This window comes from Streptomyces pilosus, from assembly GCF_014649835.1.
GTDB classification, from domain to species: Bacteria; Actinomycetota; Actinomycetes; order Streptomycetales; family Streptomycetaceae; genus Streptomyces; species Streptomyces pilosus.
Window position 1 is genome coordinate 623664 of the sequence record NZ_BMTU01000002.1, and the last position, 56037, is coordinate 679700.

At 71.3% G+C, this 56037-nt stretch carries 55 protein-coding genes and 3 pseudogenes (2 of these 58 running past the window's edge); 37 read left to right on the forward strand and 21 right to left on the reverse strand.

Annotation, left to right across the window (positions count from 1 at the left end):
- Positions 1-115, forward strand: partial view of an alpha/beta fold hydrolase gene (locus tag IE118_RS07795; RefSeq protein WP_189556774.1) — the 3' portion only. It extends 647 nt beyond the left edge of the window; the window shows 115 of its 762 coding nt (coding positions 648-762); the start codon falls outside the window, past its left edge; its stop codon occupies positions 113-115.
- A gap of 12 nt (positions 116-127) precedes the next feature.
- Here IE118_RS07795 and IE118_RS07800 read toward each other — a convergent pair whose 3' ends face one another.
- Positions 128-742 carry a hypothetical protein gene (locus IE118_RS07800; protein ID WP_189556776.1) on the reverse strand — a complete coding sequence of 205 codons (615 nt, stop codon included), beginning with the start codon at positions 740-742 and terminating at the stop codon, positions 128-130.
- 217 nt (positions 743-959) lie between these two features.
- A complete protein-coding gene (locus IE118_RS07805) occupies positions 960-1958 on the reverse strand; it encodes a helix-turn-helix transcriptional regulator (protein ID WP_189556778.1) in 999 nt (332 codons plus the stop codon).
- Positions 1959-2115: 157 nt separating this feature from the next.
- On the opposite strand from IE118_RS07805, the gene IE118_RS07810 reads away from it, so the two are divergent.
- The 3 genes from IE118_RS07810 to IE118_RS33970 all read left to right on the forward strand — a co-directional run bounded on the left by IE118_RS07810 (position 2116) and on the right by IE118_RS33970 (position 4489).
- Entirely contained in the window at positions 2116-2538 is a 423-nt protein-coding gene (locus IE118_RS07810; protein ID WP_189556780.1) for a VOC family protein, read from the forward strand.
- A gap of 149 nt (positions 2539-2687) precedes the next feature.
- Positions 2688-3782, forward strand: coding sequence for a winged helix DNA-binding domain-containing protein (locus IE118_RS07815; protein WP_189556782.1), 1095 nt, complete (start codon positions 2688-2690; stop codon positions 3780-3782).
- A 353-nt stretch (positions 3783-4135) separates the two neighbouring features.
- Entirely contained in the window at positions 4136-4489 is a 354-nt protein-coding gene (locus IE118_RS33970) for a hypothetical protein (RefSeq protein ID WP_229846701.1), read from the forward strand.
- 67 nt (positions 4490-4556) lie between these two features.
- Here the strand turns inward: IE118_RS33970 and IE118_RS07825 are convergent, their stop codons facing one another.
- Positions 4557-5258, reverse strand: a complete 702-nt coding sequence (locus tag IE118_RS07825; RefSeq protein WP_189556784.1) for a 2-phosphosulfolactate phosphatase — start codon at positions 5256-5258, stop codon at positions 4557-4559.
- A gap of 115 nt (positions 5259-5373) precedes the next feature.
- The gene (locus tag IE118_RS07830) at positions 5374-6054 is read right to left on the reverse strand and encodes an NAD(P)H oxidoreductase (RefSeq protein ID WP_189556786.1); all 681 of its coding nucleotides are present in this window, start codon (positions 6052-6054) and stop codon (positions 5374-5376) included.
- A gap of 113 nt (positions 6055-6167) precedes the next feature.
- Between IE118_RS07830 and IE118_RS07835 the strand changes: the two are divergent.
- From IE118_RS07835 to tpg, 3 genes and pseudogenes are all read left to right on the forward strand, one after another.
- Positions 6168-7097, forward strand: a pseudogene (locus IE118_RS07835) (AraC family transcriptional regulator); the annotation flags it as partial.
- Positions 7098-8238: 1141 nt separating this feature from the next.
- Positions 8239-10422 carry a telomere-associated protein Tap gene (gene tap / locus IE118_RS07840; protein ID WP_189556788.1) on the forward strand — a complete coding sequence of 728 codons (2184 nt, stop codon included), beginning with the start codon at positions 8239-8241 and terminating at the stop codon, positions 10420-10422.
- Positions 10423-10434: 12 nt separating this feature from the next.
- On the forward strand, positions 10435-10992 hold the full coding sequence (tpg, locus tag IE118_RS07845) for a telomere-protecting terminal protein Tpg (RefSeq protein ID WP_189556790.1): 558 nt from the start codon (positions 10435-10437) through the stop codon (positions 10990-10992).
- A 64-nt stretch (positions 10993-11056) separates the two neighbouring features.
- Here tpg and IE118_RS07850 read toward each other — a convergent pair whose 3' ends face one another.
- Positions 11057-11734 carry a helix-turn-helix transcriptional regulator gene (locus IE118_RS07850; protein ID WP_189556980.1) on the reverse strand — a complete coding sequence of 226 codons (678 nt, stop codon included), beginning with the start codon at positions 11732-11734 and terminating at the stop codon, positions 11057-11059.
- Between the two features lie 83 nt (positions 11735-11817).
- Here IE118_RS07850 and IE118_RS07855 point away from each other — a divergent pair, with 83 nt between their 5' ends.
- Entirely contained in the window at positions 11818-12255 is a 438-nt protein-coding gene (locus IE118_RS07855; RefSeq protein WP_189556792.1) for a hypothetical protein, read from the forward strand.
- A gap of 118 nt (positions 12256-12373) precedes the next feature.
- Here the strand turns inward: IE118_RS07855 and IE118_RS07860 are convergent.
- A pseudogene (locus IE118_RS07860) lies at positions 12374-12595 on the reverse strand (hypothetical protein); the annotation flags it as partial.
- A gap of 172 nt (positions 12596-12767) precedes the next feature.
- Here IE118_RS07860 and IE118_RS07865 point away from each other — a divergent pair.
- A complete protein-coding gene (locus tag IE118_RS07865) occupies positions 12768-12971 on the forward strand; it encodes a hypothetical protein (protein ID WP_189556793.1) in 204 nt (67 codons plus the stop codon).
- 183 nt (positions 12972-13154) lie between these two features.
- On the opposite strand, the gene IE118_RS07870 is transcribed toward IE118_RS07865, so the two are convergent.
- The gene (locus tag IE118_RS07870; RefSeq protein WP_189556795.1) at positions 13155-13640 is read right to left on the reverse strand and encodes an ATP-binding protein; all 486 of its coding nucleotides are present in this window, start codon (positions 13638-13640) and stop codon (positions 13155-13157) included.
- A gap of 183 nt (positions 13641-13823) precedes the next feature.
- Between IE118_RS07870 and IE118_RS07875 the strand changes: the two genes are divergently transcribed.
- Complete coding sequence (locus IE118_RS07875; protein WP_189556797.1) at positions 13824-14186, forward strand: STAS domain-containing protein; 363 nt, start codon at positions 13824-13826, stop codon at positions 14184-14186.
- Positions 14187-14395: 209 nt separating this feature from the next.
- On the opposite strand, the gene IE118_RS07880 is transcribed toward IE118_RS07875, so the two are convergent.
- From IE118_RS07880 to IE118_RS07890, 3 genes are all read right to left on the reverse strand, one after another.
- Positions 14396-14629: a hypothetical protein gene (locus IE118_RS07880; RefSeq protein ID WP_189556800.1), complete on the reverse strand. Its 234-nt coding sequence runs from the start codon at positions 14627-14629 to the stop codon at positions 14396-14398.
- Between the two features lie 164 nt (positions 14630-14793).
- Positions 14794-16458, reverse strand: coding sequence for a RecQ family ATP-dependent DNA helicase (locus IE118_RS07885; protein WP_189556802.1), 1665 nt, complete (start codon positions 16456-16458; stop codon positions 14794-14796).
- Between the two features lie 151 nt (positions 16459-16609).
- Complete coding sequence (locus IE118_RS07890; protein ID WP_189556803.1) at positions 16610-17929, reverse strand: PP2C family protein-serine/threonine phosphatase; 1320 nt, start codon at positions 17927-17929, stop codon at positions 16610-16612.
- 109 nt (positions 17930-18038) lie between these two features.
- Between IE118_RS07890 and IE118_RS07895 the strand changes: the two genes are divergently transcribed.
- Together IE118_RS07895 and IE118_RS07900 are read left to right on the forward strand one after the other, a co-directional pair.
- A complete protein-coding gene (locus IE118_RS07895) occupies positions 18039-18305 on the forward strand; it encodes a helix-turn-helix domain-containing protein (RefSeq protein ID WP_189556805.1) in 267 nt (88 codons plus the stop codon).
- A gap of 534 nt (positions 18306-18839) precedes the next feature.
- Positions 18840-19529 (forward strand): GAF and ANTAR domain-containing protein, encoded by a 690-nt coding sequence (locus IE118_RS07900; RefSeq protein ID WP_189556807.1) that lies wholly within the window; start codon positions 18840-18842, stop codon positions 19527-19529.
- A 91-nt stretch (positions 19530-19620) separates the two neighbouring features.
- On the opposite strand, the gene IE118_RS07905 is transcribed toward IE118_RS07900, so the two are convergent.
- Positions 19621-20124: an ATP-binding protein gene (locus IE118_RS07905; RefSeq protein WP_189556809.1), complete on the reverse strand. Its 504-nt coding sequence runs from the start codon at positions 20122-20124 to the stop codon at positions 19621-19623.
- Between the two features lie 311 nt (positions 20125-20435).
- Between IE118_RS07905 and IE118_RS07910 the strand changes: the two genes are divergently transcribed.
- Positions 20436-21752, forward strand: coding sequence for a phytase (locus IE118_RS07910; RefSeq protein WP_189556811.1), 1317 nt, complete (start codon positions 20436-20438; stop codon positions 21750-21752).
- A 46-nt stretch (positions 21753-21798) separates the two neighbouring features.
- On the opposite strand, the gene IE118_RS07915 is transcribed toward IE118_RS07910, so the two are convergent.
- From IE118_RS07915 to IE118_RS07930, 4 genes are all read right to left on the reverse strand, one after another.
- Positions 21799-21996 carry an aminoglycoside adenylyltransferase domain-containing protein gene (locus tag IE118_RS07915; RefSeq protein WP_308431830.1) on the reverse strand — a complete coding sequence of 66 codons (198 nt, stop codon included), beginning with the start codon at positions 21994-21996 and terminating at the stop codon, positions 21799-21801.
- A 109-nt stretch (positions 21997-22105) separates the two neighbouring features.
- Positions 22106-22942: a dioxygenase family protein gene (locus IE118_RS07920; RefSeq protein WP_189556813.1), complete on the reverse strand. Its 837-nt coding sequence runs from the start codon at positions 22940-22942 to the stop codon at positions 22106-22108.
- 507 nt (positions 22943-23449) lie between these two features.
- Positions 23450-24649 (reverse strand): alkane 1-monooxygenase, encoded by a 1200-nt coding sequence (locus tag IE118_RS07925; RefSeq protein WP_189556815.1) that lies wholly within the window; start codon positions 24647-24649, stop codon positions 23450-23452.
- 116 nt (positions 24650-24765) lie between these two features.
- Positions 24766-25401, reverse strand: a complete 636-nt coding sequence (locus IE118_RS07930; protein ID WP_189556817.1) for a TetR/AcrR family transcriptional regulator — start codon at positions 25399-25401, stop codon at positions 24766-24768.
- A gap of 460 nt (positions 25402-25861) precedes the next feature.
- Between IE118_RS07930 and IE118_RS07935 the strand changes: the two genes are divergently transcribed.
- The 6 genes from IE118_RS07935 (at position 25862) to IE118_RS07960 (ending at position 32230) form a co-directional block, all read left to right on the forward strand.
- Positions 25862-26809: an ABC transporter substrate-binding protein gene (locus IE118_RS07935; protein ID WP_229846703.1), complete on the forward strand. Its 948-nt coding sequence runs from the start codon at positions 25862-25864 to the stop codon at positions 26807-26809.
- A 2-nt stretch (positions 26810-26811) separates the two neighbouring features.
- Positions 26812-27777, forward strand: coding sequence for an amino acid ABC transporter permease (locus IE118_RS07940; RefSeq protein ID WP_189556819.1), 966 nt, complete (start codon positions 26812-26814; stop codon positions 27775-27777).
- Positions 27774-28586 carry an amino acid ABC transporter ATP-binding protein gene (locus IE118_RS07945; RefSeq protein WP_306430389.1) on the forward strand — a complete coding sequence of 271 codons (813 nt, stop codon included), beginning with the start codon at positions 27774-27776 and terminating at the stop codon, positions 28584-28586. The genes IE118_RS07940 and IE118_RS07945 overlap by 4 nt, the downstream gene beginning before the upstream one ends.
- Positions 28583-29848: a M20 family metallopeptidase gene (locus IE118_RS07950; protein WP_229846705.1), complete on the forward strand. Its 1266-nt coding sequence runs from the start codon at positions 28583-28585 to the stop codon at positions 29846-29848. The genes IE118_RS07945 and IE118_RS07950 overlap by 4 nt, the downstream gene beginning before the upstream one ends.
- Positions 29849-29945: 97 nt before the next feature.
- Complete coding sequence (locus tag IE118_RS07955) at positions 29946-31241, forward strand: cyanophycinase (RefSeq protein ID WP_189556822.1); 1296 nt, start codon at positions 29946-29948, stop codon at positions 31239-31241.
- 122 nt (positions 31242-31363) lie between these two features.
- On the forward strand, positions 31364-32230 hold the full coding sequence (locus tag IE118_RS07960) for a MurR/RpiR family transcriptional regulator (protein ID WP_189556825.1): 867 nt from the start codon (positions 31364-31366) through the stop codon (positions 32228-32230).
- A gap of 89 nt (positions 32231-32319) precedes the next feature.
- Here the strand turns inward: IE118_RS07960 and IE118_RS07965 are convergent, their stop codons facing one another.
- Positions 32320-33207, reverse strand: a complete 888-nt coding sequence (locus tag IE118_RS07965) for a universal stress protein (RefSeq protein WP_189556826.1) — start codon at positions 33205-33207, stop codon at positions 32320-32322.
- A 457-nt stretch (positions 33208-33664) separates the two neighbouring features.
- Positions 33665-34771, reverse strand: coding sequence for an alpha/beta hydrolase family protein (locus IE118_RS07970; RefSeq protein ID WP_189556828.1), 1107 nt, complete (start codon positions 34769-34771; stop codon positions 33665-33667).
- 114 nt (positions 34772-34885) lie between these two features.
- On the opposite strand from IE118_RS07970, the gene IE118_RS07975 reads away from it, so the two are divergent.
- From IE118_RS07975 to IE118_RS07985, 3 genes are all read left to right on the forward strand, one after another.
- Entirely contained in the window at positions 34886-35527 is a 642-nt protein-coding gene (locus tag IE118_RS07975; protein WP_189556829.1) for a GNAT family N-acetyltransferase, read from the forward strand.
- A gap of 28 nt (positions 35528-35555) precedes the next feature.
- On the forward strand, positions 35556-36401 hold the full coding sequence (locus IE118_RS07980; RefSeq protein WP_189556986.1) for a PaaX family transcriptional regulator C-terminal domain-containing protein: 846 nt from the start codon (positions 35556-35558) through the stop codon (positions 36399-36401).
- 141 nt (positions 36402-36542) lie between these two features.
- The gene (locus IE118_RS07985) at positions 36543-37937 is read left to right on the forward strand and encodes an APC family permease (protein WP_373298390.1); all 1395 of its coding nucleotides are present in this window, start codon (positions 36543-36545) and stop codon (positions 37935-37937) included.
- Between the two features lie 46 nt (positions 37938-37983).
- On the opposite strand, the gene IE118_RS07990 is transcribed toward IE118_RS07985, so the two are convergent.
- Complete coding sequence (locus IE118_RS07990) at positions 37984-38559, reverse strand: hypothetical protein (RefSeq protein WP_189556833.1); 576 nt, start codon at positions 38557-38559, stop codon at positions 37984-37986.
- A gap of 392 nt (positions 38560-38951) precedes the next feature.
- Between IE118_RS07990 and IE118_RS07995 the strand changes: the two genes are divergently transcribed.
- Together IE118_RS07995 and IE118_RS08000 are read left to right on the forward strand one after the other, a co-directional pair.
- On the forward strand, positions 38952-39998 hold the full coding sequence (locus tag IE118_RS07995; protein ID WP_189556835.1) for a glucose 1-dehydrogenase: 1047 nt from the start codon (positions 38952-38954) through the stop codon (positions 39996-39998).
- 27 nt (positions 39999-40025) lie between these two features.
- Positions 40026-40535, forward strand: a complete 510-nt coding sequence (locus IE118_RS08000) for a gluconokinase (RefSeq protein ID WP_189556837.1) — start codon at positions 40026-40028, stop codon at positions 40533-40535.
- A gap of 123 nt (positions 40536-40658) precedes the next feature.
- Here the strand turns inward: IE118_RS08000 and IE118_RS08005 are convergent, their stop codons facing one another.
- Complete coding sequence (locus IE118_RS08005) at positions 40659-41294, reverse strand: TetR/AcrR family transcriptional regulator (protein ID WP_189556839.1); 636 nt, start codon at positions 41292-41294, stop codon at positions 40659-40661.
- A gap of 124 nt (positions 41295-41418) precedes the next feature.
- Between IE118_RS08005 and IE118_RS08010 the strand changes: the two genes are divergently transcribed.
- The 7 genes from IE118_RS08010 (at position 41419) to IE118_RS08040 (ending at position 46241) form a co-directional block, all read left to right on the forward strand.
- Complete coding sequence (locus IE118_RS08010; protein WP_189556841.1) at positions 41419-41802, forward strand: VOC family protein; 384 nt, start codon at positions 41419-41421, stop codon at positions 41800-41802.
- Positions 41803-42287: 485 nt separating this feature from the next.
- Positions 42288-42764: a diaminobutyrate acetyltransferase gene (gene ectA, locus IE118_RS08015; RefSeq protein WP_189556988.1), complete on the forward strand. Its 477-nt coding sequence runs from the start codon at positions 42288-42290 to the stop codon at positions 42762-42764.
- Between the two features lie 61 nt (positions 42765-42825).
- Positions 42826-44118, forward strand: coding sequence for a diaminobutyrate--2-oxoglutarate transaminase (gene ectB, locus IE118_RS08020; RefSeq protein WP_189556843.1), 1293 nt, complete (start codon positions 42826-42828; stop codon positions 44116-44118).
- A 65-nt stretch (positions 44119-44183) separates the two neighbouring features.
- A complete protein-coding gene (locus IE118_RS08025; protein WP_189556845.1) occupies positions 44184-44624 on the forward strand; it encodes an ectoine synthase in 441 nt (146 codons plus the stop codon).
- A gap of 11 nt (positions 44625-44635) precedes the next feature.
- Positions 44636-45538: an ectoine hydroxylase gene (thpD, locus tag IE118_RS08030; RefSeq protein WP_189556990.1), complete on the forward strand. Its 903-nt coding sequence runs from the start codon at positions 44636-44638 to the stop codon at positions 45536-45538.
- 27 nt (positions 45539-45565) lie between these two features.
- Complete coding sequence (locus IE118_RS08035; protein ID WP_189556847.1) at positions 45566-45919, forward strand: SAV_915 family protein; 354 nt, start codon at positions 45566-45568, stop codon at positions 45917-45919.
- Between the two features lie 85 nt (positions 45920-46004).
- Complete coding sequence (locus IE118_RS08040) at positions 46005-46241, forward strand: metallothionein (protein WP_189556849.1); 237 nt, start codon at positions 46005-46007, stop codon at positions 46239-46241.
- 39 nt (positions 46242-46280) lie between these two features.
- Here IE118_RS08040 and IE118_RS08045 read toward each other — a convergent pair whose 3' ends face one another.
- Complete coding sequence (locus IE118_RS08045; protein WP_189556852.1) at positions 46281-48326, reverse strand: AfsR/SARP family transcriptional regulator; 2046 nt, start codon at positions 48324-48326, stop codon at positions 46281-46283.
- A gap of 162 nt (positions 48327-48488) precedes the next feature.
- On the opposite strand from IE118_RS08045, the gene IE118_RS08050 reads away from it, so the two are divergent.
- Positions 48489-49370 (forward strand): alpha/beta hydrolase, encoded by an 882-nt coding sequence (locus IE118_RS08050; protein WP_189556854.1) that lies wholly within the window; start codon positions 48489-48491, stop codon positions 49368-49370.
- Between the two features lie 104 nt (positions 49371-49474).
- Here the strand turns inward: IE118_RS08050 and IE118_RS08055 are convergent, their stop codons facing one another.
- Positions 49475-49930 carry a MarR family winged helix-turn-helix transcriptional regulator gene (locus IE118_RS08055; RefSeq protein ID WP_189556856.1) on the reverse strand — a complete coding sequence of 152 codons (456 nt, stop codon included), beginning with the start codon at positions 49928-49930 and terminating at the stop codon, positions 49475-49477.
- 71 nt (positions 49931-50001) lie between these two features.
- Between IE118_RS08055 and IE118_RS08060 the strand changes: the two genes are divergently transcribed.
- The 5 genes and pseudogenes from IE118_RS08060 to IE118_RS08080 all read left to right on the forward strand — a co-directional run.
- The gene (locus IE118_RS08060) at positions 50002-50829 is read left to right on the forward strand and encodes an alpha/beta fold hydrolase (RefSeq protein WP_189556858.1); all 828 of its coding nucleotides are present in this window, start codon (positions 50002-50004) and stop codon (positions 50827-50829) included.
- A 126-nt stretch (positions 50830-50955) separates the two neighbouring features.
- Entirely contained in the window at positions 50956-53424 is a 2469-nt protein-coding gene (gene pepN / locus IE118_RS08065) for an aminopeptidase N (RefSeq protein WP_189556859.1), read from the forward strand.
- Between the two features lie 235 nt (positions 53425-53659).
- Complete coding sequence (locus IE118_RS08070) at positions 53660-54430, forward strand: helix-turn-helix transcriptional regulator (RefSeq protein WP_189556861.1); 771 nt, start codon at positions 53660-53662, stop codon at positions 54428-54430.
- A 245-nt stretch (positions 54431-54675) separates the two neighbouring features.
- Positions 54676-54816: pseudogene (locus IE118_RS08075) on the forward strand (iron-siderophore ABC transporter substrate-binding protein); the annotation flags it as partial.
- A protein-coding gene (locus IE118_RS08080) for an MFS transporter (RefSeq protein WP_189556863.1) crosses the window boundary here: on the forward strand, positions 54816-56037 show its 5' portion. 83 nt of this gene lie beyond the right edge of the window; the window shows 1222 of its 1305 coding nt (coding positions 1-1222); its start codon is at positions 54816-54818; its stop codon lies off the right edge, out of view. The pseudogene IE118_RS08075 and the gene IE118_RS08080, both read left to right, overlap by 1 nt.

A 56037-nucleotide genomic window follows, 5' to 3' on the forward strand; every position in this document is an offset into this window, starting at 1 on the left:
CAGCCGTCGCGCCGGTCAGGCCCGTCTGGTGGAGCTGTCCGCCGGCCATGTCGTGCACCACGATGCTCCGGCCCGGTTCGCTGCTGCCGTCGAGGACTTCCTGACCGACGACTGAGTGCCCGGTCGCTCACAGCCGGCGGCCGCACCCGCCCCAGTGCCCGGGGTGGTGGTGCGACGACACCAGGTGGGTGGCCGAGCGCGCCCGCTCCCACATGCCGGGAATCTGCTCGCTCGGGCGCTGCTGCTCGCCGTGCAGGGCGTTGAGGATCACCAGGCATCCGGTCAGGGCCGGTACCGCCCACTGCGCGTACGCCAACTGCTGCCGGGTCTTGTCGAGGTCGATCGGGTGCTTGTCCGCCTTCTCGGCGTCGGCGGGGTCGGAGGAGGACGCCAGCTCGACCTTCTTGCCGAGGATGCGGGCGTAGGCGGTGGCGGCCAGGGCGGCGGCCGTGACGACGGTCTTGGCCGTGGTGGAGGCGGCCACGCCTTGCTGGGTGGCGACGCGGTGGGCGTTCACGGCGAGCAGCCCGCCGCCGCCGAACAGGTGCGCACCGATCGCGGCCGCGTTCACCGGCGTCCACTTCGCCCAGCCCGCCGAAGAGATCCGGTCCCGGTTCGTTTCCGTGCCGCCCTCGGCCCGGGCGGCGCCGTTGAGGCCGATCGCCCCCATCAGCGAGCCCCCGAACCAGGCGGCCAGCCCGAGATCGTGCAGGCTGCGGATGGCGGTGTTGCGTTCTGACATGGTGAGGCCCTTCCGAGGAGGTGGGTTGACCGGGACGAGGCGGACGCCGATCCGGTCCCCACCCTCACCGGACCCCCCATGCCTCGCCATCACGGCAGGCCGAACGGGTGAACATCGCGGGACCACCCCGACGCGGTCGGGCGGCCGGGCGGTCGGACTACGGGGGCGCAAGCTGATCGACCGGCCGGCGCACCGGTGGGACAGGTGCAGCGATCTCTCAACCCTGGGCTGTGCGGGCCACACGCTCTGATCCCGCGGCACGGGCGTAGCGGGCCGCGAGGTCTGCGAACGCGGTGGCGAGTGGAGGTGGGCCGACGACCTCGATGTCGGTGTCGAAGCGGCCGAGGGCGGTGGCGAGTGCGGTCCAGGACCAGGAGCCGAGGGTGAGGCGGCAGTGGTGGGGGCCGAGTTCTTCGACGATCGCGTCCTGGGCGTGGGGGGCGACGTCCGCGGCGGGGAGGTGGAGGACGACTTCGCCTCGGCAGGGCCAGTCGGTGCTGGTCCCGTCGTTGCCGCGGAACCGGCTGGTGATGAAGGTGGAGACGTCGCCGCCGGGAAGCCGGCGGGGGGTGAAGCGAGGCCCGGTGGGTGTGCGGGGGCGGATGCGGTCGACGCGGAAGGTGCGCCAGTCCGCGCGGTCGAGGTCGTAGGCCACGAGGTACCAGCGGTGTCGCCAGGTGACCAGGTGGTGGGGCTGGACGCGGCGGGGGGCGGCGGACGAGGTGCCGGGGCCGGAGGTGTGGTCGAGGCGCAGTTCCTGCTGGGCGTGGATGACGCGGCTGAGCTCCATCAGGACCTCCGGGTCCACCTCGGAGGTGTCGCCGGCCGAGGGCGGTCGGACGGCGGTGACGCGCAGCCGGTCGATGCGGTGGCGCAGGTGAGCGGGCATGACCTGGCTCAGGGTGGCCAGGGCGCGGGCGGCGTCTTCGGCGACGGCGGTGCCGGTGGCGGCGGTCTGCAGTGCGACGGCCAGGGCGACGGCCTGGCCGTCGTCGAACAACAGGGGAGGCATGCGCGTGCCGGCTTCGAGCCGGTAACCGCCGGCCGGTCCCATGACGGTGGTGATGGGATAGCCGAGGTCGCGCAGCCGGTCGATGTCGCGGCGCACCGTGCGCGAGGTGACGCTCAGCCGCCGGGCGAGATCCCCGCCGGACCAGTCACGGGGGGTCTGGAGCAGCGACAGCAGCGCGAGCAGCCGGGAGGAGGTTTTCTGCATGTGCTCCATGGTCCCCGCAGTGGAGGACACACCCTGTCCGGTACTCCTGCCACTGTGGCGTGCAGCCGCTCGGGAGACATCGCTCCTGGTCACGGCAGCCGCCCCCGGATCGGCCGGGCCGGCGGCATACGCGTCACACCGAAGCGAGGAGCACGCCATGTCCGTCACGACCACCACACACCTGAACTTCCGGGGCACCGCACGCGAGGCGCTGGACTTCTACCGGTCGGTGTTCGGCGGGCGCACCGTCGCCGTCACCTACAAGGACGCGGGCGCCGTGCGCGACGAGAGCGAAGCGGACTGGGTGATGTGGGGCGAGGTGGCCGGTGACAACGGCTTCCACGTCATGGCCTACGACGTGCCCGGGCACCTGCCCTGGAACCAGGGCGAGAACCCGTTCTTCGTCTCCGTGCGCGGGGACGACGCCGACGAGATCAGCGCCCTGTGGGGCAAGCTCGCCGAGGGCTCGGCCGTCGTACGTCCGCTGGAGCCCGCACCGTGGGTGTCCCTGTACGGCATGCTCACCGACCGGTTCGGCGTCACCTGGGTCCTGGACGTCACCGCCCCGTACGAAGGCTGAACCGGCCGACGTCACGGCATGACCCTCGCCGTCCGGGCCACCGCAGCACCATGTACGGCCCGGACGGCGCGGGCACCGCACACCTCCCGCACCCGCACGACCCCGCACCCACCCCCCGTCCCACCGACGAGCGGCATCCTGAACCCACCATGACCACCTTGGACAACCGCGCCCTCAACCGCGCCACTCTCGCCCGCCAGCACCTGCTGACTCGTACCGGCACCTCCGTGCCCGAGGCGGTGGCTCACCTGTGCGGCCTGCAGGCGCAGGAACCCCAGGAACCCTTCATCGGCCTGTGGTCCCGCCTGGCCGACTTCGCCCCCGACCAGCTGAACGACGCGCTGACCGGCCGCACGGTGGTGCGCACCCACCTGATGCGCCGCACCGTCCACCTCGTCACCGCCGACGACGCGCTCGCCTGGCGGGCCCGCCACGACACCATGCTCCGGCAACGCGTGCGGAACACCTACCGAAGCGAACTGGCCGGCATCGACACGGACGAGATCGCCGCCGCAGGCCGCGCGGTGACGGCCGACGGGCAGCCGCGCACCATGCGCGAACTCGTGCAGGCCCTCGAACACCGCTGGCCCGGCCGACCACACCGCGTCCTGGGGGAACTGCTCGTAGCGGCCCTGATCCCCATGGCCCAACTCCCGCCCCGCGGCCTGTGGCAGCACAGGGCAGGCGTGCGCAACCTGCCCCTGGCCACCTGGTTGGGACGGGACATCGACCCCCTGCCCACCGGGGACGGCGATCCCGTCGGGCAGCGCCTGCTGCGCCGCTACCTCGCGGCCTACGGGCCGGCCGCCGGCGCGGACCTGCGCGCCTGGTGCGGCCTCGCCGGCCTGCCCGCCGCCGTCAAGGCGTGCCGGGACGAACTCGTCGTCTTCCGTGACGAACGCGGTCGCGAACTGCTCGACCTGCCCGACGCGCCCCGCCCCGACCCCGACACCCCGGCTCCCGTCCGGTTCCTCCCGGCGTTCGACAACGCCATCCTGGGATACCACGACCGCAGCCGCATCATCGACGCCGCCCACCTCGGTCTGTCCGTGGCAGGCCACCGCACGGTTCTCGTCGACGGACGCGTCACCGCCACCTGGACCGTGCGCGACCGCCGACTGAGCATCCGCACCCTTCGCCCCCTCAGCGCCCCGGAACGAGAAGCCGTCCACGCCGAAGCCCAAGTCCTGGCCACCTTCCTGGACGAAGGAATCGAGGACATCCGACTCGCCCCCCAGGACTGACGATCACGCGCCCGGCCTCCGACGTGAAGGCGGGGGGGAACCTCCGCGAAACTGCGGCGACTCGGGTCTCGATGCCACGTGGCGGGGCAGAAGTCGGGCAACGAACACTGCCTGCACGCTCGGCGACTGGAATGCCTTCCACGGGAGGAGCCGCTTGTGAGTACAGGAAGGGTGAGTCTGCGCCGCCGCGGGCGTGGCGCGCTCGCCTTGGGAGCCTACGGAGCGCTCGTCACGGGACCGATGGAGTACCTCGATTCCGGAGTCGGCTGGAATGTCGTACTCGCGCTCGTCGTCGGCGTGACCGCCGGCGCGGTCGTGGGCTTCCTGTTCCCCGCGCTGCTCAGCCGCCACCCATGGCAGCGGTCGACTACCCCACCACCACCTGCCCCGCCACCACCAGGACCACCTCCGACGGCGCCGGGGGCGATGAGGGACGAGCGGACGCGGCCCTGATCGCCGGTGTGATCACGGATTCCAGGTCATGGTGGCGTAGACGCATGACCACCGTGGAGCCCGTCGTCCGGGCCGCGCTGCGCGCACTGGAGCGCGACCGCGGCTACATCGCACCCGGATGCGGCAACGCCCTGGCCGCACATCTGACACCCCGCCGCCCCCGGGCCCTGGTCGCGGCCATCGCCGAACGCGTCACCCGCAAGGTCCTGGCCGCCCCGGCCACCGCCTCGCCGTCACCGCAGCATGCCGCGTGAGCGCCTCCACCGCCCCGGTCGGGGCTGACGGAGTGACAGTGAACCCGGCGATCAGAGAACCAGGCGATCAGGACGGGGCGTCGCCGGCCGGCGACGGCACGGCGCACGGACGGACCACCATGAGCGAGCCTTCCAAGGCCGCCACCATGGCGAAGGGGAACCGGTCGACCTCGAGACAGAGCGGGACGTCGTCAGGATGCGCTCCCTGACGCACGCCCTGCGCCAGCTCGGCGGCGGCGCGCGACCGGGCGGCGCGGCGGAGGAACCCGGCCGACTCCGTCCCCGCCCCGCTGACCCTCCCGGCGATGTACTCGGCGCACGCCAAGTCCTCCTCGGCCTGCCCGCCTTCACCCGTGACCACGAACGTGACACCGTCGCTCCCGCGCGTCCGCAGGAGCCGGGCGGTGGCCTCGGCCACCACGAAGCCGGCGCACAGCACCAGCGACGCCTCCTTGACCGCGAGGGCACCGACCGTGCCCGCCGTGGTCTTCTGCACGACGGTCCGGCCGCGAAGGTCGACGGACCGCAGCAGACCCGGCGAGTTGACCATGTCGAACCCCGGAGCGGGCGGCCCGTCCTTGAGCGCTGCCCAATCCGGGTGACGGGCCTTGAGAGCCAGGGCCTCGTCCAGCGACTCAGCGAGAACGATCTTCTCCGCTCCCTGGCCAAAAGCCCAGGCGGCCACCGTGAAAGCACGCATGACGTCCACCACGACCGCCACGGACGGAGCTTCGGCCAGCTCGGCGATGCCGACGAAACGAGAGTCCATGCCGGTCATCATCGCCGAGCACGTACCTCAGTGCCATGGTGAGACCCCGCAGACCGAACGGCTGCCGGCGGCCGACCAGTTGAGCACGGTCTCCTGAGCCCGTCCACCACGACGGTCAGGCCGCCACGGCCTCCTCGGCGGCGAACCGCTCCACGAACTGCTGTGCGCGCCGGTCGAAAGCGGCGTACTGCGCTTCTCGCTCGGTGCCCGTGACTGCTTCGCCGAGCAGGAGGTTGCCTTCCGCATCGAGGCGCTGCGGGCGCTCCTCCGCGTCGGTGAGCAGGCCGACGGTCGAACGGGAGAAGCCGCAGTAGTAGGCGATGCCTTCACTCAGGTTGGTTTCGAGGACGCGTCGCATCCCCTCCACGACGGGATCGTCCGCCGTGGCGCCGGCGAGGCCCAGCCACAGGATGCGCTTGCCGGCCAGGCGCGGCCTGCTCCGTCCGTAGGCGAAACCGTAGTTCCACACCCGGTCGATCCACCCCTTGAGGAGAGCGGGCACGCTCTGCCAGTACACCGGGAAGACGGCGACGACGACATCGGCGTCGAGGAGGCGCTGCATGTGGGCGTGCACTTCGTGCGAGTAGGTCTTCTCCCTGTTGCCCCAGTCCGGCTGGTCCGAGATGGTCATGCGCGGGTCGAACCCCTCGGCATGCAGGTCGAGCAGGTCGACCTGGTATCCGGCGGCTTCGAGCCGGGCGGCTGCCCGACGGGCCGTGTGCCCGGTGAGGGAATCGCTGCGGTGGTGTGCGACGACCACGAGGGCGCGCTGGGCAGGGCTGCCGTGCTGCGTCACGGTGTCTCCCGGTGAGTGTCGATCGGTTCGATGCGTCCACTACAGCCGCAGCGGCGTAGATGATCCATGGGAGAGAGGCTTCAGAACATAGGAGATCGTCTACGATGTTCCGCGTGGATCCTCTGAGTTCGCTGCTGAGCGGTATCCGGGCCGAGGGATCGGTCGTCAGCCGTGCCGTGCTGACGGCGCCCTGGACGATCCGTTTCGTCGACGACGCGCCCCTCGTCATGATCAGCGTGCTGCGCGGCGCGGGAACGCTGCTGCTTCCCGACGGAACCGAGCGAGCGGTGGGCCCGGGTGACACGGCCCTCGTCCGCGGCGGCGTACCGTTCCACCTCGCGGACCATTCCGCCACCGTGCACGACTCCCCCGCCCTGTACGAACTCTCCTGTTTCACCGCCGGCCCCGAGTGCTCGGACCAGGAACTCGCGGGTATCCACTGGGACAACGAGGCGGACGAGGCCACCGCGCTGATCGTGGGCGCCTACCGTGCCTCGGGGCACCGCCACCAACGGCTCCTGAGTGCCCTCCCGCCCGTCCTGGTGGTCGAGGAGGACACAGACGTCTGCGCCTGGTTCGAGACGGTCGCAGTCGACGCCGCGCGGCACTCGGCCGGTTCCCAGGCGCTGATGGACCGGCTCCTCGACTGGGCTCTCGTGTGCACCCTGCGCAGCTGGTTCGACCAGGCGGGCACCGACGCGCCCGGCTGGTACAGGGGCCTGGCCGACCCGGTCCTCGCCCCCGCCCTGCAGTCCTTCCACGACCGGCCCGCCGAAGCCTGGACGGTGGCGTCCCTGGCCGCTCGCGCCGGAGTCTCCCGTGCGCTGTTCGCGAAGCGCTTCACCCGGCTGATGGGCCGTCCGCCCCTTGCCTACGTCACCGAGTGCCGCATGGACGAGGCCGAGGCGCTGCTGTCCGACACGGACCTCGGCATCGCCCACATCGCCAGGTCCGTCGGCTACGCCGACGCCTTCGGCTTCAGTGCCGCGTTCAAACGCCACAAGGGGATGAGCCCCAGCAGATTCCGGGCCGTGTCAGCGGCTGCGGCTGCGACGGGCCCCGGTTCCGCGGCCTCCGGGCGAGGTGACATGGCTGTGCGGGCTCACCGTCAGTCATCCCGACGGGGTCTCGGGGCGGCTGCTGAGCGCGAGCCGGCCCCCGCAGGTGGGCGCGGTGTCCAGCGGGGCAGGCTGCCGGAGGACCCCGCTGAACTCCCGCCGCGATCGACATCGTCGCCCGTCAGCGCCGCGCCCTGAACCACCAGCAGCGCCGGTGGGTGCGCCGACTCCTCACCGCCCACTACGGGTACGCCTGCTGGCAACCTCGAGGCTGTCGGACAGGCCCTTTACGACGGGTGAGGAGAGACTCCTACTTTCTGCGCCCTGCCGACCGATGGCTGCGACGACCGGAATGCGCCGTGGAGGAGGAGGCGTTCTGGGCGTCCCGCTGCCTGGACGACTCCGTGGACTGAGGTGTGCCTGCGGGGCGTGACCTCGAGTACTGAGCGATCAGCGCTTGCGTCTCGGCCGGGATCTGCCAGTCGGACACAGCCACCTGCCCGACTCGGCCGGTTTCGACCTGGGCCTGGCGCTGTCGTGAATCCGCGTCCAGGAAGGCGAGAGGGTTGGGCGCGCCCTCGTACGCCGGCGGCTGATCCGGTCGGGACCGGGCAGGCGCGTCACGCGTCACGGGGTGGTTGATGTGCCCGCGTTCGATCTCGGCCTGGCGCTGCCTGGACTCCGGATCGAGAAACGTCAGGGGGTTGGGTGCCCCTTCGTACGCCGGCGGCTGCGCCTGCGAACGCTCGATCCTTTCGTGCAGTCGCCGCGATTCCGGGTCCAGAAAGGACAACGGATCGGGGGCATGACCTTCGTACGGCGGCGGTTGCTCGTTCCCGGACGGTGCTCCGGACGAGCCGTGGTCGGGCATCTCGATACCTCCGTGTGTCGGTGGCAGGGCCTTTGTGGTGTCGCTCCTGCCGGCGGTTCAGCAACGTGACCGGGCTCCGGGACGGTTCAAGGTTCGATGTCGTGCCGCTCGCGTAGGCGTCTCTCCCGGCCAGGGGCGCGATCAGCTGCGGGGGCGCGGTGGCCGACCTCCCTGCACTCCGTGCACGCTGTCCGTACGCGGAATGTATGCTGTCCGTGCGGTTGGTGAGATAGGCTGCCGCTCGGGAGGTGTCGTATGTCCGAGTTGTTCGACGCGGTCGACGCCCTGGTGGCGTCCCGTGCACCGCTGCCGTCGGCACCGGAGCGCAAGCGGCTGCGCACCGCGCACGGACTCACGCTGGACGAGGTGGCGGGCGCGCTGGGAGTGCGCCGGGCGACGGTATCGGGCTGGGAATCGTCCAAGAAGACCGTTGAGCCGCGTGGCCCGGAGCGTGAGGCGTACGCGCGACTGCTCAGCAAGCTGGCCGAGCTCTACCCCGCTCCCGCAGCGCCGGAGGAGCCGGCCGCACCGGCACCTGCCTCAGGTGCGGGGGCGCCCCACCCGGAGAGGACGGAGACCGTGTCGCCGAGCCCGGTGCCGGCCGACATCACGGCACGACCGGTCAGGTCGTCGTCGGTGTCCCGCCGGGCAGGCGCGCGGGACACAGTCCCGGCCGCAACCTCGGTGGCCACGCCGACGAGCGGCAGCGACTCACGCTTCGCCAACGGTCCACTGGCCGTCGTCGACGTCGACACCGACAGCCAGGCGTGGGCGTACTGTACCGGCGGCCTGGTCCTGGAGGTGCCCGCCCGAACCCTCGCGGCTCTCGTGGAATGGGCGCTGACGGAGGCGAAGCTCGGGCAGCCGAGACTGTCCGGTCCGGGCAAGGACGCCGATCCGCTTCTGGTGCTTTCCGAGACCGCGCTGGAGCGTTACGGCCTGCCCACCACCCTCACCGACGAGGAGCGGCACGCCGGGCGGATTCCGGAAGGCCACAGAGCCGTCAAGCAGTTGGCGCGTGCCGGCTGGAAGCTCACGAAGCGCGGGCTGGGGCCCTGGGCGCGGATCTACCGTCCCGCGCAAGGTGCGGAGCGGGCCTGCGTGCAACTGTGCATCCCGTCCTGGAAGGCGCTCGATGCCCGTCACTGGGGCCACGCCGCGCGGCTTCCGCCGGCGGACCTCGCCCGGGTGCTCGGGCTGTACGCCTCCCGGGTGATGACCCCGCGCGGCTCCACCGCCGTGACCGGTCTGGAACTGATGACGGCGCTGCACCCGCCGACCCGCGCGTCCCAGCCCGACGCCGACGGCCGTCGGCACTCCGAGCGCAACCCCGGCTCGCTGGGCAAGGACCCGGTCGACCCGGCGCCGTGCGAGGCGCCCGACGGGCATCCGCTGCTGGCGGACCTGCCGCGCTTCCACGTCCGCGGCCCCGACGAGAAGCTGTTCGAGGAAGCGTACGACTGGGCGCGGCCGATGACGGATGCCGAGTGCACCCTCCGGCATCTGGTCGGCATCGACGTGAACATGGCCTTCGCCGCCGGAGCCAACGGCCTGCTCGTCGGCCTCGGAGCACCCACCCACGTCAGGAACCCCGCGTTCGACCCGAAACTGCCGGGGAGCTGGCTGGTGGACCTGTCCCACGTCGACCTGTCGCGGGTGAAGGTCGGCAAGGAGTGGGCGCAGCTGGACGGTGACTTGCTGCCCAGCCCGTTCACGCCGAAGGGCGAGCGTCCCGAGGGGCCGGCCTGGTACGCGACGCCGACGGTCGCCTACGCCGTCGAGCTCGGCTACGCGGTACGTCCGCGCGAGGCGTACGTCCGGTACGAGAGCGGCCGCTACCTGGACGGCTGGTACCAGCGGCTGCGCGACGCCTACCTCGCCACGATGGCCGACCTCGGCGTCCACACCGACCTCGCTCCCGCGGACTTCCTCGCCGCCATGAACGCCCGCGAGGAAAGCGACCCCGAGGCGGCCATCGTCGCCTCGGCGATCAAGGCGACCGTCAAGGGCGGCCTGGGCAAGCTGCGCGAACGCCCCCGCGGCGAGGGCTGGCGGCCCGGACAGCCGTGGCGCGCGCTGTCCCGCCCGACCTGGCGGCCCGACATCCGAGCCGCGGTCATCTCCCGCACCCGCACCAACCTGCACCGCAAGATCGTCAAGCATGCGGCGTTCACCGGACAGTACCCGGTCGCGATCCTGTCCGACTGCGTCGTGTACGCGGCCGACGGGCCCTCGCCGCTGGACTTCCTGCCCTACCGGCAGGGCAAGCCGCTGCCCGGCGGCTTCAAGCTCGGCATCAACCCCGGCCTCGTCAAGCACGAGGGAACGCAGAGCGTCCTGTGGGGCGAAGAGGTCCGCGAACGGTTCGACGCCCCCGACCTCAACCTCGCCCGCTACATCAAGGACGGCACCGTCACCGACCTCGACAACGGAGAGTAGGCGAAGGCGACGATGAGCCTGTTCGGAGACGGCCTGGACGCCGCGGTGCAACGCTCCTTCACCCGCCCGGCACCCAAGAGCGCACCCGCCCAGATGCGCTACCTGGTCAGACAGCTCAAAGGCACCCGCGCCGTCGCCCGGACGCTGCGGATCTCCCAGCGCACCGTCGAACGGTATGTCAAGAACCAGATCAGAACGCCCCGCCCCGACCTCGCCGCCCGACTGGACCGCGAAGTGAAGCAGCGCTGGCAGCCGCAGGTCCGGGCCAGGGCCCGCCGGCAGGCGGCGACCACCGGCGGCATCGTCATCGACACCCGTGCCCGCCTCGGCTACACCGCCCCCATCGGGACGACGGACGAGTCCCGCATCCGGCACCTGACCGTCGCCCTGCCCCCGCAGCACGCGGCCCGCCTCTTCGATGCCCAGCAGGCCGGCGCCGATGACCGGCGACTGCAGCAGATCACCGCCGAAGCGCTCAAGGACGTGTACTTCCAGGACAGCGGCCGCCGCGCCGGAAGCCTGGAGGAAGTCCGCTTCACGGACATCGAGCACCTGGAGTTCGAGCTGTAGACGCCAGGACACGCCGTGCGAGCCGCGGAGTCACTTCTCAGGACGGACGCACGCCGACGGGCGGTCAGGCAGCCGGCTCCAGGCGGACGCAGCAGTGACCGGGCCCGGGGTCCAGGCGCGCCTGGAGCCCGTCTTCGGCGAGCCCGTCCAGCACGCCGCGCAGCAGGTGGAGGTTCATGCCGCACACCGTCCGAGTGTGTTCGCGGGCGAGCGTGTGGAAGGGACAGTTGCCCAGGACGACGGCGTCACCCTCACAGCGAGGTTCGAAGCCGTTCCCTTCCAGCACGGCGAGCACATCCGCCTGCTCCGGCCCGGCGAGCTGCGCGCCCAGTTCGTGAGCCCGCCGGTGCAGGACGGGACGGACCGGTTCACCGGTGGCTTCGGACTCCTCCAGCGCCTGGGCGAGGAGCCGTCCGGCCAGCTCGTAGTGTCGCTCGGGCAGGCTGACGGCGACCTGCTTGGCGGAGCGCTTGTAGAGCTTGGCCGGCCTGCCCGCGCCCGGGCCGGTGCGTCCGCTGCGCCGTTCGTAGACGACGTCGAGCAGTGACTCGTCGGTCAGCCGGTCCAGGTGAAAGGCGGCGGTCTGCCGGGCCAGGCCGAGGGCCGCGGCGGCCTCGTCGCGGCTGACCGGCCCCGGCTGACGGACCACGTGGTCGTAGAGCCTTCTGCGGTTCGGCTCGTCCAGCGCGGCGACGGCGGAGATGTCGTGGCGGGGTGCTTCCTTCGAGTGGTCCACGAACACCAGTGTAAAACCCATCGCGATTGACTAAATAGGGCTGCCGCGCTTCTATTGTTAATGAGAGTTGTCGATAGAAGGAGGGCGTCATGTCGTCCCCAACCACAACCACCCCGTCCGTCGCCTACCGGCGCCGCGTGCTCAGCGACCCCGGCTACCAGGCCTTCGTCGTCCTGCGCGCCGGGTTCGCCGTGGCGCCCGTCCTGTTCGGGCTGGACAAGTTCGCCAATCTGCTCGTGGACTGGCCCACCTACCTCGCGCCCTGGATCAACGACATCGTTCCTGGCAGCGCCCAGCAGGCCATGTACGCCGTCGGAGTGATCGAAATCGTCGCGGGCGTCGCCGTCGCGCTCGCCCCGCGCTTCGGGGGCTGGCTGGTGGCCGGGTGGCTCGCAGGCATCATCGTCAACCTGCTGACCATCCCGGGCTACTACGACATCGCGCTGCGCGACTTCGGCCTGCTGCTCGGCGCCGTCGCTCTCGCCCGGCTGGCCCAGCGGTACCACGGCCAGCGGCAGTCTCCCTGACGGCAGCAGGCAGCCACCGTGGGTGGCGAGGCAGGTGGGCCCCTCCCTCGGCCCACCTGCTGTGTGTGAGCGGGAAGGCCGATGTCCCCGTCGCCGGCCCCGGCCTGCGCGGCCTTGATCAAGCAGGCGTCGTTTTCGGAGTCGCCCTCGACGGGTCGTCCACGGCCTCGGCCCGTGCGGTGGCCGCCGCCTGCAGCAGGGACCAGCCGTCGATCTCCCTCGCCCGCCGCTCTCCCGGTCGCCACCCGCACGCCATCGCCGCGTCGAGCAGGGCTCGGACGGCGCCGGGTTCGTGCAGATCGAGGGAGGCGCCACGGACGTGTCCCACGTCGCCAGAGCCCGGCGCGCACCGCCGGAAGGCGCATCACCGTCGCATCGCTGTGTCCACCGGCTGCCACCGCATCTCCCCAGGACGCATGGGCGACAGGTACAGCATCTTCACACCCCTGCGCCATCACCGGATCACATGCGGGCACCCGCTCACTGGTCGCCTCCCGGGAAGGGGGAAACCGGTGATCCTGACCGCGTGCCTGCTGCTGCCGGTCATGGCAGCACTGCTGTACCTCACGAGCCGCATCGAGGAATGGCTCACCCGCACCGTACGGCCACCCCGCCACGCCCGCCGCCGGCACCTGCGCCTGATCCCCGGAGGCAGGCGCGCGGCGAGCACGAGGCGCATCCCCGGCCGGCGGCACAGGCGCCTCGACGCCGCCTGACCACCGCCGCGACCGGACCGCTCCCTCTCCGGCTCGCCCGGCGTTCCGGATGATTCAGCGGACCGACTCCAGAGTCTTCGCCGGGCGTCGGGAAGCTGGAGAAGGTACGCGGGGTCAGGGCAACAGCCCGGTCCGACGAAGCAGGGGCCGGCTGCCCGGTGACGACAGCACTCCGGGGCCGCGCTACAGGGGGAGCTGCCCGGCGACGTCACCGTCGGGGCTGTCCAGGAGAGCGATGCGGGCGGTGACGCGTTTGCCGACCGGTTCCCGCTGGACTTCGAATCCCTGGGCCACGGCCATCACGATCTCCAGCCCGTGCTGCCCCACCCGTCCGGCATCGGCCGCCCGGGCCACCGGCAGCACGGGATCGGAGTCCCACACCGCCACCTCGACCAGACCGCCGGCACCGGTGATGCGCAAGTTCAGCAGCACCGGGCCGGGCGCGTACTTGCGGGCGTTGGTGACCAGCTCACTGACTACCAGCTGGGTCAGGTCCATGGCTCGCTGAGAGACCGGCAGGCCGTGTTCGGCCTGTACCTCGGCGAGGAAGCCCGCAGCCAGGTGGCGGGCCTGGGCGATGTCCGTACCGTCACCGTCCAACGCCACCGTGGTCTGTACGTCCTGCGCCTCCGGCGAGGTGCCGCCCCCGTCCAAAGGCCCTGATTCCATCCCGGCCACCTTCGCTGCCCCGTTCACCCCCGGCGCATACCCGCGCTTTCGCGGTATACGCCCACACTCCTCCGCGCCGGCTTCACACCGGCGCACGAACATCGCCCCCATGGTGCAGGGAGCACTCCAGGGTGAAGGTATTGATGTGCAAGTATCACTCATATGTTTGAGGGGCAGGAGCATATGACGGACGCGAAACACGCCGAACAGTCGGGTGTGCTGTCAGTAGTGGCCGCGACCACGGACGGTATCCATGTACTGACCCTGGCGGGGGAACTCGACCACCACACCGGGGACCAGGTGAGGCAGGCCCTGCACGTCACCGGCGACGTCCGGCCCCGCATCGTGATCGACCTGGGCCACGTCACGTTCATGGACTCCAGCGGCATCAACATTCTCATCACCGCCTTCAAGGACGTCACGCAGGCCGGTGGCTGGCTGCGCCTGGCCGCACCCACCGACTCCGTACTGCGGGTCCTGCAGCTCGTCGGCGTCGACGGCCTCATCGAGTGCCACCCCACCCTCCGCCAGGCCCTCACCCCCTGACCACTCGCGTCGCTTCCGCCGTCCCCCTCCTTGCGACGCTCGCGCTCGATCTCGGCGAGCTGTCCGATCTGGGTGGAACTCGGCGCGACAGCGCGAAGGAACCCACCGCGGACGAGGGCTCGTCGCCCCAGGCGGCGGCGATGGACGCGGGACGGACAGGGGAGCAGCAGGCGTCGGCGGGGGAGTGACCGCCCGGGTGGTGTCCTCTCCTACGTCGATGTCGTGGTCTCGTCTCCTTCACCGGTGTCCGGTTCGGCACGCTTTTCGGCGCCCGTCTCCAGGTAGCCGGGGTCGTCACCCGCGACCCGGCCCACGAAGACGTCGTTGGGCGTGGTACCGGTCGTGCTGTGCCGGTCCGCCGCCTCGGTGTCCGGTGTACCGCCCGTGTCCTCCGACCGACCCGAACAGACTTCCGCGGAGGGCCCGGTCGTGCGACCAGCCATGCGTTCGCGGACCCATGACCAGACGGACATGTCGCCTCCCGATCAGGAGATGCGTGCCGATGCCGACGGCCGGTTCGCGGCGCCCTCGGCACTCGGCGCCGCACCCTGTCCGGTTTCCACCTGCCTCTCAGCCCCATCATGGCGCGGCCCGGAGGCCGGGCGCGTCATGCGCCGGTGAGCAAGCCGCCCTCCTGCACCGCTGTCAGCGACAGCGTCTTGTAGCCGACCTGCTCGAAGAGCACGACGAGGCGGTCCTCCTCCCTGCGCATCACGGTGCCCGCACCCCACTCCGCGTGGCTCACCCGGTCGTTCGCCTCGTAGGGCCCGCCCCGCCCGGACGGCGGAGCGGCGTCCCGGCGACCGGCCCCGGTGCCGGGGCGCTCGTCCTCGCGGTCGCACACGTCGCACCGTCCGCACGGGGCGTCCAGCTGCTCGCCGAAGTAGCCCAGAAGGTACTGGCGGCGGCAGGTGGGCGTCTCGGCGTAACCGCGCATCATCTCGATGCGCGAGCGGTCGACGCGCTGCCGCCGCTCGAACACCCGTGCCGCCTCTTCGGTGGCCTCGTCCACCGTGCGGCCGGGCAGCGCCCGGACCGCGCGGCGCCTGCCCTCGACGGACACCGCTCCGGCCTCTTCCAGCAGGTTCAGCAGCTCGCTGGTCTTCCGGCGCGACAGGCCGCAGAGCTCCGCAGTCCGGCCACGGCTCTGCGGGGCATCCTTGTCCCGCAGCATGGCCATGACGCGGCGCAGCGCGTCGGCGTCCAGGGTTCGGGCCGTGAGGAACTTCTGCAGCCCCAGGTCCTCGGGGCGGTAGAACAGCACCGCCCGGGCCGGCTCCCCGTCCCGGCCGGCGCGGCCGATCTCCTGGTAGTAGGAGTCCAGCGCCTCCGGTACGGACGCGTGGGCGACGAACCGTACGTCCGCCTTGTCGATGCCCATCCCGAACGCGGAAGTGGCCACCACCACGGCGGGCGCGCCTTCCATGAAGCCGTCGTGGATCCGGCGGCGGTCGGCAGCCTTCATGCCCGCGTGGTACGCCTCGGCGTCCACTCCGTCCTGCCGGAGCCGCTCCGCGTACGTCTCGGCGTCCTTGCGGGTGGCGGTGTAGAGGATGCCCGGGGCGCCCGCCCGGGCCGTCCAGCGCGCGACGGCCTCGCGCTTGGCCGGGTCGTCGGTGAAGGTGCGCACTTCCAGATGGATGGTGGGCCGGTCGGTCCCGGTCGCCACGACATGCGCCTCGCGCATGTGCAAGTGCTCGAGGATGTCCGACCTGACCGGGGCCGCGGCCGTCGCGGTCAGAGCCAGTACCGGCGGGCGGCCCAGCCGTTCGGCGACCTCGCCCAGGTTCAGGTAGTCGGGACGGAAATCGTGTCCCCACGCCGAGACGCAGTGGGCCTCGTCGACGACGAACAGCGAGGGGTTCAGCTCCCGCAGCCGTTCCACGACACTGTCCTTGGCCAGCTGCTCGGGCGACAGGAAGAGGTACTCGGCATCACCGTCCCGGATCGCCCGCCAGCCCTTGTCGACGGCCGACCGCGGCTGTGCGGAGTTCACGGCCACGGCGTCCGGCGCCGCGCTCTTCCGCAGCCCCACGACCTGGTCGCGCTGCAGGGCGATCAGCGGCGACACCACGACCGTGGGACCGTCGAGCATGACGGTCGGCACCTGGTAGATGGCCGACTTGCCGGAACCGGTCGGCATGACGACGAGCACGTCGCGGCCCTCGAGCAGTGATCCCATCGCCTCCGTCTGCTCGGCGGCCAGGTCGCTCCAGCCGAACCGCTCCCGGGCGACGCGGCGCAGCTCGGCGATCCGGTCGTGCGCGCCCATCGCGACGCCCCTTTCCTGGTCCGGCACTCCTGCGACCCGGCCCGTGTACCCCCGTGGACGGCCCCGATGCAGAGGGTCACGGCAGTCGTGCGAGGCTGCCGAGACCCCTCGCCGACTCGCCGCTCGACTGCGCCGGGACCGCCGACCCTGGTCATGGGTTCGCCGCGGGTCGCTGTGACGGGGTGGGTGTTCGTGCGACGAGGAGGGCGATGTCGTCGGTGTGGTCGGTGGCCATGCCGGCGAGGAGTTCGTCGCAGAAGGTGTCGAGGTCTTCGCGGGCGAGGGCGGCGGCGTGCTGCCGCAGGCGTGTCATGCCGTGGTTGAGGTCCTCGCCGCGCCGTTCGATGAGGCCGTCGGTGTACATCAGCACGGTGGAACGGGCGGGCAGGGCTTCGGAGGCGTGATGGCGCGGGAGGGTGGGGTCGACGCCGAGGAGGAGACCGCGGCCGCCCTTGAGGTAGCGGGTGTCGCCTTCACGGGTGACCAGCAGGGGCGGCAGGTGCCCGGCGCTGGAGTAGCTGATCGTCCAGTTCCCGCCGTCGTCCTCGTCGAGGAGGGCGTAGAGGCAGGTGGCCGTGGCGTGCGGATAGAGCGCCTGGTGAGCGAGGTCGAGGCGGCGCAGGATATCCCCGGGAGGCTCTTGCCGGTCGCAGCCGATGCCACGCAGCATGTTGCGCAGCTGGCTCATGGTGATCGCGGCGCGCAGGTCGTGACCGGTGACGTCCCCCATGATCATGGTCGTGCTGCCGTTGGGCAGGAGAAAGCTGTCGTACCAGTCGCCGCCGACCTCGGCGGTGGTCGCGGCGGGCGCGTACCGGGCGGCCATCTGCAGCGGGCCGGTTCGGGGCAGGGTCGGCAGCAGGGAGCGTTGGAGGCGTTCGGCGATGTGCTGGGTCTCCCGGTGCAGCCGGGCGTTGTCCACGCCGAGGGCGATGCGGTGGGTCAGGTCCTCCACCATGGCGAGGTCGTCGTCCGTGAGAGGGGCGCGGTCGGCGGAGCGGCCGATGGTCAGCGCGCCGAGGACCTGGCGGCGGGCGCGCACGGGGGCGATCACGGCGGTGTCGGTACCGAGTTGGTCGAACAGTTCGAGCTGACTGGCGTGCAGCGGGTCGGCAGCCTCGTCGGGGCCGGGGACATCGGCCGCGGTGATCAACAGGGGCCCGGCGCCGATGAGCGCCCGTGAGAGCGGACCGACCGGTTCCTCGGGTACGTCGGGCAGCAGACCGGTCAGACCGCCGATGGGCAGTACGGCGGGATCGCGGTGGACGACGCTGATCCGGCGGGGGCGGCCGTCGTCGTCGAGCAGGTCGACCGCGCACCAGTCGGCCAACTGGGGCACCAGGATGCGGCAGACCCGCCCCACCGCCGCGTAGGAGTCGAGCGTGCTGGTCATGGCGGTGGTGGTCTCCGCCAGCAGAGTCAGCCGGTCCAGCGCCCGCTGGACCACGTGGTCCACCTCGAAATCGTCCATACCCCCTCCTTCCCACAAGGCCCACGAGGTCGCACGACCCGCACACCGACGGTTCCGACGGGAGGACCCTCTCTTCACACTCTGCATCCTGATGCGGAAGGCTTGGGCCATGAGCGTGGAATCCGAGCGGCTGGCGAAAGCGCTCATCGCGTTCCGGGAGGCCGAAGGCATCTCCGTGAGGGAGCTGGCGCGCCGCACCCAGCTGAGTCAGGCGACCATCAGACGCCACGAGAGTGACCGCGGATGTCTGCCCGTTCCGTTCGCGGCCCGCCGTTTCGAGGAAGTGCTCGGCCGGGTACCGGGCAGCATCCCGGCTGCTGCCGGCGGGCCCACGGATGTCGGGCTGCGGCCGGACCCCGACGGTGTCACCGGGTAGGCCGAGCAGCCAGGACCGGCGGCGGCGCGACAGGATCGATGCCCGCACGGGCACACCCCGCCCAGCGGCAAGGGGGCCGGCCGTCTCCTACCCGAGCGTCAGCATCGCCTCGGCGACCTCGCCGACCGCCGCATCCGATCGCCGTGGCGGCATCCTCGAGGATGAGCAGCCGCGCCCCGGGGATCTCACGCGCGATCGCCTCGCCGTTGCCGACGGGGAAGAACCGGTGCCGACGTACGGTCCCAGACGCGCGGCGACTCCGCGTGCGGCGACGGGGTCGTCGCCGAGGACTTCCGCGCCGGCGGCGGCCAACTCCGCAACCGCCTCGCGGTCGGTCCCATCGGGCATCGGACGGGCGAACAGCCGGCGCATCGTCGCCCGGTCATGGTCGGGGAGGTCGTCGTCGGCCGGACCGGGCGCGACCGCGCGCGTGCCGGCCGCGGAGCCGGTTGCGCGGCCGGTGGGGGCGGGGAAGCGCGGGCGTTAGGGTGAGCGGGCGGTGCAACGGGCGAGGTCGAGACGGGTGGTGGCGGGATGCAGTGGCAGGGGTTCGCCGAGCAGATGGCTGTACTGGCCCGGGACCTGCTGGCCAAGGAGTCGGTGCAGGAGACGCTGGACGCGATCTCGGCGGCGGCGGTGCAGCTGGTGGACGGCTGTGACGCGGCCGGGATCATGGCGGTGCGCAAGGGCCGGGCGATCACGTTGTCCTCGTGCGGGGAGATGGTCGAGGAATCCGACCGTATCCAGGGCGAGCTCGGCGAGGGACCCTGCTACGACCTCGCCCGCCGCGAGAACGGCGAGCGCACCTACCGGATCACCGACATGACCCGGCCCCAGCCGTCCTGGCCCACCTACGCGGAAGCGGCCCGCGGGCTCGGTATCGGCAGCATGACCGGCATCCTCCTCTACACCGACAAGGAGGACTTCGGCGCCCTCGACCTCTACGCCCGCCGCCCCGGCACCTTCACCCAGGACATCGAGGCCGCCGGCTGGATGCTCGCCTCGCACGCCGCGGTCGCCCTGGCCAGCGCCCGCACCATCGACCAGCTCGAACACGCCATGGAAACCCGCCACGCCATCGGCGAAGCCATGGGCATCCTCATGGAACGCCATCGCATGACCGAAGACGACGCCTTCGGCGTGCTCCGCCGCATCTCCCAGCACCACAACATCAAGCTCCGCGATGTGGCGCTCAAGATCCGCTCCGAGCGCGACCGCCCTTGACCGGCGTTGACGCTGGTCAAGGGCGATCGTGTCCTACGGGTACGTGCGCGCGGGTCCGTGAGGTGTGAGGGGAGCGTCGGTCGTACGGCTCCTACCCCAGGGGGTGGTCCGGTGCTCCGTCGATGTAGTACCGGGCGGAAGCACTGGCCTGGCGGAGCGGGACGTCCGCTGTGATCTCCTTGCCGCCGCCGGCGTGCCGGACGACGAGATGGCTGCTGATGGCTTCGACGATCTCCAGGCCGTGTCCGCCGATGCGGCGGGGGTCGGCCGGCTGGGGCCGGGGGACGGCAGGGGAGGAGTCCCGGACGGTGATCCGCACGACGCGGTTTCGCTCGGCCGTCCGAAGCCTCAGGTGACCGGGACCGGGGGCGTGTCGTACGGCGTTGGTGAGCAGCTCGGTGACCACGAGTCGGACGTCGCCGGCGACGCCGGGCGGCACCGTGATCCGGTGGGTGCGGTGCAGGGCGGACAGCAGTGCGTCGGCTTCGGCCCGGCCCTGTGCGGCCGTGGGCGGGGATCCGCTCCAGGCCAGGTGCCGACGCAGCGTGTGATCCGGTCCCTGCTCGTCCGCCTGCTTCATAAGCGGTTGAGACATGGAGATCGTCACTCTCAGTTGTATTGGTTTGTACTTCCTGACCCGCCTGGCGGGCTGAGCACCGTCTACCCGCCCCGGTCGACCTTATGGAAGCCGCCCCAGGGCGTCGCCGGCAGGCGGCCGGGTCATGTCCCTGAGGCTCTGTCCTGGCTCTGTCCCCACGCCCCCGATACGCGACACGCTGTCCGGTACGTCATTCACCTCGTGTACATGCGAGGTCGGGGCTACCGGTCAGCCGGCGGCTGCCGTGCCGACACACGGAGGGCCCACTCTCTCGCAGGACCATCCACCCCCTCTCAGAGGAGATCCGCGTGACTCGCTCCACGAGCACCCGGTCGGCCGTGCTAGCCGTGATCACGGCCCTGACAGCGGCGGCCCTGGCCGTGCCGGCCCAGGCGGAGGGCCGCCACCGCGTCTCCGGTGCGGCACTGCCGTCCGTCACCCCCCGTACGGAGACGCCGGTGCTGCACGACGACGACGAAGGCGGCAACGCCGACGCGGACGATCCCGCCATCTGGCGCAACGCCGCGGCCCCGGGCCGCAGCCTCATCGTCGCCACCGCCAAGGAGGGCGGTCTGCGCGTCTACGACCTGGACGCGCGCCTGGTGCAGTCGATCGCCGCGCCTCCCGCCGCGGGAGTGGACGACGCCCCGGGCCGGTTCAACAACGTGGATCTCCTCCACGGGCTGCGGCTCTCCTCGGGGAGGGCCGACCTGGCCGTCACCAGCGACCGCGGCCACGACCGCCTGCGTTTCTACCGCATCGACCGCGACCGCAGAGGCGGTCCGCTGACCGACGTCACCGACCCCGCCGCGCCGCGCGTGTTCTCCCGAGACCAGGCCGAGGTCAATGACCAGCGGACCGCCTACGGTCTGGCGACCTGGACGGACCCGGCGACCGGGAAGTCCTATGCCCTGGTCAGCCGCCGCGAGCGCACCCGCGTCGCCCTCCTGGAGCTGCTGCCGGCCGCAGGCGGCAAGGTCACCTACCGCAAGATCCGCACCCTGGATCTGCCCTCCGCCTTCCGGCTGCCCGACGGTGCTGCATGGTCCCCGTGCGGCGAGCCCGGTGAGCTGCCGCAGGTCGAGGGCATGGTCGTCGACCCGGCCAACGGCATGCTCTACGCCGGCCAGGAGGACGTCGGCATCTGGCGCCTGCGCGCCGACCTCACCGGCACGCCGAAACTGGTCGACAAGGTCCGCGAGTACGGTGTCCCCGGTACCTACGACGAGGAGACCGAGGAGTGCACGCCGGGCGCCGACCCCGGCTACGGCGGCACCAGGATCTCGGCGGACGTCGAGGGCCTGACACTGCTCACCGAGTCCGACGGTGACGGCTACCTCATCGCCTCCAGCCAGGGCGACAACACGTTCGCCGCTTACGACCGCGAGCTGGAGGACGCCAACGAGTACGAGGGCGGCTTCCGGATCACTGCCGCGAGCGACACCCTCGACGGCTCCGAGGAGTGCGACGGCGCCGCGGTCCTGAACGCCCCACTCGGTTCCAAGTACCCGAACGGCCTCCTCGTCGTGCAGGACGGACACGACACCCCCGGCGACGGCGACCGTGCCGCGACCAACTTCAAGTTCGTCGACCTCGGCAAGGTCACGGACGCCCTCGACGACTGACCCTCACCCGGTGCGCCGCCCGGCTCCCGGCCGGGCGGCCCGCCCCTCAGGGCCCGCTTAAGGGCCTCCACGACCTCCGTGCGTGGTCGACATGCGGACGCATCTGCGCCCGCAATGCGCCACGCCGGCGCTCCTCGGAGTAGGAGCCGTGGAAATACAGCTGCCCGGCATGCTCGAGGACGGGGCGGTGCGCGGGCGGGAGCCGGAGAAGGGCCCAGTCGGCGGCGGCGGTCTTCGACGTGATCCGCCCCGTGGAGAGCGTGGCCCCAGACGCGGGCGAAGATCAGCAGGACGTTGCGGGTCGGGTGCCGCCGTACTGGTCGTCGAGCAAGGCAGGGATTGCCCGGGTGTGTCTACGCCCGGGCCCAGAGGGCCGGGACGTTCGGCGGCTCCCAGCCGGCCATGGACGTGTGGGCCTGCAGGCAGCGGTAGGCGGAACCGTTGTACGTCACGGAGTTGCCGGCGGAGTAGCTCCTGCCGACCGCCCAGGTGCCGCTCGGCGGGTCGGTCGGGGTAGGGGACCCACCGCCCGGGACGCCGTCGACGTCGAGGACGAAGTCGAAGGTGCCTTCCCTGCCGTTGCCCGCACTGCGCACGTTCATCAGGAGCGCGGGGTCGTAGAGCATGTCCGTGGCGTTCCGGGGCTCACCCGGAAAGTACAGCTGGGTGGTGAGCACCGGCTTGCCGGGGGCCTGGGCCTTCACATGGATGTGCCGGGTACGGCCCGGGTAGAGGCCGGGCACGATCGTCGTGAGCTTGAAGGCGCCGGTGGAGTCGGTGAACTGGTGACCGCGGAAGGCGAAACCGGCCATGTCGTACGCGCCGGCGTTGTCCGCCTGCCAGAAGTCCAGGAGCACGCCGGACAGCGGGACGCAGTTGCGGCCGAAGACGTAGCCGCTCACCGTCAAAGGTGTACCGACCGTACCCGCCGTCACCAGGCTGGTGCGCCGCGGCGAGTTCGGCTTGAAGTACGGGCCCTCCATCTGGTCCGGGGTCAGGTCGTCGCCGTCGTCGCAGTACGGGGTCGGCGTGAGCGACCTGGTGTCGTCGGAGCGGACCGCGTCACGAGCCAGGGCCATGCCACCGGTGGCGAGGAGTGGGACGGAGGCGCCGGCGGCCACGGCCGCGCGCAGGAGGTTCTTGCGGCTGATGCCGCCCTGCTCGTCGGGGGAGGGGGTGGTGGGGGTCATGGTGGTTCCTCGTTCTCCTCGGTGGGTGGTGTCCCAGGGGAAGCGAAGTGGGACCGTGCGTCACGACGTAGGGAGCGTGTGGAACTGGCGGGCGCGCCCGCCGCTGCGGGGCAGGCGGTCGTAGGTGCTCCGGCGGGCGCGCCTCATGGTGATCGCAGGCAACCGTAAGGGCGGCCGGGGCGGTCGCGGGACCTCCTGTTCCGCCCTCTGCCCGGCGTTATGCGCACCCCGGCAGCGCGCGCGGCCCGCCACTGGCCTTCTCCTCCGGGCAGGGGCCAGGCCCAAGTCGGCTGTGCGGCGGTGCTGAGGTCGTCAAGGACGCGGGCGGGTCGAGGGCCGGCGCCGGTGGGGACGGGGACGGCAGGACCGTGGACGGCGCGGAGTTCGGCGAAGCGCGCCGGCTACATGGGTGGGTCCGACCTTGCTGCCGCCGTCCCGCGTGAGCGTGACCTCACTGCGCTGCATGCCAGGGGCGTAGCCCTGCGACGTCGTCCTCTCCGGCGCATGTCATCCTCCGTGCGACGGTGCCCTCCGCGTGCTGTCGCCGACAGGGGCGCCGTACCGGGTCGCCCGGCGGTGATGAAGGTTGGCGCGCCGTGTGTCGCCGTCGTAGTGCGCCAGCACCTTCGGGTCCATCACCCGCCGCCACAGTGGGGTCACCCAGGCCAGAACGATCATGGAGGCGTAGCCGGAGGGGAGTTGGGGTGCCTCGTCGTAGTGGCGCAGGGTCTGGTAGCGGCGCAGCGGGTTCGCGTGGTGGTCGGAGTGGCGCTGGAGTTGGTACAGGAAGATGTTGCTGGTGGTGTTGTTGCTGTTCCAGCTATGGCGCGGGGCGACCCGCTCGTAGCGCCCGTCCGGCCGCCGTTCACGTAGCAGGCCGTAGTGCTCGAGGTAGTTGACCGTTTCCAGCAGCAGGATGCCGCACACCGCCTGGACGAGCAGACAGGGGAGGACCACCGGACCGAAAACGGCGGTGAGCGTGGCGAACAGCAGCACGGTCAGTCCCCACGCGGTCAGTACGTCGTTGCGGTGCGACCACGTACGGTGCCGGCGGCGGGTGAGGCGGCGGGCCTCCAGGTGCCAGGCCGAGCGCACGCTCCCCGCAACCGTGCGCGGCAGGAACGCCCAGAGGCTCTCACCGAGCCGCGAGCTCGCGGGGTCCTCGCGTGTGGCGACACGGATGTGGTGACCGTGGTTGTGCTCGACGTAGAAGTGTCCGTAGGCGGACTGAGCGAGCGCGATTCGCGCCAGCCGGCGTTCCACCGATTCCCGCTTGTGGCCGAGTTCGTGCGCCGTGTTGATGGCGACACCTGCGACGACACCCACCGTGGTGGCCAGACCCAGCGCATCCGGCACGCTCATGCCGCGGGACCACAGCACGCACGCGTAGAGCAGACCGGCGTACTGGAGCGGTAGGTACAGGTACGTGCACCAGCGGTAGTACCGGTCCTTCTCCAGGGCCGGCATCGCCTCGTCCGGGGGGTTCTCCTGATCCGGGCCGATCAGTGCGTCGAGCAGTGGGATGATCACGAAGGCGAAGAAGGGGCCCCACCACCAGAGCACCTGCCAGTCGCTGACAGCGACCAGTGCCCCAGCCTGAAAGGGCAGCGTGGGGACCGCCAGGCCGAGTAGCCACGCGTAGCGCTTGCGGTCGCGCCAGGGCGTGCCGGCGGGGGACGCAGGGGGCGTCGTCGACGGTGATGTCATCGGGCTGTGCTCCTTGCGGGCGTCCGGTTCTGACCCGGCAGAGCGTGGCACCGGCCTTGAGCGCTGACAATCGGGGACGCACTGTCAACGTTCTGACGGTTCGTCACTTCGCTGGTCTACCGGGTCAGGACACCCATGGCCGCCGCGGTGATGACCTCGGCCGACTCGCGTAGCGAGTGGTCGGGCGGCGGCAGCACGATGTGTGACAGGGCGAGGCGGACGATGACGTCGGCGGCCTGATCCGTACGGGTCTCGTCGACGTGCCGGAAGTGAGTCTGACACCAGGCCCGCACGATGAGCCGCGCCCCCGTGACCACCGGCTCGGACCGCGCCGTCAGGTAGGGCAGCAGCGCGTCCGTGCCGTTGCGGGCCGCCCCGATCACTGAGGCGACGAGTGCGTTCTCACCCGCCTCCTGAAGTGCGTACACGAGGGCGGCGGCGAGCGCGTCCGACGCGGTGGCCGCCGGCTGTCGCAGTGCGCGGTCCACGCCGACGAGGAAGTTCCCCGCCTCCCGGTGCACCAGCGCCCGGCTCAGCCCGCCGCGGCTGCCGAACTCCTTGTAGACGGTCGGCCGTGACACCTCGGCGCGGGCGGCCACTTGCGACAGGCTCACTGAGTCCCAGCCCTTTTCCGTTGCCATGGCGCGTGCCGCGTCCAGCACGTCGTCCCGCATGCGTCTGCGCCACGCCTCGCGAGGCGGCAGAGGTGTGGGGCCGCGGTCCGTGGATGCGGCGAACGGCTTGTGACCCACGGTGTCTCTCCTCGCGTCCGGTGCCGGGGCAGGATGCCGATGATGCATCGGTCAAGGCGCCTGATGAAGCGTCAGCAACTCGACCGACAACGCCCCCTGGGGGCCGTCCGCCGGCGTGGCGCGCCGACCGTCGGTGGGGCGGTGGTCACCGCACGCGAGGCGATCGGTGCGGTCGGACGTCGTCCCTGGGGCTCGCAGGTAGAAGGAAGGTGTTAACGGAAGATACAGATCAGCTTCCCTGTGCGGTAAATGTATCGCGCAGGGTGGCTGGGTGCAGCCTGTCAACTGTCCGAATGCTCCCTTTCTGGGTCGGCTCTGACGCGGCGGACGACCGCGGACGGCGTCGTGACGTGAACGTAACGTGCGATACATATGGCCAACGGATCGATCGTTCTGTAACTTCCGGAGCGCAGTCGGCGGCGCCTCCGCCGACGCAGGAGGATGAGAGGCCCGATCCGCCATGAACGCTCGCTCGGTCCGCCGCCTGGCGGCCGCCACCGCAGTGACCACCGCCCTGACCGCGATCACCGCCTGCTCCAGCGACGACGACCCCGCACCGCCGGCCGGCAACGGGGGCACTGTCGCGGGCGTGAGGATCGAGAAGGATGCCGCGCTGCACGACGCGCTGCCCGCGGAGATCAAGGAAGCGGGGACCGTGAAGGTCGCCACCGACGTGCCCTACCCGCCGTTCGAGATGTACGTCGAGGAGGGCAAGAGCGAGCTGACGGGTCTCGACTACGACCTTGCCCAGGCCCTGGGCGCCAAGCTGGGCGTCCGGTTCGTCTTCAGCCCGCAGAAGTTCGACGGGATCGTTCCGGCGATTCAGGCCGGCAAGTTCCACGCCGCGATGTCGGCCATCACCGACAACAAGGAGCGGCAACAGGTCGTCGACTTCGTCGACTACTCACGGTCCGGCTCGGGCATCCTCGTCGCCGAGGGGAACCCCGAGGGAATCGCCACCCTCGACGATCTGTGCGGCGAGAGGATCGCTGTGCAGGTCGCCACCAACCAGCTCGACCTCCTCAAGGAGCACCAGGCGCGGTGCGAGGAAGCCGGCGACGGCCGGATCGACATTCAGACATTCCCGAAGGACTCCGACGCCCAGCTCGCCCTGCGCTCCGGCAAGGTCGTCGCCCAACTGCTGACCAAGCCGGCCGCCGGCTGGACCGCCAAGACGGCCGACGACGGCAAGACGTTCGACCTCGTCGAGGACCCGGCCGCGCCCGGCGGCTACAAGGCCTCGCCCAACGGCATCGCTGTCACCAAGAAATTGCCGGACCTGACCGACGCGATCCAGAAGGCCCTGCAGGCCCTGATCGACGACGGCACCGTGACCAAGATCTTCGAAAAGTACGGTGTCGCCTCCATCGCGGTGAAGGAAGCCACCAGGAACGCGGCGGTCGACTGAGCATGGTCGAGCTGAAAACACCCCGGGACACTGTGTCGCCCGCATCCGGGCACCCTGTTGAGGACCTCGTCGTCGTGCCGGTGCGCAACCATGGCCGCTGGGTGGCCGCGGTGGCCGCTCTGGCAGCACTCGTCGGACTGGTCGGCTCTCTGGCCAAGAACGACAACGTGCGCTGGGACATCGTCGGTGACTACCTTTTCGCCGACCTCGTCTTCGACGGCCTGTTCACCACCCTGTGGCTGACCGTCACGGCCATGATCCTCGGGCTCGCCCTCGGTACGCTGATCGCGGTCATGCGCTTGTCCCCGAGCCCCGTCCTGCACGGTCTGGCCACCTTCTTCGTCTGGATCTTCCGTGGCACCCCGCTGCTCGTGCAGATCATCTTCTGGGGCTATGCGGCCGCGCTGTACAAGTACGTGATGATCGGCGTGCCGTTCACCGACATCACCTTCTTCCGGGCGGAGACCAACTCGCTCCTGACCCCGGCCGTCGCGGCGCTGCTGGCCCTGGGGCTCAACGAGGCGGCATACACGTCGGAGATCGTGCGCGCGGGCATCCAGTCCGTCGACCAGGGGCAGACCGAGGCCGCGCACTCCCTCGGCATGCGACCCGCCCTGACCATGCGCCGCATCGTGCTGCCGCAGGCGATGCGCGTCATCATCCCCCCCATGGGGAACGAGACCATCAACATGCTGAAGATGACCGCCCTGGTCTCGGTCATCTCCGCGCACGACCTGATGTCCAACATCCAGGACGTGTACGCCCAGAACTACCAGGTCATCCCCATGCTGGTCGTGGCCAGCCTGTGGTACCTGGCCCTGGTGACCCTGCTCAGTGTCCCGCAGGCGTACCTGGAGCGACGCTACGGGCGCGGCACCGTCCATGCCCAGCACGTGTCGCCCCTGCGGCGCCTGCTCGGAACAGCCGCCCGGCCCCTCCGCGTGAAGAACAAGGAGGCGGGCCGATGAGCGCCCCCACGGTGCACGACGGCAGCACCCGGACCGTGCATGACGAGAGCGCGCCGATGGTGCGCGCGGAAGGCGTGCACAAGCGCTACGGCAAACTGGAGGTCCTCAAGGGCATCGACCTCACCGTCCGGCGCGGCAGCGTGTGCTGCCTCCTCGGGCCCTCCGGCTCGGGCAAGTCCACGTTCCTTCGCTGCATCAACCACCTCGACAAGGTGGACGGCGGCAGGCTCACCGTCGACGGTGAACTCGTCGGCTACCGCCAGCAGGGTGGCGAGCTGCACGAGCTGCGGGAACGGGAAGTGGCCGAACGGCGCCGGGACATCGGCATGGTGTTCCAGCGCTTCAACCTCTTCCCGCACATGACCGCCCTGGAGAACGTCATGGAGGCACCGGTGCGCGTCGCTGGGACGACGAAGGCGCAGGCACGCGAGGAGGCGAGGCACCTGCTGGAACGGGTAGGTCTCGACGACCGCGCCGGCCATTACCCCGCGCAGCTCTCCGGGGGGCAGCAGCAGCGCGTAGCCATCGCCAGGGCCCTGGCCATGAAGCCCAAACTGATGCTGTTCGACGAGCCGACCTCCGCTCTCGACCCGGAACTCGTCGGCGACGTCCTCGACGTGATGAGGCAGTTGGCCGACGAAGGCATGACGATGGTCGTCGTCACCCACGAGATCGGCTTCGCACGGGAAGTCGGCGACACGGCCGTCTTCATGGACGAAGGGGTGATCATAGAGACCGGCGACCCATGCCAGGTCCTGGTCGAACCCGAACAGGAACGCACGCGCGCCTTCCTGGCGAAGGTCCTGTGAGTGCGCCCCCGCGGCAGCGGCCCCGACCCCACCCCGCCGACCTGCTCGGCTCGGCCCGCAGCCGTCTCCCGCGGTACCTGCGCGACCTCGCCGAGCTCGTGGCCATCGACTCCGGCTCCTACAGCCGCCACGGTGTCAATGCCGTCGCCGACTGGGTGCAGACACGCCTGACTTCGCTCGGCTTCACCGTCGAGCGGATCCGTCCCCCCGCCGTCGACGGCGTGGGACGTCTGAGTGGCCTCCGTACAGGCGATGTGCTGATCGCCCGGAAGCCGGGCCGTCTCGCCGAGGCGGACGGCGGGTGCAGGATCCTGCTGGCCGCCCACATGGACACCGTGTTCGAGGACGGCACCGCCGCCAGGAGGCCCTTCACCCTCGACGGCACCCGCGCGCACGGCCCCGGCGTCAGCGACGACAAGGGCGGCATGCTGGCCGGTCTGACTGCGCTGGAGCTTCTCCAGCAGGAGGAAGCGGAGCAGTACGCGGAGCTGGTGTTCCTCGCCACCCCCGACGAGGAGATCGGCTCCCCAGCCAGCCGGAGGATCACGGAGGAGGTCGCCCGTGGCATGCACTACGCCCTCGGGCTCGAGTGCGCGCGGGAGAACGGGGACCTGGTGCTCGCCCGCAAGGGCGTCGCCGACTTCCGGCTCACCGTCACCGGTCGCGCCGCCCACGCCGGCATCGAGCCCGAACGGGGCGCCAATGCCGCCCTCGCAGCGGCGCACCTCGTCGTCGCCCTGCAGGCACTCAACGGGCGTTGGGACGACGGCACCGTCAACGTCGGGGTCGTCAGGGCCGGCCATCGCCCCAACATCATCTGCTCCGAGGCCGAACTGCACCTGGAGGTACGGGCCGTCACCGCCGCCGGCCTGCGCCGGGTCGGACGAGCCATCGAGGACGCCGCTGCCAGCCCGGCCGTTCCCGGCACCACCGTCACCGTCGAACAGCTCGACGACTGTCCTCCGATGGAGGCGACCCGCGCCTCGCACCACATGCTCGCCGCGGCCGCACAGGCGGCAGCCGCCATCGGTTTCCCCCTGAACGCCACGTCCACCGGAGGCGTCGGCGACGCCAACCTGATCGCCGGCACCGGAGTCCCCGTCCTGGACGGCCTCGGACCCATCGGTGGCGCCGACCACAGCCCCCACGAGTGGCTGGACACCGCGAGCGTGCCCGAGCGGATCGCCCTGCTGGCCGCACTGGTCGTGTCGCTCGGCGACAACGGCGTCGACAGCGACATCGGCGGCAACAAGGGCGCCTGACCGCCGAGCCCCCGGCCGCGTCGCACTCCGGGCGGGGCCGGCTTCTCATCGACCTTCCGACCACCTCTACCTTCCGACCACCTCTTAGGAGGCGCTCATGCGCGACCGTTCCCTGCCCGGCCGACGCCCTGTCCTCGCCGGGGTCACCGCTCTCCTCCTGACCCTCACCGCCGCGCCAGCGGCCCGGGCGACCGTCCACACCAGCAGCAGACCGGCGGAGGGCTCCCTGGTCCTGATCGGTGGCGCACTCGCCGAGAACAACGCACAGGTGTACGGCGAGATCGTCGAACGGGCCGGTGGCTCCCGTGCCCGCATCGGCGTCCTCACCGCCGCGTCCATCCCCGAAAGCCAGGACCCGGATGCTGATGACCCCGAAAGGTGCAGCAACTCCGCCTGCAACGGCGCCTATTACGCCGGCCTCTTCGAGAAGCACGGCGCTGCCGACGCCGAGTGGATCCCCGTCGACCTGGACCACGTCGCGGACGCCGACTCCGACGCCGTCGTCGACCGGATCAACTCCATGACCGGGTTCTTCTTCGGCGGCGGCGACCAGTACCGCTACGTCACCACCCTCCTGCACGGCGACCGGCACACCGACTCCAAGGTGCTCGCCGCCATCCGTGTCAAACTCGCCAACGGCGCGGTCGTCGCCGGCACCTCAGCGGGCGCGCAGATCGCCGCCGGACCCGACATGATCACCGGCGGCGAGTCCTACCAGGCCCTGCGGGACGGCAGTGCGCCCGGCTACTTCGACGACGCCACCCGGCTCGGCTACCACCCCCGAGGCGGATTCGGCTTCCTGCGCTCCGGTCTCGTGGACACCCACACCGGCGCCTACGGCCGGGAAGGCCGGGGCCTGCGCCTGGCCGCGGACACCGGCCACGACCGCGTCTACGCTCTGCAGGAGAACAGCGCGCTCGTCGTCGACCGTCCCGGAACACGGGCCGAGACACTGACCGTCCTCGGCGGCAACGGCGTGGGCATCCTCGACCTGCGCGACGCCCGTGCGCGCACCACCCGGGAGGGCTGGACCCTGACCCGCGCCCGCTACACCCACCTCACCGACGGCGACCGCTACGACACCCGTGACTGGTCCGTACGCCCTGCCTCCGGCAAGCGCGCCCTGATCCCCCGCACGACCTCTCCGGTACCCGCCAACCATGATGTCTTCCACTCGGCCGACAACCCCGCCGGAGTCCCCTACTCCTTCCTGGACACTGCCCGGGCACTCGCCATGACCAGGAACCAGCGCATCGCCACCGCCACCACCTACGAGAGCGCTCCCCGCTTCACCGTCACCTTCACCAAGCGGCCCGGCTTCACAGCCTGGACCAGCGACGGCACCACCGCGCGGACCCTCCTCGGACTGGGCATCGACATCACCCCCAGGTGACCCATCGCCGCGCGCCGTTGGCGGCCGGGGCCGGCCGGGGACACTTCTGCCGGCCCGGCCGCCAGGCGCGTGCACGCACTAGGCTCGGCACCTGAACACCGCAAGATCCGAAAGGAGCCCTCATGGCCTCCGGCACACTCGCCGACGACATCCGTCTCAAGCTGGGCACCCTCAGCCCTGCCGAGCGGAAGGTCGCGAGGGTGCTACTGGCCGCCTACCCCGCGGCGGGGTTCGAGACCGTCGCCACCATCGCCGAACGCGCCGCGGTCAGTGCCCCCACCGTGCTGCGCTTCGTCGCCCGTCTCGGTTACAGCGGATTCCCCGAGTTCCAGGCAGCCCTGCGCGCCGAGCTGGACCAACGCAACGCCTCCCCGCTGTCCCTGTATGAGGAGACGGAGGACGACACCTCGGGCGACGACTCGGCGGCAGGCCTCATGGCGCACAGCAGCAGGCTGTTCACCACCGCCGTCTCCAAGACTCTGGCGGAGACACCGCCGCACGACCTGCAGCGGGCCGTCGCGCTGCTGTCCGACCGCAAGCGCCGGATCACCCTGGTCGGAGGTCGGTTCACCCACCTGCTCGCCCAGTACCTCGGTCTGCACCTGATGCAGTTGCGTGACGACGTACACGTCCTGCCCGAACGCGATGTGGAACGGGCCGCCGCCCTCGCCCGGCTCGGCCGTCGCGACGTCCTTGTCGTCTTCGACTACCGCCGCTACGAGAGCGACAAGTTGACCCTCGCCCAGCTCGCCCAGGAACGTGGTGGCAGGGTCGTCGTGTTCACCGACACCTGGCTGTCACCCACCAGCGCACACGCCGAGGTCGTGCTGCCCAGCCAGGTCACCACCCCGTCGCCGTACGACAGCCTGGTGCCGACGCTCGCGGTCGTCGAGACCGTCGTCGCCGGTCTCCTCTCGACCCTCGGGGACGAGGCGCACCAGCACATGCGGCGGACCGAGGACGTTGCCCGTCGTGTCGGGCTGGTGTGACGGGACCGCGGCCACCGGCCGCCCCCCCGCATCGGCACTATGCGCCGGTGCCGGCCCGTGATCCTGAAGCAGGCGGACGTCGCGCGGGACTACAGGCTCGACCGCACCACGGTGACGGGACACCACGCGTGGTGGAGGACGGCCTGGCTGACCGACCCCATGAGCATGCCGGTGAATCCGCCGCGTCCGCGTGCCCCGACCACCATCAGCTGCACGCTGCCGCTCACCTCGATCAGGGCCTGGCGGGTTCGTCTGCGGACCACACGAGTACGTACCGTGAGTTCCGGGTACCGCTCGCGGTGCCCCGACAAGGCCTTGGCGAGGAACTGCTCCGCCTGCGCCTGCAACTGTTCCGCATCACCGATCAGGTCCACGAGGTCCACCGGATCGCCGGGGTGGTGCTCGCCGTGGTCGGCCCAGGTGGACCACGCGTGAACGGTGAGCAGATCCGCGCCCCTGAGTGCGGCCTCGGCGAAGGCGAACGCGACGGCGGGCTGCCCTTGAGGGGAGCCGTCCACGGCCACTGCGACCGGCCCGGCCGGGTCCGGCCGGCCACGTACGACCATCACCGGGCAGCGCGCGTGCGCGCTCAGATGTACCGCGGTCGATCCCAGCAGGACGTCGCGGAAGCCTCCCGAGCCGCGGTGGCCCACCACGACGAGCTGGGCGGTGCGCGACTGGGCCTCCAAGGCTGTCACCTTCTCACCGGGAATCGCCGCCCGGCTCACCTTCACTCCTGGTGCGGCGTTCCTGGCCTGCGCGGTTGCCTGTGCCAGGAGACGGTCGACCGATTCACGCAGGGCCCCGGCGGGTGGACCGAGCGGCGACGCGCCGGGCGGGGCGTGCATGGCCGGCCAGGTGAAGGCATGGATCACGTGCAGTTCCGCATCACGCATCCGCGCCTCACGTGCTGCGGCGTCCACGGCGGCGAGGGCGGAAGCGGAACCGTCCACGCCGACAACGACCGGCCCGGTCATCGCTTCGCCTCCTCCTGCGGGCAGGAGTGTGAAGAAGGGCAGGCGGCGTGTCGGCCTCCCCTCCTACAGTTTCGCCCGCGATCACACGGCGCGCCAGGCAGGCACCGGCGCCCAAGGAGCCGGTGAGACCGTCCGTTTTCAGCCCTCTGTCAGGGCTCAGGAGGCAAGCGACGGGCAGGGGGTAGTCGGACAGGTATGGATGGCACACGATTTCGACAGGACGAGCGGAGCACACAGGAATCCCGTGCCCGGGGGACGATGCGGATCTGGCAGTGGGCCAGGTGGGCGGCGCTCGTCCTTGCGGTCAGCTGGGCGGTCAGCTGGGTCGTCAATCTCCTTCAGGGCGAAGGGGGACGCGACTTGTGGTGGCCCCTGGTCAGTACCGTCATCTGGACAGGGGTGGCCGTGAACGGCTTCGTGACCTACCGCCGGATCAGGACGACGACCCTGCCGGCCCTCACCGGCCGTCCGTCTGCCTGACCACGTCGGCCGGCCGGCTTCCCGTCCCCTGCCGCCGCCGGGAGCCGAGTTCCTCGAGGAACTGTCCCTGGTCGTGCAGGAATCCGTCCGCGAAGAGCGAGCGGGGGGCGAAGAGCGCGGTGAGCGTGATCCTGAGGTCCGACTGCTCAACGGACTGTTTGACCAGTGAATGCGTGGCGTCCGGGTAGCGCTTGACCGCCAACGCCCCCCCCGTGGCCAGCACTTTGCGGTACGTGCGCTCCGTGTCGGCGGTGTCCACGTTGACGTCATGGTCCGCGAGGATCAGCAGTACCGGTACGCCGCGCAGGGCGCGGAGGTCTCGCGTGGCGTCCGCGGTGTAGTTCCTGGAGATGAAGCCCCAGCGGTCGGCGGTCATGCCGTCCGCGTCGCCGCCCATCGCCCTGACGTACTCCTCGAAGGTCGCGTGGCGTCGCAGCAGCCGGCGGGTGGTGTCGCTCCTGGCGACCTCCGCTTCGGTGCGGGCTGCTGACGCGCCGTCGGCGCGCAGCTCGGCGAGGAGGTTGTAGCGGCCCTGCTGGAGCCAGTTGATCGCGGGCGAGACGGCGACGACGAAGCTCACGGGCGTCCTGGCGGCGATCTTCGGCAGGACCCAGCCCGCCTGGCTGGCGCCCCAGAGTCCGATCCGGCCGCCGTCGATGTCCGGGCGGGCGCGGGCCCAGGCGATGGCGGCGGCTGCCTCCTCGGCCCGGTCGTCCATGGACTGGTGGAGCCAGTTGCCGGGCGCGCCCGCGACTCCGGGCTTGTCCCAGGACAGGGAGGCGTACCCGGCCTTGGCGTTCGCCTCCCAGAGCGGCTTGTAACCGTCGGCGTGGGTCGCGTCGACGGGGCCGTCGCCGTGGATGTACACGACCAGGCCGTGGTGCTTGCGGCCGTCCCTGGGGATGGCCAGCACGCCGTTGAGGGTGTGGCCCCCGTGGCGGATCGTGACCCGCTGCTCCTCCATGTCGTAGGAGTTCTGCCACAGCACCACACCGACGAGGCCGGCGGTCACGGCCAGGACCGTGACGAGTGACCACACGGCGAGGCGGAGCCCGCCCCGTCGGAACCGGGTCTTCGGACGCATGACAGGACCACCTCTGTTCGGGACGCGGAGCAGATCGCAAAACTATCATTAAGAAAACGATCGTCGAGAGTCTGATAGTTTTGTGCTCGGTTCCGGAGAGGAAGGCGGCAGGACATGGGAGCGGACGCGACAGGCCCCGGGGTCGGAGCGTTGACGGTGCGGCGAGGCGTTCCGGCCGGAGCCGAGCGGCGGGTGGCCGAGCTGTACTGGGACGCCTTCGGCCGCAAACTCGGTCCCGCCCTGAACCCGGCGGACAAGGCGGTGCCCTTCATCGCCGCCCACCTGAACACCGATCGAGCGGTCTGCGCCCTCCTCGACGGGCGGATCGTCGGCCTCGCCGGCTACCAACACGGCGGGCGGGCCCTCACCGGGGGATCGGCCGGCGCCGTGCTGCGCGCCTACGGGCACCTGCGAGGACTGCACCGACTCCTGCTCCTCGCCCTGTTCGAGCGGCGCCCGGCTCCCGGGCAGCTCGTCATGGACGGCATCGCCGTGGACCCGGACCTGCGCGGCCGCGGCGTCGGAAGCCTGCTCATCGAAGAAGTGGCCGCTGTCGCGGCGGAGCAGGACTGCCGGGAGATCAGACTGGACGTGATCGACACCAATCCGCGCGCCCGCGCCCTGTACGAGCGGCGCGGCTTCACGGCCGTACGGACCGAGCACACGCCCTACCTGCGCGGACTGCTCGGCTTCGGCGCGGTGACCACCATGCGCCGCCCGGTCGGCACAGGATCAGGAGAGAACCGTGAACGCTGACTCCGACCACGTCGAGGTCCCCACCCGCATGCTCGTCCACGCGCTGATCCGCGAGGACGGCACCGTCGGCGCGGACGAGCTGTACACCGTCGCCAACACCCTGGGCATGAGCGACCAGCAGGTACGGCTGTGCGTCAAACGCCTCGTGACCGAAGGCCGCTTCACCCACGAGGGCCGAGGCCGCAAGGCGGAACTGCACGCGACCACGGACACCCTGCACGCCCTCGCCCCCAACGCGGACTTCCTGCGGCACGCGTTCCAGCAGGACGCCGGGCTCGCGCCCTGGGACGGGGTCTGGCACCTGGCCGCCTTCGCGGTACCGGAAGCGGCGCGCACCGCCCGGGACGCCCTGCGCGAGACGCTCGTCCACCTCGGCGGCGCCCCGCTCCAGGGCGGACTGTACGTCTGCGCCAACGCATGGGAACCGTACGTCGAAGAAGCGGCCCACCGCCTCGGCGCACACAGCGCGCTCACCCTCCTCACCACGACGGACCTGCGCAGGGGCGACACCCAGGAGCCTGCCGAACTCGCTCGCCTGCTGTGGCCTCTGCGGGAGATCGCCGACCGCTATGACCGCCTCAGCCGCATCACCCGGCCCCGCCTCACCCGGCTCACCGGCCCTGCCGCACTCTCCCCGGCCACGCTTCTCACCATCGCTGTCGAGCTGGCCGCCGAACTCACCCGCGCCATGGAGCCCGACCCGCTGCTGCCGCCCCAGCTCCTGCCCCACCCCTGGCCCGGCACCCGGGCCAGGGAACTCGTCGCCCGGTGCTGGGCCGCCCTGCACGAACGTGACCAGGGCGAGACCCGCCCGGCCCTCTTCCGCCTCTACGCCGACATCACCCGGGAAGCCGCCGGCCGGGCCGCGCACTGAAGACGGCGCCGAGGACGCACCGACGGCAGGACCACGGTGATCGCGGACGGCACGGTGCCATGCGGCTGGTGTGACGCGACGCATTCGTCCCGCGTCCGGTGAGCGAGCGTGCATTCCCCGGCAGGGGGGACACGAGGCGGTATGGCAAGAAGAGTCGGGAACAGAGTGTCGGCGGAGACGGGAGAACAGGCAGGGGCAGAGGAGACGACGACGCTCAAGCGCGCCCTGACGACCCCGCTGCTGTACTTCTTCATTCTGGGCGATGTCCTCGGTGCCGGGGTGTACGTCCTGGTCGGCCAGGTCGCGGCCGACGCCGGGGGAGCGGTGTGGGTACCGCTGGTCGTCGCACTGCTGCTGGCGCTGCTGACCGCCGCCTCCTACGCCGAGCTGGCGACGAAGTACCCGCGGGCGGGCGGAGCCTCCCACTACGTGACGCGCGCCTTCGGGCCGTTCGCCGGATTCATCGCGGGCTTCTGCATGCTGGCCGCCGGCATCGTCTCCGTGGCCGCGCTCGCCCGCGGCTTCGGCGGCGACTACCTGTCGGCCTTCGTGACCCTGCCCGTGGGGCTCGTGGCCGTGCTGTTCCTGGCCCTGCTGGCCCTGGTCAACGCGCGGGGCATCAAGGAGTCGACCCGTGCCAACGTGGTGGCCACCGTCGTCGAGGTCGGCGGACTGGCCGTCATCGTCGTCCTCGGCGCGTGGCTGCTGCTGCGCGGCGACGGCGACGTGGGGCGGCTCACGGAGCTGGGCACCCCGGAGAAGGGGGCGGCGGCGGCCGTGCTGAGCGGGTCGGTGCTGGCGTACTACTCCTTCGTCGGGTTCGAGACCTCCGTGAACGTCGCCGAGGAGACCCGGGATCCGCGGCGCTCCTACCCGCGCGCCCTGTTCGGCGCCCTCGCCACCGCCGGAGCTGTGTACGTGCTGGTGGGCCTGGCCGCGTCCGCGGCGGTACCGACGGCCCGGCTGGCCGAGTCGAGCGGGCCGCTGCTGGAGGTCGTCGAGGCGGCAGGCGGCGTGCCGACCCGTCTCTTCAGCGCCGTCGCGCTCGTCGCCGTGGCCAACGGTGCGCTGCTCACCGGCATCATGTCCTCCCGCCTGGCCTACGGGATGGCGAAGGACGGGCTGCTGCCCGCCACGCTGACCAAGGTGCTGCCGGGCCGCCGTACACCGTGGGCCGCGATTGCGCTCACCACACTGCTGGCGATGCTTCTCGCACTCACCGGCAGCGTCGCCACCCTGGCTTCCACTCTGGTGCTCCTGCTGCTGGTCGTCTTCCTCATGGTCAACACGGCCGTGCTGGTGCTGCGCCGTGAGCACGGCGAAGCCGACCACTTCCGGGCCCCGACCGCACTGCCGGTACTGGGCATCGCATCCTGTGTGGTGCTGTCCACGCAGATCGAGGCACAGGTGTGGCTGCGCGGACTGACGGTCGTGGCCGTCGGCACGGTGCTTGCGGTACTCGTCGTCGTGCGGCGGACCAGGCGTGCGGACGGAGACGTGCGGAACCCGGCTGAAGACGTGCGGAACCCCGGCTGAACGGGGTGCCGCCGCTTCCGTCGGCCACGGACCGGGACGTCCGGGGTCAGCCGATGTCGAAGTCCAGGTTGGTGACGTACCACCTGTCCTCGATCTTGCTGGAGTGCACCTTGACGTCGAGCCGGCCGGGTTCCAAGCCGGTGGAACGGGACAGGATGATCTTGTCGAGGGTCTGACCGTCAATGGTGATTCCGTCGGCGGGGACCACCACCGTTTCGTCTCCGGTGGCCGGGGTCTCGGCGACCTCGACCTCCGGGTCGGCCGAGGGCGGATCAGGGGTGAACGACTCCCGCAGCTGTCCGAGGTTCTGCTGCACCTGCTTGCCTTCGGGCGTGTCGGTGTCGCACGTCGCCTCCGTGCCGGCTCGTGCGGGCGTCGAGCCGGCAGCCGCTTCGCCCATCAGCAGGCACGCCTCCTTCGGCTGGTTCTTGACGACTGCGGTGACCCACGCCGCGATCGTTCCCTCAGCCGTGGACTGGTCGGCGGCCGAGGCGTGCGGCGCATCCGAGGCCTCTCCCTGCCCGCTGCCCGGCGGCTGCCCCGCGTCGGCGGTGGGCGAGCCGCCCGAACGGGTCTCCTTCTCTCCGGCGTCCGAATCGCTGGAGCACCCCGTGAGAGCCATGACCGCCGCCATCAACACGCCCCCGGCCACCCGGCCGACGCTTCTCTGCCTGTCGCTCACTGACACCGCTCCGGTCGTCCTTCCGTCCGTCCTGTGGGAGTGACGCACCCATGTGCCTCTCCGGGGGTGGCCTTCCGGCACTCCCGTCTGGCGCCACTTTCCTCATGAGAACGCTCCGGGCGGCGAACCGGTTCACCGCCGGCACCCGGTATCGCGGGGGCGCGCCGGGGAGCTGCCGGCCGAGCCACTCCTCCGGAGAAGCCGGGTGCCAGGTGGAACGCGGCCGCGTGGCCGGTGCTGAAAGGGGCTGAGCGGGACACACGTATAGCCGGGATGTACGGCAGTGGCGCGACCGCATGAGGCGCCGCGTAGTGGAAGGAGCGAGGTGGGCGATGCGTGCACTGACTGTGCGGCCCGGCGACAAGCATTCCCTGGAGGTACGGGAGGTGCCCGACCCCGTCCCCGCCGACGGTGAGCTGCTGGTGCGGGGCCTGGCGGTGGGGGTGTGCGGAACGGACAGGGAGATCGCCGGCGGCGAGTACGGCTGGGCCCCGCCGGGCCGTGATCGGCTGGTACTGGGGCACGAGTCCCTCGGGCAGGTGCTGCAGGCGCCCCCCGGCAGCGGCTTCACGGCCGGTGACCTCGTCGCCGGTGTGGTGCGCCGGCCGGACCCCGAACCGTGCGGTGCCTGCGCCCGCGGAGAGTTCGACATGTGCCGCAACGGCCGCTACACCGAACGCGGCATCAAGGAGATCGACGGTTATGGCGCACAGGTGTGGTGCGTGGAAGCCGACTACGCGGTGAAGCTGGAGGCGGGTCTGGAACGCGTCGGTGTGCTCATGGAGCCGACCACCGTGGTGGCGAAGGCGTGGGAGCAGGTCGAGCGTGTCGGGGGCCGTTCGTGGTTCGAGCCGCGTCGCGCCCTGGTGACGGGAGCAGGGCCCATCGGGCTCCTCGCCGCCCTCCTGGGGGCACAGCGCGGGCTGGAGATGCATGTCCTCGACCGGGCGACCGAAGGGCTCAAGCCCGCTCTGGTGCGGGAGTTGGGCGCCACCTACCACGCGGAGGACGCCGAGCAGGTCATCTCCGCGGTACGTCCGGACGTCGTCGTCGAAGCGACGGGCGCGAACGAGCCGGTCCTCGCCGCCCTGACGGGTACCGCGCCCTACGGGGTGGTGTGCCTGACCGGTGTGTCACCCGGCGGCCGCAGGATGACCGTGGACGCGGGCGCCCTCAACCGGGACATCGTGCTGCAGAACGACGCCGTGGTGGGCTCGGTCAACGCGAACCTCCGTCACTACGGCCTCGCCGCGGAAGCGCTGGTACGGGCCGACAGGTCGTGGCTCGAGCGACTGATCACCCGGCGGGTGCCGCTGGAGCACGCGGAGGAGGCGTTCACACCACGACCCGACGACGTCAAGGTCGTCATCGAACTGTAGGCGGCACGGTACGAAGGAAGGCTCCGCATGTCTCAGCACACTGCTCCGCTGGTCGTCGTCATGGGCGTGTCGGGTTCGGGGAAGACCACAGTCGGCCAACTGCTGGCACGGCACCTCGGGGTTCCCTACGCCGAGGGAGACGACTTCCACCCCGCGTCGAACGTGGCGAAGCTGCGGGCGGGTCACCCGCTCGACGACGAGGACCGCCGCCCCTGGCTGGAGGAGGTGGCACGATGGCTGGCCGACCATGCGGACGGTGGAGGCGTGGTGACCTGCTCGGCGCTCAAGCGCCGCTACCGTGCCCGGCTGGCTTCCGCCGCGTCGCGCGTCTTCTTCCTCCACCTCGACGGCTCGCCCGAGCTGATCGCCGCACGCATCACCGCACGACGGGGCCACTTCATGCCGCCCGAGCTGCTCCGTACACAGTTCGCCGACTTCGAAGCACTGGGCGAGGACGAAGCGGGCGCGGCCGTCCCGATCGACGGTACGCCGCAGGAGACGGCGGCTCTCGCTCATGCGGCCGTCACCTCGACCTGACCCGACCCTCGTGCCGCAGTCCGCCGACGGGTCCGCAGGTCGTCGACGGGTCCGCAGGTCGTCGATCACCCAGGCCGTCGGCGCGGTCAGCGGCAGCAGGGGCTCCGTCGCCGTGAGGGGCGTTCATCCCACGGCGTAGTGACCGAGGGCCGGTTCGAGGAGGCCGAAGGCGTCGGCGGCCTCGTCCGCGACGACTGCGGCGATCTCGTCGTTGGTGCGGCCGGCGAGGGTCAGCTCCTGGATGCGGCGGAACATGACGCGGTGCACGGCTGCGAGGAGGGCCGCAGTGGTGCGCGCGGTGATGTCGTCGGGGGAGGAGCCGGTGGCCTCGGCGAGGGCGGCAGCGAGTGCTTCTTCACGCCGGTCGTGAAGTGTGCGCAGACAGGCCGAGAGAGTCGGGCTCTCGTGGATCATCCGGGAGAAGTCCGGGCCGGCGAAGCCGATCACCGGGTCCTGGGCGGCGACGCCCGCTTCGAAGGTGCGGCGCAGCGCGCCCAGGACGGACTCTCCGGCAGGGCGGGCGGACACGGTCTCGGCCAGGCTCGCCACGAACGCGTCCTGGTGGTCGAAGGCCATGTCCTCCTTGCGCGGGAAGTAGTTGGTCACGGTCTTCGTGGCGACGCGGGCGGCGGTGGCGATCTCCGCGATGGTCGTCGACTCGAACCCCTGCGTCATGAAGAGGCGGGTGGCCTGGTCGGAGATCAACTGCCGGGTCTCCCGCTTCTTGGCCTCACGCAGTCCGGTGGTCTCGATACTCATGGCAGGATTTTACCTCGATAGCAAGTTTATGTTGACACCGATTCTTGCCTGCGAGCTAAGTTTACCTCCAACGTAAATTTCTCCCATCGCCTGCTCTCCCACCTCCTGAACCGAAGGAACCCGCGTGCAGATCACCGCTTCCACCGTCTCCCTCACCGTGGACGACGTGGCCGCCTCCCGCTCCTTCTTCACCACCCACCTCGGCTACGAGGAGCGCATGGCCGCCGACGGCTTCTCCTCGCTGAGCCGGCCCGATGCCGCGCCCGACATCGTCCTGCTGCGTCGCGGCACGGAGGTCCTGCCGGCCGACCAGCGCGATCAGCGCGCCGGCGGGCTCATCCTCGCCTTCACCCTCGACAGCGGCATAGCCCAGGAAGAGGACAGGCTCCGGGCTGCGGGCGTCGACATCACCATGCCGTTGCGGGAAGAGCCGTGGGGTGAACGCCTCTTCCAGATCACCGACCCCAACGGTGTGGTCGTCCAGTTCGTGGAGTGGGCCTCGTCCTAGGCGGCCCGACCTCACCCCGGTCGCGGAGTTCACCCGAGGTCCGCTCCGCTCGGCGGGCCGGGGCTACTGCTGACCCCCGTGTTCAGCGCGCGGGCCGGCTCACTGACCGTCGCCGGCGGCTGCACCGAGCGGAGCGCCGGCCGTCCTCGCTCCACGGGCCGCAACCCGACCGCCCGCAGTGTCCCTTGTGAGGGGAACTGCCACGGCTTGGAAAATCGGGGAACATTCCACCTTTAGCCGCCTCTAAACAGGCGGGTTCACCTAGGCATGCGCGGCCCGGCGGACGTAGCATCGAACCGAGGTGTTACAGCCGTATTTCCGCGCGGACAAATGAACCTGGAGCGACAGGCGCCGAATTCAGTGACGTATCGGGTCGAGCGGTCATCGGTCGGGCTCGCAGGAAACGGAGTCGGGGGAGGTCCGTTCGACATGTGCGCGGTGGTTCGCGCAGCGAGAGTGAGGTGTGTTCCGTGGACACACTGGTCATGGCGATTCCCACGGTCGAGGACGGGGCTGCTGCGTGGCATATCGCCCGTGAATCCCGGGTACTCGACGTGAATTCTCCATACAGCTATCTGCTGTGGTTCAGGGATTTCGCCCGTACGTCCGTGGTGGCCTCGGATTCCGGTGACGTCCCCGTCGGATTCGTCACCGGATTCCGCCGGCCCGAGCAGCCGGACACCCTCGTCGTGTGGCAGATAGCCGTGGACCGGGGGCAGCGCGGACGCGGCACCGCCAGTGCCATGCTGGACCATCTCACCGCCCGGCTGACCGCGGACGGCGCCCTGCGGCACCTGGAGACGACCATCAGCCCGGACAACGCCGCATCCCACCGGCTGTTCCGGTCCTTCGCCCGGCGGCACGCGGCACGGCTCGAAAGGGACCTCCTGTTTCCGGCGGAACTCTTCCCGGACACGCACGAAGCCGAGTTCCTCTACCGCATCGGGCCGCTGCTCCGCTGACCGGCGCCCTCGACGGAACTGAGAAGTCAGTCCGTTCGTCCTCCGTAAGGAGCGAGCAATCATGACGGTTCCCCATTCCGCCTCTCACGTGTTCGAGAGGCTCGAGTCCGAGGTCCGCAGTTATTGCCGGGGCTGGCCCACCGTCTTCGACCGTGCGCACGGCAGCCACATGTACGGCGAGGACCATCGTCCCTATCTGGATTTCTTCTCCGGTGCCGGGACGCTGAACTACGGGCACAACAACCCGGTATTGAAGCGCGCGCTTCTCGACTACATCGAACGTGACGGCGTCACCCACGCCCTCGACATGTCGACGGCCGCCAAGCGCACATTCCTGGAGACCTTCCAGGAGACCGTGCTGGAACCGCGCGAACTGCCCTACAAGGTGATGTTCCCCGGACCCGCCGGCACCAATGCCGTGGAGGCCGCCCTGAAGCTGGCCCGTAAGGTGAAGGGCAGGGAAGCCGTCGTCTTCTTCACCAACGCCTTCCACGGCATGTCGCTGGGCTCCCTCGCCGTCACCGGCAACGCCTTCAAGCGGGCGGGTGCGGGGATCCCGCTGGTGCACGCCACCCCCATGCCCTACGACGAGCGACCGGACGGTGGGCAACCCGCGTTCCGCTGGTTCGATCGGCTGCTGGCCGGCGAGGGCTCCGGCCTGGACGCCCCGGCGGCCGTGATCGTCGAAACCGTGCAGGGCGAGGGCGGGCTCAACGTGGCCCGCGCCGAGTGGCTGCGCGACCTCGCCGAACTGTGCCGGCGCCGGGACATGCTGCTGATCGTCGACGACATCCAGATGGGGTGCGGCCGCACCGGCGCGTTCTTCTCCTTCGAGGAGTCCGGCATCGTCCCGGACATCGTGACCCTCTCGAAGTCCGTCAGCGGATACGGACTCCCGATGGCGCTGACCCTGTTCCGTCCCGAGCTGGACATCTGGCAGCCCGGCGAACACAACGGCACGTTCCGCGGCTTCAACCCGGCCTTCGTCACCGCCACCGCCGCGCTGGAGGAGTACTGGCGCGACGGCCGGCTGGAGAAACAGACCCTGGCCCGCGGAGAGCAGCTCGAGCAGGCGTTGCGGGCCGTCGCGGCCGGCCGGACGGATACGGCACCCGACGTGCGTGGCCGTGGGCTCGCGTGGGGCATGGAGTTCGCCGATCCGTCCCGTGCCACCGCCGTGTGCGCCCGCGCCTTCGAACTGGGCCTGCTGCTGGAGACGTCCGGCCCGCAGGACGAGGTCGTCAAGCTGTTCCCGCCGTTGACCATCGACGACGAGGAACTGGAGGAAGGGCTCGCACTGTTCGGTCGCGCGGTCCGGGAGACCGAGCAGCCGCCGCGGTCCGGCCCCCGCTGAGGACACGAGCGCACCGACGGCCGTGGGCGTGCATGCCCACACCGGGCAGAGAGGTGGGATCCATCGTGATCGTCCGTTCCCTGAAGGAGATCGAGGACACCGCCCGGCACGTCAGGGCCACGTCCGGCACCTGGGAGAGCAAACGGCTCGTCCTCGCCCGTGAGCGGGTCGGCTTCTCCCTGCACGAGACGACGCTCTACGCGGGTACGCAGACGACGATGTGGTACGCCCACCACGTCGAGGCCGTGCTCTGCGTCGAGGGCGAGGCGGAGCTGACCGACGAGGAGACCGGCGAGAAGCACTGGATCACGCCGGGAACGATGTACCTGCTGGACGGCCACGAGCGGCACACCATGCGGCCCAAGACCGACTTCCGCTGCGTGTGCGTCTTCAACCCGCCCCTGACCGGCCTGGAGGACCACGACGACAACGGTGCCTACCCTCCCCCGGAGCCGAGTACCCGAAGGGACCCCGAGCCGGGGGAATCCGGAATCGACGACGCGTGAGGACGACCATGATGACGACGTACAACCACCGCCGGACCACCGACTCGTACCCGACCCGCGGCACGACCGAGGCGATGATGCCGCGTCGCGACCCCGTGGTGTGGTCAACACCCGACACGCCCGGCCCCCTCGGGCGGGCCGGACTGCTGGACTTCGAACGCACCGGTTTCACGACCGTCGACACACTGCTGGGCCCGGACGAGGTGGCCCTGTACCGCGCCGAGCTGGACAGGCTGGTCCGGGACCCGGCGATCCGCTCCGACGAACGCGCCGTCGTCGAGCCCACCTCCCACGACATCCGATCGGTGTTCGAAGTGCACCGGATCAGTGAGGTGTTCGCCTCCCTCGTCCGTGACGAACGCGTGGTGGGAGCAGCCCGCCAGATCCTCGGCTCGGACGTGTACGTCCACCAGTCCCGCATCAACGTGAAACCCGGCTTCGGAGCGAGCGGCTTCTACTGGCACTCGGACTTCGAGACCTGGCACGCCGAGGACGGCCTGCCCCGCATGCGAGCCGTGTCGGTGTCGATCGCGCTCACCGACAACCACGCCACCAACGGAAGCCTGATGATCATCCCCGGCTCGCACAGGACGTTCCTGAGCTGCGCGGGGGAGACGCCCCGGGACAACTACAAGAAGTCACTCAGGATGCAGGAGGCGGGGACGCCGTCGAACGAGGCCATCACCGCGCTGTCCGAACCGAACGGCATCCGGCTGATCACCGGCCGTTCCGGCTCCGCGACCTGGTTCGACTGCAACTGCATGCACGGCTCGGGCGACAACATCACACCGTACCCGCGGAGCAACGTGTTCCTCGTGTTCAACAGCGTCGAGAACACGGCGGCGGAACCCTTCGCGGCACCGGCACGGCGCCCCGCGTTCGTCGGAGCGCGCGACTTCACGCCGGTGAGGTGAAGGCCGTAGGTGTGACCGGAGACCACCATGGCTGATCGACGGAGCGGGGAACTCACACCCGGCGGACAGGCGCCGACCGATCTGCTGTACGTACCCGTCCGGCCGGAACGCCGCTGCTACGTGACCTGCTTCTTCCGCACCCCCAGTGGTTGCCGTACCGCCGTCGCCTTCACCTCCTGCGCGCGCTTGCTGGCGGCCCTCGGTCAGGACCATCCGTGGATCAGGCTCTCCGTCACCGCGCTGCGCGCCCTCACCGCGCCCCTCGGGTGCCCCACGATCACCGTCGATCCACAGGTGTCGGTCCGCCCGGGCGGCACCCCCCTCAGAACCCGCCCGGGTCCCGGTACGAGCCTGCTGCCGGGGGCACGGGTGAACCGGTGACGGGAGACGGCCCTCGCACGGCGAGCGGCCCGCAGGCGACGAGCACGGCCGGTCAGGCCGGCTGCCACTCGGAAAGGAGCACGACATGGCGGTCTGCGAGGTATGCGGAAACGACTACGCCCTGTCCTTCGAAGTGCACACGGCCGGTGACGGGGTGCACACCTTCGACAGCATCGAATGCGCCGCCCACCGGCTGGCGCCCATCTGCGACAACTGCCAGTGCAAGGTCCTCGGACACGGGCACCAGGCCGACGGGCGCTTCTTCTGCTGCGCCCACTGTGCCCGGGCACGCGGCTACGAGACCCTCACGGACAGCGCGTGACCGGGCGGTCTCTTCACGGCCGGTGATCCGGGCACCTGCTCACCCGGTGTCGTCGTCGGCCGGCCCGCCGGTGGAGGCGTGCGCCGCGAGTGCCGCGTCGGCGGCAGCCAGGTGGCGGCTGACCGGGCCGAAGGAGACCAGGCCGCTCCCCGCCCCCGCGTACTCGGCTTCGGCCGCGGCGAGTTCCCGCCGGGCGCGACGCAGGACCGGCAGGTGCCCGACGGACGCGGCGGCCCGGGCGAGTACGCACCACAGGGCCTCCTGAAGGAGGTCGTGCGGGGGCCGGGGAACGGTCGACAACGCCTGACGAGCCTCAGCGGTGGCGCCCGAGGCGGCCAGCAGCAGGGGCTCGAGCCAGGGCCGGTACGGGCCCGGGTCCAGGCCGGCGAAGTCGCCGGGAGCCGGCAGGCCGTCACCCCGCAGGACGGGAACCAGCGTGACGAGGGCCGCGGCTCCCCGGGTCAGGCCGGGCATGCCGCAGTCGGCGGTCTCCGCCAGGACGTGTGCGTACCGGCGACGGGCGGCGGGCCGGCCTTCGGTCTCGCAGGTGCGCAGCGCCCGGTACCAGGCGGTGAAGACACCGGCGAGCGGCCGTTCGTTGCGGTGCGCGAGCCGGTCGATCTCCTCGGCTTCGGTGTCCGCTCCCGTGAAGTCGCCGAGGCCGGCGAGCGCCTGGAGGCGAACGATACGGCCCAGCACCTCGTGCCCGGGGAGCTGGTGGTCGACGGACAGCCGGGTCAGCTCACTGCCGAGGGCGTTCCGGCGGGCGGCCGAACCGCAGTCGGCGAACGCCTGCATGAAGGCCCCGTTGAGGGCGAACGCGAGGAGAGCGGGGTCGCCGAGGCGACGGGCGAGCCGGACGGCCTCCTCGGCGGCGCGTTCGGCGCGCAGCCGCCACGGCTCGGTGACGGGGGCGCCGGAGGCCCGGGGAAGCGGTGCGTCCGCGGCGGCGTCGCCCCGGGACTCGACCGCCACGACGGACAACAGCCGGGCGCGCAGGGCGGGCGGCCCTTCGGGGCCGAGCCGGGCTGCGGCACGGGCGGCCGCCCGGGACAGTTCCCCGGCGCCTTCGGGGTCGTCGGCGCGGGTCCACACCGCCGGGACGTCGTAGGAGCCGATGATCCGGGCCGCCAGTTCCGGGTCACCGGTCGTCTCGGCCGCCGCGACCAGGTCCCGGCGGTGCCGGTGTGCCTCCACCAGGCCGTCGGGGCCCGTCACCGCGAGATCGCGCAGCAGGCCCGCGGTGGCGTGCAGCCGGGCCCGGGACCGGGCAGGCACCGACCGGTCCCAGGAGGCCGCCGCCCGGTCCCAGACGCTGTCGGCCATCCCGGCCGGTTCGGTCGCGGAGGTCGCCGCCGGGCTGAGAAGGCGTGCCTCTGTCCGTGCCAGAGCGGCACCGCCTCCACCCAGGACGTCACGGGCCCGGGCCACTGCCCGCAGGGCCTCGCCGCGCCGCCCGGCACGGTCGAGCGCGGTGGCCAGCAGCACCCAGCCGTCCTCCCGGCCGGGGTGGGCGGCGACATGGGCGCGCAGATCGACGACCGCGTCCCGGGCGGCGCCGGTCGCCAGCAGGGCGTCAGCCCGCCGCTCGACCGCGTCGAGCCTCATCGCCTCCAGCCGCACCCGCTCGGCGGCGGCCCACGCGGCAGCGGGGAAGTCGGCGAGCACCGGTCCCCGCCAGCAGGCGAGCGCCTCGTCCCACAGGGCGACGGCCACGTGCGGCGGCGCCTGCCCGGCCCGCGCGGCGGCGTCCTCGAACCGCCAGGCGTCCACCGCCCCGCGGCTCGCCCGTAGTACGTAACCGGGGCCATCGGTGACCAGCAGGCGGGACGGCTGCCGGGGTGGGCGTCCTGGCTCCAGGGCGCGGCGCAGCGCCGCCACGAACGTGCGAACCGCGCCGACCGCACCCGCCGGAGCCTCGTCCTCCCACAGGTCGGCCACCAGCCGGCCGACCGGCACCACCCGGCCCCGGGCGATCAGCAGCCGCCCGAGCACCTCCCGGTGGCGGGGCGCGCCGAGTGGAAGGGACGACCCGTCGGCGTCCCAGGCGGCCACCGGACCCAGCAGTCCGAACTCCACACCCACGGCAGGGTCCTTTCGCGGGCGGCCCGGCGCCCGCGGGTCCCGCATGTCCACTCATCGATCGCTGATCCGGGGCCCGCAACCTGGGTGACGTCCCCGGACGTTCCGGACCACCGCTGCCGGAGGTCCGGAACGTCCACTCTGCCACGAACCACAGGAGTCACCGTGACAACCCCGCGCATCCCCGGCTTCACCGAGCACCGCGTGACCGTCGACGACGGCGTCGCTCTGAACGCCGCCGTCGGCGGCGCGGGCACCCCGGTCGTCCTGCTGCACGGCTTCCCGCAGACCCACCTGATGTGGCGGCACGTCGCCGCCGACCTCGCCGCCGACCACACCGTCATCTGTCCCGACCTGCGCGGCTACGGCGCCAGCGACAAGCCCGCCGAGACCGGCCCCGACGTCTACTCCAAGCGGACCATGGCCCAGGACGTCGTACGCCTCGCCGCCGAACTGGGCCACGACCGCTTCACCCTGGCCGGCCACGATCGCGGCGCCCTGGTCGCCTTCCGCGCCGCCATGGACCATCCCGGCACCGTCACCCGGGCCCTGTTCCTCGACGTCCTGCCGACCCTCGACATGTGGGACGCGCTGCGCGGAGTGAACGGCGCGGTCGGCTTCCACCTCTACCTGATGGCCCAGGCCCCCGGCCTGCCCGAGGAGATGATCCAGAGGTCCGCCGACCGCTTCTTCGGCTACTTCCTCGACGCCTGGACCAAGGACCCGGCCGCCATCCCCGCCGACGTCCGCGCGCACTACCTCGCCGCCTCCGCGGCAGCCGTACCCTCCGTCGTCGCCGACTACCGCGCCTCAGCCGGCGTGGACGTCGACCACGACACCGCCGACAGGGACGCGGGCAACACGTTGGCCATGCCGGTGACCGTCCTCCAGCAGGACTGGGGCGCCGCCCTCGGCTACCACGCCCAGGGCTTGTGGAGCGCCTGGACCGACGACCTGGAGCACCGCACGGTGTCCTGCGGCCACTTCATGGCCGAGGAGGATCCCCAGCTGATCGCCGACGAGATCAGGGCACTCGCCACCCGCTGAACGGGCCCACCGACGCACCTCTCCCTCCTGTCGCGCGAGCCCAGGACGGAGGGAGAGGAGCACGCGGCGGGACGCGGACCGGTCTCCCAGCAGACCGGCGTCGGTCACGCCGTTCGTGTCTGCCGGGCGGATGTCAGTACCGCGGTCAGGAAGCGACGCACCGTCTCCACCTCGCTCGTGTCGAAGTCCTCCGCGACCGCCACCACTTCGGCGATCAACGGACCGAAGAAGGACCACCCGAGTTCCATGGCCTTGTCCTCCACCTTCAGCAGCACGCGTCGCCGATCGACGGTGTCCTTGGTACGCCGGACCAGTTCGAGCCGCTCCAGCCGGTCGACCAGGGCGGTGGTGCCGGCCGAGTTCAGGCGCATCCGACGACCGAGCCATCCCGGCGTGGCGGCGATGTCGTCCCGCGCCGCATCCAGCAGATGGATCAACGCGCGTACGTCGGTCGGGTGCAGCCCGTGGCGCGCGGCGAACTCGGAGCCGAGCAGGTCGAACTCGACGGTCACCGCGCGCAGCACGTGGACCAGCTTCATGGCCGGGCTTTCGTCGTTCATTCACGCTCCCTGCAATCCATGCGTAACATCTCTCGCTGAACGAGAATATCGCTCAACGAGAGGAACGCCTGGTGTCCCGGACCGCGTTCGACGTGACCTATGACGAACTCCGCGCCCGCTGGCCGGACTCCACCGAGGATCGCGACATCGACACCCCCTACGGGCGCACCCGAGTCCACGTGTACGGTCCGGCCGACGGCACCCCGCTGGTGCTGCTGCACGGCGGTTCCGCCACAGGTCTGGTCTGGTTCGCCAACGCACCGGCTCTGGGCCGGCGCCACCGGATCCACGCCGTGGACATCCTGGGTGACGCAGGCCGCACCGTACGCGGCGGCACACCCCTGAAGACCGCCGACGACCTGACCGGCTGGCTGGACGCCCTGCTGGACGGGCTCGGCCTCGCCGCCACGCACCTGTGCGGCCACTCCTACGGCGCCTGGCTGGCCGTCAGATACGCACTCCACGCATCCCAGCGGGTCGACCGCCTCGCACTCATCGACCCCACCCAGGTCTTCGCCGGCTTCCGTCCCCGCTACTTGCTGCGCGCCCTTCCCCTTCTCATCCGCCCCAGTCAGGCCCGCGCCGCCGCGTTCCTGGCGTGGGAGACGGCGGGAGTTCACCCGGACGGGACCTGGCAGCGCCTGTATGCCCTGGCCGCGACCGTTCCCGGCCGCAAGCTGATCGCAGGCACCCGCCCCCGGGCAGCCGACCTCCGTATGCCCGTCCTGGTCGTGCTCGCGGAACACAGCCGCGCCCACGACGCCGGGAAGGTCGCCGACCGAGCCCGCCGGGAGCTGCCGCACAGCAAGGTGGTGGTACTGCCCGGAGCCACCCACCACTCGCTGCCTCTCACCGCGCCGCAGCAGCTGAACGAACACCTGACGGCGTTCCTGGGCTGACGCCGTTCACTCGGGGCCCTGACACCGTGACGCGCGGAAAAGCGGGAGCAGTTCCGGTCGCGCCCTCCTACGCTGTGGTCTTTCGTCCCTCGGCACGCCGGGCGCGCCAGGAACACAGGAGGATCGATGAGTGTCCGCAGTCTGACCCATGCCGAGGCGCAGGAGCGAGCCGCACTGCTGACGGTCGAACGCTACGACGTGGCCGTCGACTTCACGGACCTGCCGGACGGCCGCGACGTACGGTGCGTGTCCACCGTCGCGTTCTCCTGCGCCGAGCCGGGCGCCGCGACGTTCGTCGACTGCGCGGCGACGGTGGTCTCCGCCACGCTCAACGGCACCGCCCTGCCCCCCGCCGTCGAAGGGCGCATCGCGCTGCGCGACCTGGCCGCGCACAACACGCTGCGCGTGCAGACCGTCCAGTCGGACACGACCCACGGGCCGGGCGTGCACAAGGCCGTGGACCCCTCCGACGGCGAGGTGTACGTCTGGACGTCGTTCGAGCCGGACGAGGCGCGTTTCGTGTGGGCCTGCTTCGACCAGCCCGACCTCAAGGCCCCGCACGCCTTCACCGTCACCGCCCCGGCCGGGTGGACCGTGACCAGCAACTCGGGGGCCGCTCGCACCGAGGCGTGCGACGGCGGACGCCGGTGGGTCTTCCCCGACACGCCGCCGCTGTCCCCGTACAACACGGTCGTCAACGCGGGCCCCTTCCACGAGGTCCGCCGGGAGGTCGACGGGCACGACCTCGGCCTGTACGTCCGCCGGTCCCTCGCCGGTGTACTGGAGCGCGACGCCCAGGAGATCCTCACCCTCACCGGCCAGGGCCTCGCCTTCTACGCCCGCGTCTTCGCCATGCCGTTCCCGCAGCGCCGTTACGACCAGGTCTTCGTGCCGGAGTTCGGCGGGGCCATGGAGAACTACGGCTGCGTCACCTGGTCCGACACCTTCTTGCGCCGCTCCGACCCGACGCCGGCCGAGCGGGAACTGCTCGCCAAGGTGCTGCTGCACGAGATGGCGCACATGTGGTTCGGCAACATCGTCACCATGCGCTGGTGGGACGACCTGTGGCTCAACGAGGCGTTCGCGGAGTTCGCCTGCCACTGGGCGGCCACCCGCGCCACCGCCTACACGGACGCCTGGGCCGGGCACCTCGCGAGCGGCAAGCTCAAGGCGTACCTGGCCGACCAGGGGCCGGCCTCCCACCCGATCCGCCAGCCCCTGCACGACGTCGCGGAGGCCGCCGCCGTCTTCGACGACATCACCTACCCCAAGGGCGCCTCGGTCCTCCAGCAGCTCATGACCTACGTGGGGGAGGAGACCTTCAGCGCGGGCATGAGCGACTACTTCACCCGGCACGCCTGGGGGAACACCACCCTGCAGGACCTCATCGACGCGCTCGGCCGGGCCTCGGGGCGGGACCTCGACACCTGGCGGGCCGGATGGCTGGACACCGCGGGCACCGACCGGCTGACCCTCGAACACGGGCCCGACGGCGCGGTGCTGCACGCGGCCGGGCCGTCCGGCTCCGCGCCCCGTCCGCAGGTCCTGGCCGTGGGCGCCTACCGCCGTGCGGCCACCGGCCTGGAACGCGCCGCTCGCGCCACCGTCGAGGTCCGCGGCCCCCGCACGCCGGTCGACCTGCCCCCCGGCGCGGACCTGTACCTGGTGAACGACGACGACCTGACCTTCGCCACCGTGCGACCGGACCCGGCCTCCCGGGACGCCCTGCTGCGCCACGCCGCCGACCTGCCCGGCGCGCTGTCGCGAGGCGTCGCCGTAGCCACCGTGTGGGACATGCTGGTCACCGGGCAGGCCACCGCGGCGGAAGTCTCCCGCAGCATCGGCGCCGTCCTGGAGGCCGAGACCTGTGACGCTGTCGTCGAGCCGTACCTCACGCTCGCCGGGGACGTCGCCGAGCTGTGGGCGCCGCAGGACGAGCGGGCCGTACTGACCGGGGCGTTCGCCGCCACGTGCCGCCGGCTCGCCGATCGGGCCCGGCACCCCGCGAGGCGCCGCGTCGCGCTGCGCTCCCTGGCCCGGGCCGCGAGCGGCGGCGAGCTGGAGCGCCTGCGGGCCGAGGCCGAGGCGGGTGACGACCACGACCTGCGGTGGCGTGCCCTGGCCCGCGCCGTCGAGCTGGGCGAGGCCCCCGTGGCGGACGCTGCCCGGCTGCTGGCGGCCGATCCCGACCCGGACGCCTGGGTCCAGGAGCTCTGCGTGCGCGCCGGCGCGCCGGACGCCGGGACGAAGGAGGCGGTCTGGCACGTGCTGGCGGACGAACGGGCCGTACCCGTCTCGTGGGTGGGCCGGGTGGCCACCGCGTTCTGGCGCCCCGGACAGGACGCGGTGCTGAGGCCGTTCACCCGCCGCTACCTCGATCTCGTGCCCGGCCTCGACCGCGGCGGCATGATCCCCGCCATGGTCTACACGGGCCGGCTCCTGCCGAGGTTCGCGATCGACGGGGGCTTCCTCGACGAGGCCCTGGAAGCGGCCGGGACGGCGGCCCCGGTGGTACGCAAGACGCTGACCGAACACGCCGACGTCACCCGCCGCATGCTCCGCTCGCGCGGCGTCGCGCAGCCCGACACCGCGTGAGTCGGACAGCCGGCCACGGGCAGCTCGCAGCCGGGCATGGTGCGCTCGACCGGTGCGCGGCCCGGTCCCCCCGCCGTCGGTCCGCTCCTGCCCGCTCCGGCCCGGATCGCCCGGACAGCGTGCAGGTGCGGCGGCGCTCCTCAGGCCCGTCGGCTCACCAGGACGAGGGGGAGCCGCCCGTCAGGAGTGTCCCCTCGTGCCCGGTCGTGTTCCGGGGGGTGGCTAGCCTGAGCGCATGCGTGTCATCAGGGATCTGCCGGTACTGGCGGCGGGTGAGGGAGACGTGCCCTTCGTGATCCAGGGGTACAAGGAGGTCGTCTCCGCCGACACGACATGGAACGCACACTCGCATTCCTGGCACGAACTGCTGTGGAACGAGTACGGCGCGTCCACCGCGGTGGTCGGCTCCCAGGTGTGGTGCATCACGCCGACGCTGGGACTGTGGATGCCGGCAGGGCAGCTGCACGCGGCCTCCGCGGTCGCCGGGACCGTCTACCGTGCGCACTTCCTCCGGCACGGCACACAGTCGACGCTGCCGGACGTGCCGGTCGCCGTGGAGATCACGGATCTGCTCCGGCTGCTCCTGGAACGGCTGGAGGAACCCGATCTCTCGCCGCGCTCCCGGGAGGTGACCGAGGCGATGGTGATCGACGTGATGCGCCCGTCGCCCCGGGCGCTGCTGGTGCACCTGCCCATCTCCGCCCTGCTGCAGCCCATCGTGGACGCCGTGCGGGCCGATCCCTCCGACCAGCGGACGCTCGCCGGCTGGGCATCCGTGCTGGGGTGCAGCGCGCGCACGATCACCCGTGCCTTCCTGCGCGAGACGGGGATGAGCTTCGCCCGCTGGGTGGCTTCGGTGCGGGCGCAGCATGCCGTGCGTCTGCTGTCCCTCGGCTTCGACGTCGACGAGGTCGCCCACGCGGTGGGGTACCGGTCGGCCAGTGCCTTCGGGGCGGCCTTCCGGCGCACGACGGGGCTGACGCCAGGTACGTTCCGCACGCGGTGACGGTGCCGGGCCGGGGTGGGGGAGCCGGGCCGGTGAGTCGGTGACGCCCCGCCGCGGTGCGGTGTCCCGATCGCTACAAGAGCTGTCGCAAAGGCTCGATTGATCGTCACATCGAGACTCCCTACGCTGTTACCAAGCCAAGGCTTACCTAAGTTACCCGCCGGCCCTGCTGGAGTACCTCCGGTGCCCGGCACCCCGGAACACAAGTGGAGCACCTGTCGATGAGAACCCCACGTCTGCGCACGCTCGCCCTCGGAGCCGTCCCCGCCGGCATGGCCAAGGCCGACGTCGGCGACGACGACGGCGACGGCGTGCTCCCCTGGGTCGAGAAACGCCTCAAGCAACTGGACGCCAAGACGCCGGTGCCCTTCGACGAGACCGACGGATGACCCCGAGATTCGCCGCCGTCCTGCCCGACCTCGCGCCCTGGCGTACCTCCCGCGACTTCCGCCTGCTGTGGGTGCAGGGCCTCATCACCTACCTCGGCAGCGTGATGGCGCTGATCGCACTGCCGCTGCAGATCAAGGAACTGACCGGCTCACCGCTCGCGGTGGGCGCGATGGGCGCCGTCGAACTGGTGCCGCTGGTGGTCTTCGGCCTGTACGGCGGGGCTCTCGCCGATGCCGTGGACCGGCGCAAGGTCATTGTGCTCACCGAGGCGGGACTCGGCCTCCTGGCCGTCCTCCTGCTGCTGAACGCGCTGCTGCCGCGCCCCATGCTGTGGCCGCTGTACGTGGTGGCGGCCGGGGTGGCGGCACTCGCCGGGTTGCAACGCCCCGCACTGGACTCGCTGCTCGCCCGGATCGTCCCGCACGAGCAGCTTCCCGCGGCGGCGGCGCTGAACGCCCTGCGCTGGCAGGCCGGTGCGATCGCCGGACCCGCCCTCGCCGGACTCGTCGTGGCGTACGCGGGCAACGTCCCCGCGTACGCCACCACGGTCGGCTGCTTCCTGGTCTCGGTGCTGATGTGCCGTCTGCTCTCGCCGATGCCGCCGGTCGAGCACGCGGCCAAGCCGTCGCTGCGCGGCATCATCGAAGGTGCGCGGCACGCGTGGTCGCGTCCAGTGCTCCTGGGCACCTACGCGGTGGATCTCGCGGCGATGTTCTTCGCGTTTCCCAACACCATCTTCCCGTTCCTCGCCGACGAACTCGACGCCGACTGGGCGCTGGGCCTGATGTACTCGGCGGGTGCCGTCGGCTCGTTGCTGGTGAGCCTGACCAGTGGCTGGGCCTCCCGCACCCAACGGCACGGTCTGCTGGTGGTGTTCGGCGCGGCCGGCTGGGGCCTGGCCATGGCGGCGGCCGGCTGGACGTCGAACATCTGGCTGGTCCTGGTGTGCCTGGGGCTTGCGGGTGCGGGGGACATGGTGAGCGGGCTGGGCCGTTCGACCATCTGGAACCAGACCATCCCCGACCGGCTGCGCGGCCGGCTCGCCGGGATCGAGGTCCTCTCCTACAGTGTCGGCCCCCAGCTGGGCCAGGTCCGTGCCGGGGCGATGGCGGGGTGGACCGGCGCCCGGCCGGCGATCTGGAGCGGCGGGCTGGCCTGCGTCGCCGCGGTGGGCCTGCTCACCGCCGCGCTGCCGGGCCTGGTCCGCTACGACGCCC

Coding starts and splice junctions, on each gene's coding strand:
- IE118_RS08070 (WP_189556861.1), top strand. CDS start 53,660: ATGCGTGTCATCAGGGATCTGCCGGTACTGGCGGCGGGTGAGGGAGAC.
- IE118_RS07905 (WP_189556809.1), bottom strand. CDS start 20,124: ATGTCTCAACCGCTTATGAAGCAGGCGGACGAGCAGGGACCGGATCAC.
- IE118_RS07800 (WP_189556776.1), bottom strand. CDS start 742: ATGTCAGAACGCAACACCGCCATCCGCAGCCTGCACGATCTCGGGCTG.
- IE118_RS07940 (WP_189556819.1), top strand. CDS start 26,812: ATGGTCGAGCTGAAAACACCCCGGGACACTGTGTCGCCCGCATCCGGG.
- IE118_RS07880 (WP_189556800.1), bottom strand. CDS start 14,629: ATGGCTGGTCGCACGACCGGGCCCTCCGCGGAAGTCTGTTCGGGTCGG.
- IE118_RS07895 (WP_189556805.1), top strand. CDS start 18,039: ATGAGCGTGGAATCCGAGCGGCTGGCGAAAGCGCTCATCGCGTTCCGG.
- IE118_RS07935 (WP_229846703.1), top strand. CDS start 25,862: ATGAACGCTCGCTCGGTCCGCCGCCTGGCGGCCGCCACCGCAGTGACC.
- IE118_RS07995 (WP_189556835.1), top strand. CDS start 38,952: ATGCGTGCACTGACTGTGCGGCCCGGCGACAAGCATTCCCTGGAGGTA.
- IE118_RS07855 (WP_189556792.1), top strand. CDS start 11,818: ATGTCGTCCCCAACCACAACCACCCCGTCCGTCGCCTACCGGCGCCGC.
- IE118_RS07885 (WP_189556802.1), bottom strand. CDS start 16,458: ATGGGCGCGCACGACCGGATCGCCGAGCTGCGCCGCGTCGCCCGGGAG.
- IE118_RS07810 (WP_189556780.1), top strand. CDS start 2,116: ATGTCCGTCACGACCACCACACACCTGAACTTCCGGGGCACCGCACGC.
- pepN (WP_189556859.1), top strand. CDS start 50,956: ATGAGTGTCCGCAGTCTGACCCATGCCGAGGCGCAGGAGCGAGCCGCA.
- IE118_RS08055 (WP_189556856.1), bottom strand. CDS start 49,930: ATGAACGACGAAAGCCCGGCCATGAAGCTGGTCCACGTGCTGCGCGCG.
- thpD (WP_189556990.1), top strand. CDS start 44,636: ATGACGACGTACAACCACCGCCGGACCACCGACTCGTACCCGACCCGC.
- IE118_RS07870 (WP_189556795.1), bottom strand. CDS start 13,640: ATGGAATCAGGGCCTTTGGACGGGGGCGGCACCTCGCCGGAGGCGCAG.
- IE118_RS08035 (WP_189556847.1), top strand. CDS start 45,566: ATGGCTGATCGACGGAGCGGGGAACTCACACCCGGCGGACAGGCGCCG.
- IE118_RS07925 (WP_189556815.1), bottom strand. CDS start 24,649: ATGACATCACCGTCGACGACGCCCCCTGCGTCCCCCGCCGGCACGCCC.
- IE118_RS07900 (WP_189556807.1), top strand. CDS start 18,840: ATGCAGTGGCAGGGGTTCGCCGAGCAGATGGCTGTACTGGCCCGGGAC.
- IE118_RS07955 (WP_189556822.1), top strand. CDS start 29,946: ATGCGCGACCGTTCCCTGCCCGGCCGACGCCCTGTCCTCGCCGGGGTC.
- ectB (WP_189556843.1), top strand. CDS start 42,826: ATGACGGTTCCCCATTCCGCCTCTCACGTGTTCGAGAGGCTCGAGTCC.
- IE118_RS08000 (WP_189556837.1), top strand. CDS start 40,026: ATGTCTCAGCACACTGCTCCGCTGGTCGTCGTCATGGGCGTGTCGGGT.
- IE118_RS07980 (WP_189556986.1), top strand. CDS start 35,556: ATGCTCGTCCACGCGCTGATCCGCGAGGACGGCACCGTCGGCGCGGAC.
- IE118_RS07920 (WP_189556813.1), bottom strand. CDS start 22,942: ATGACCCCCACCACCCCCTCCCCCGACGAGCAGGGCGGCATCAGCCGC.
- tpg (WP_189556790.1), top strand. CDS start 10,435: ATGAGCCTGTTCGGAGACGGCCTGGACGCCGCGGTGCAACGCTCCTTC.
- IE118_RS07985 (WP_373298390.1), top strand. CDS start 36,543: ATGGCAAGAAGAGTCGGGAACAGAGTGTCGGCGGAGACGGGAGAACAG.
- IE118_RS07805 (WP_189556778.1), bottom strand. CDS start 1,958: ATGCAGAAAACCTCCTCCCGGCTGCTCGCGCTGCTGTCGCTGCTCCAG.
- ectA (WP_189556988.1), top strand. CDS start 42,288: ATGGCGATTCCCACGGTCGAGGACGGGGCTGCTGCGTGGCATATCGCC.
- IE118_RS08040 (WP_189556849.1), top strand. CDS start 46,005: ATGGCGGTCTGCGAGGTATGCGGAAACGACTACGCCCTGTCCTTCGAA.
- IE118_RS07890 (WP_189556803.1), bottom strand. CDS start 17,929: ATGGACGATTTCGAGGTGGACCACGTGGTCCAGCGGGCGCTGGACCGG.
- IE118_RS07975 (WP_189556829.1), top strand. CDS start 34,886: ATGGGAGCGGACGCGACAGGCCCCGGGGTCGGAGCGTTGACGGTGCGG.
- IE118_RS08005 (WP_189556839.1), bottom strand. CDS start 41,294: ATGAGTATCGAGACCACCGGACTGCGTGAGGCCAAGAAGCGGGAGACC.
- IE118_RS07960 (WP_189556825.1), top strand. CDS start 31,364: ATGGCCTCCGGCACACTCGCCGACGACATCCGTCTCAAGCTGGGCACC.
- IE118_RS07970 (WP_189556828.1), bottom strand. CDS start 34,771: ATGCGTCCGAAGACCCGGTTCCGACGGGGCGGGCTCCGCCTCGCCGTG.
- IE118_RS07945 (WP_306430389.1), top strand. CDS start 27,774: ATGAGCGCCCCCACGGTGCACGACGGCAGCACCCGGACCGTGCATGAC.
- IE118_RS07965 (WP_189556826.1), bottom strand. CDS start 33,207: ATGACCGGGCCGGTCGTTGTCGGCGTGGACGGTTCCGCTTCCGCCCTC.
- tap (WP_189556788.1), top strand. CDS start 8,239: ATGTCCGAGTTGTTCGACGCGGTCGACGCCCTGGTGGCGTCCCGTGCA.
- IE118_RS07875 (WP_189556797.1), top strand. CDS start 13,824: ATGACGGACGCGAAACACGCCGAACAGTCGGGTGTGCTGTCAGTAGTG.
- IE118_RS33970 (WP_229846701.1), top strand. CDS start 4,136: ATGGCAGCGGTCGACTACCCCACCACCACCTGCCCCGCCACCACCAGG.
- IE118_RS07825 (WP_189556784.1), bottom strand. CDS start 5,258: ATGGACTCTCGTTTCGTCGGCATCGCCGAGCTGGCCGAAGCTCCGTCC.
- IE118_RS07990 (WP_189556833.1), bottom strand. CDS start 38,559: ATGGCTCTCACGGGGTGCTCCAGCGATTCGGACGCCGGAGAGAAGGAG.
- IE118_RS07815 (WP_189556782.1), top strand. CDS start 2,688: ATGACCACCTTGGACAACCGCGCCCTCAACCGCGCCACTCTCGCCCGC.